The 56,544-nt window shown below is 69.4% G+C and carries 52 protein-coding genes (1 of these 52 only partly in view); 23 read left to right on the top strand and 29 right to left on the bottom strand.

Translation table 11 applies throughout. From position 1 onward, the window contains the following. Positions 1–51, top strand: partial view of a hypothetical protein gene (locus E3O60_RS05635; RefSeq protein WP_166788955.1) — the final stretch only. Its footprint begins 900 nt before the window's first position; 51 of the gene's 951 nt are visible here — the last part of the coding sequence; the start codon falls outside the window, past its left edge; it ends in the stop codon at positions 49–51. A gap of 40 nt (positions 52–91) precedes the next feature. Here the strand turns inward: E3O60_RS05635 and E3O60_RS05630 are convergent, their stop codons facing one another. Together E3O60_RS05630 and E3O60_RS05625 are read right to left on the bottom strand one after the other, a co-directional pair. Next, the gene (locus E3O60_RS05630) at positions 92–631 is read right to left on the bottom strand and encodes a helix-turn-helix domain-containing protein (RefSeq protein WP_088456840.1); all 540 of its coding nucleotides are present in this window, start codon (positions 629–631) and stop codon (positions 92–94) included. A gap of 62 nt (positions 632–693) precedes the next feature. Further along, positions 694–1,098: a DUF1801 domain-containing protein gene (locus E3O60_RS05625; RefSeq protein WP_103461867.1), complete on the bottom strand. Its 405-nt coding sequence runs from the start codon at positions 1,096–1,098 to the stop codon at positions 694–696. Positions 1,099–1,236: 138 nt separating this feature from the next. Here E3O60_RS05625 and E3O60_RS05620 point away from each other — a divergent pair, with 138 nt between their 5' ends. From E3O60_RS05620 to E3O60_RS18695, 3 genes are all read left to right on the top strand, one after another. Further along, positions 1,237–1,440, top strand: coding sequence for a hypothetical protein (locus tag E3O60_RS05620; RefSeq protein WP_134407984.1), 204 nt, complete (start codon positions 1,237–1,239; stop codon positions 1,438–1,440). A 30-nt stretch (positions 1,441–1,470) separates the two neighbouring features. Continuing rightward, positions 1,471–2,448, top strand: coding sequence for an aldo/keto reductase (locus tag E3O60_RS05615; RefSeq protein ID WP_134497371.1), 978 nt, complete (start codon positions 1,471–1,473; stop codon positions 2,446–2,448). Positions 2,449–2,927: 479 nt separating this feature from the next. Next, positions 2,928–4,883, top strand: a complete 1,956-nt coding sequence (locus E3O60_RS18695) for a DUF2207 domain-containing protein (protein ID WP_194087776.1) — start codon at positions 2,928–2,930, stop codon at positions 4,881–4,883. Here E3O60_RS18695 and E3O60_RS05605 read toward each other — a convergent pair. Together E3O60_RS05605 and E3O60_RS05600 are read right to left on the bottom strand one after the other, a co-directional pair. After that, positions 4,880–5,389 carry a GNAT family N-acetyltransferase gene (locus E3O60_RS05605; RefSeq protein WP_134497369.1) on the bottom strand — a complete coding sequence of 170 codons (510 nt, stop codon included), beginning with the start codon at positions 5,387–5,389 and terminating at the stop codon, positions 4,880–4,882. The genes E3O60_RS18695 and E3O60_RS05605 overlap by 4 nt on opposite strands. Before the next feature lie 178 nt (positions 5,390–5,567). Beyond that, a complete protein-coding gene (locus E3O60_RS05600; RefSeq protein WP_134407982.1) occupies positions 5,568–6,302 on the bottom strand; it encodes an HAD family hydrolase in 735 nt (244 codons plus the stop codon). A gap of 189 nt (positions 6,303–6,491) precedes the next feature. Between E3O60_RS05600 and E3O60_RS05595 the strand changes: the two genes are divergently transcribed. Continuing rightward, the gene (locus E3O60_RS05595) at positions 6,492–7,511 is read left to right on the top strand and encodes an LLM class flavin-dependent oxidoreductase (protein WP_134480266.1); all 1,020 of its coding nucleotides are present in this window, start codon (positions 6,492–6,494) and stop codon (positions 7,509–7,511) included. Between the two features lie 268 nt (positions 7,512–7,779). Then, positions 7,780–9,651 carry a GGDEF domain-containing protein gene (locus tag E3O60_RS05590; RefSeq protein ID WP_134497367.1) on the top strand — a complete coding sequence of 624 codons (1,872 nt, stop codon included), beginning with the start codon at positions 7,780–7,782 and terminating at the stop codon, positions 9,649–9,651. Between the two features lie 30 nt (positions 9,652–9,681). Here the strand turns inward: E3O60_RS05590 and E3O60_RS05585 are convergent, their stop codons facing one another. The 3 genes from E3O60_RS05585 to E3O60_RS05575 are packed head-to-tail and all read right to left on the bottom strand — an operon-like array spanning position 9,682 to position 11,927. Continuing rightward, positions 9,682–10,659: an NAD(P)H-quinone oxidoreductase gene (locus tag E3O60_RS05585; RefSeq protein WP_134480262.1), complete on the bottom strand. Its 978-nt coding sequence runs from the start codon at positions 10,657–10,659 to the stop codon at positions 9,682–9,684. Positions 10,660–10,693: 34 nt separating this feature from the next. Beyond that, the gene (locus E3O60_RS05580) at positions 10,694–11,695 is read right to left on the bottom strand and encodes a DUF2332 domain-containing protein (RefSeq protein ID WP_241993208.1); all 1,002 of its coding nucleotides are present in this window, start codon (positions 11,693–11,695) and stop codon (positions 10,694–10,696) included. Further along, positions 11,688–11,927, bottom strand: coding sequence for a hypothetical protein (locus tag E3O60_RS05575; RefSeq protein ID WP_134407978.1), 240 nt, complete (start codon positions 11,925–11,927; stop codon positions 11,688–11,690). The genes E3O60_RS05580 and E3O60_RS05575 overlap by 8 nt, the downstream gene beginning before the upstream one ends. A 264-nt stretch (positions 11,928–12,191) precedes the next feature. Here E3O60_RS05575 and E3O60_RS05570 point away from each other — a divergent pair, with 264 nt between their 5' ends. Next, complete coding sequence (locus tag E3O60_RS05570; RefSeq protein ID WP_134497363.1) at positions 12,192–13,058, top strand: phospholipase; 867 nt, start codon at positions 12,192–12,194, stop codon at positions 13,056–13,058. Positions 13,059–13,080: 22 nt separating this feature from the next. Here E3O60_RS05570 and E3O60_RS05565 read toward each other — a convergent pair whose 3' ends face one another. Together E3O60_RS05565 and E3O60_RS05560 are read right to left on the bottom strand one after the other, a co-directional pair. Continuing rightward, positions 13,081–13,413 (bottom strand): DUF4190 domain-containing protein, encoded by a 333-nt coding sequence (locus E3O60_RS05565; protein ID WP_088456827.1) that lies wholly within the window; start codon positions 13,411–13,413, stop codon positions 13,081–13,083. Positions 13,414–13,427: 14 nt separating this feature from the next. Then, positions 13,428–14,159, bottom strand: a complete 732-nt coding sequence (locus E3O60_RS05560) for an META domain-containing protein (protein ID WP_134497361.1) — start codon at positions 14,157–14,159, stop codon at positions 13,428–13,430. Positions 14,160–14,327: 168 nt separating this feature from the next. On the opposite strand from E3O60_RS05560, the gene cls reads away from it, so the two are divergent. From cls to E3O60_RS05545, 3 genes are all read left to right on the top strand, one after another. Continuing rightward, positions 14,328–15,782 (top strand): cardiolipin synthase, encoded by a 1,455-nt coding sequence (gene cls / locus E3O60_RS05555; RefSeq protein WP_088456825.1) that lies wholly within the window; start codon positions 14,328–14,330, stop codon positions 15,780–15,782. A 22-nt stretch (positions 15,783–15,804) separates the two neighbouring features. Then, positions 15,805–16,491 carry a GAP family protein gene (locus E3O60_RS05550; RefSeq protein ID WP_088456824.1) on the top strand — a complete coding sequence of 229 codons (687 nt, stop codon included), beginning with the start codon at positions 15,805–15,807 and terminating at the stop codon, positions 16,489–16,491. 126 nt (positions 16,492–16,617) lie between these two features. Further along, on the top strand, positions 16,618–17,121 hold the full coding sequence (locus E3O60_RS05545) for a cupin domain-containing protein (protein ID WP_088456823.1): 504 nt from the start codon (positions 16,618–16,620) through the stop codon (positions 17,119–17,121). On the opposite strand, the gene E3O60_RS05540 is transcribed toward E3O60_RS05545, so the two are convergent. After that, positions 17,083–17,784, bottom strand: a complete 702-nt coding sequence (locus E3O60_RS05540; protein WP_134497359.1) for a DedA family protein — start codon at positions 17,782–17,784, stop codon at positions 17,083–17,085. The genes E3O60_RS05545 and E3O60_RS05540 overlap by 39 nt on opposite strands. A gap of 265 nt (positions 17,785–18,049) precedes the next feature. On the opposite strand from E3O60_RS05540, the gene E3O60_RS05535 reads away from it, so the two are divergent. After that, entirely contained in the window at positions 18,050–18,916 is an 867-nt protein-coding gene (locus E3O60_RS05535) for a DUF4433 domain-containing protein (protein ID WP_134407973.1), read from the top strand. 93 nt (positions 18,917–19,009) lie between these two features. Here the strand turns inward: E3O60_RS05535 and E3O60_RS05530 are convergent, their stop codons facing one another. From E3O60_RS05530 to E3O60_RS05520, 3 genes are all read right to left on the bottom strand, one after another. Beyond that, a complete protein-coding gene (locus E3O60_RS05530) occupies positions 19,010–19,603 on the bottom strand; it encodes an MOSC domain-containing protein (RefSeq protein ID WP_134497357.1) in 594 nt (197 codons plus the stop codon). A 35-nt stretch (positions 19,604–19,638) separates the two neighbouring features. Continuing rightward, positions 19,639–20,463 carry a DUF4097 family beta strand repeat-containing protein gene (locus tag E3O60_RS05525; RefSeq protein ID WP_134497355.1) on the bottom strand — a complete coding sequence of 275 codons (825 nt, stop codon included), beginning with the start codon at positions 20,461–20,463 and terminating at the stop codon, positions 19,639–19,641. 105 nt (positions 20,464–20,568) lie between these two features. After that, on the bottom strand, positions 20,569–20,778 hold the full coding sequence (locus E3O60_RS05520) for a hypothetical protein (RefSeq protein WP_088456819.1): 210 nt from the start codon (positions 20,776–20,778) through the stop codon (positions 20,569–20,571). A 148-nt stretch (positions 20,779–20,926) separates the two neighbouring features. Here E3O60_RS05520 and E3O60_RS05515 point away from each other — a divergent pair, with 148 nt between their 5' ends. Next, the gene (locus E3O60_RS05515; RefSeq protein WP_088456818.1) at positions 20,927–21,658 is read left to right on the top strand and encodes an endonuclease/exonuclease/phosphatase family protein; all 732 of its coding nucleotides are present in this window, start codon (positions 20,927–20,929) and stop codon (positions 21,656–21,658) included. 113 nt (positions 21,659–21,771) lie between these two features. Then, a complete protein-coding gene (locus tag E3O60_RS05510) occupies positions 21,772–23,022 on the top strand; it encodes an exonuclease domain-containing protein (RefSeq protein ID WP_134407971.1) in 1,251 nt (416 codons plus the stop codon). A gap of 179 nt (positions 23,023–23,201) precedes the next feature. Here the strand turns inward: E3O60_RS05510 and E3O60_RS05505 are convergent, their stop codons facing one another. Then, the gene (locus E3O60_RS05505) at positions 23,202–23,492 is read right to left on the bottom strand and encodes a GNAT family N-acetyltransferase (protein WP_088456816.1); all 291 of its coding nucleotides are present in this window, start codon (positions 23,490–23,492) and stop codon (positions 23,202–23,204) included. A gap of 96 nt (positions 23,493–23,588) precedes the next feature. Between E3O60_RS05505 and E3O60_RS05500 the strand changes: the two genes are divergently transcribed. Continuing rightward, complete coding sequence (locus E3O60_RS05500; RefSeq protein WP_241993207.1) at positions 23,589–27,101, top strand: bifunctional RecB family nuclease/DEAD/DEAH box helicase; 3,513 nt, start codon at positions 23,589–23,591, stop codon at positions 27,099–27,101. On the opposite strand, the gene E3O60_RS05495 is transcribed toward E3O60_RS05500, so the two are convergent. Then, a complete protein-coding gene (locus tag E3O60_RS05495; protein ID WP_134480247.1) occupies positions 27,098–27,457 on the bottom strand; it encodes a hypothetical protein in 360 nt (119 codons plus the stop codon). The two genes, E3O60_RS05500 and E3O60_RS05495, sit on opposite strands and share 4 nt — an antisense overlap. Positions 27,458–27,460: 3 nt before the next feature. Next, positions 27,461–27,967, bottom strand: coding sequence for a MarR family winged helix-turn-helix transcriptional regulator (locus tag E3O60_RS05490; protein ID WP_088456814.1), 507 nt, complete (start codon positions 27,965–27,967; stop codon positions 27,461–27,463). Between the two features lie 110 nt (positions 27,968–28,077). Between E3O60_RS05490 and E3O60_RS05485 the strand changes: the two genes are divergently transcribed. Further along, positions 28,078–28,710, top strand: coding sequence for an NADPH-dependent F420 reductase (locus E3O60_RS05485; protein WP_088456813.1), 633 nt, complete (start codon positions 28,078–28,080; stop codon positions 28,708–28,710). An 11-nt stretch (positions 28,711–28,721) separates the two neighbouring features. Here E3O60_RS05485 and E3O60_RS05480 read toward each other — a convergent pair whose 3' ends face one another. From E3O60_RS05480 to E3O60_RS05465, 4 genes are all read right to left on the bottom strand, one after another. Beyond that, a complete protein-coding gene (locus E3O60_RS05480; protein ID WP_134497353.1) occupies positions 28,722–31,742 on the bottom strand; it encodes an SNF2-related protein in 3,021 nt (1,006 codons plus the stop codon). A gap of 48 nt (positions 31,743–31,790) precedes the next feature. Next, on the bottom strand, positions 31,791–32,246 hold the full coding sequence (locus E3O60_RS05475) for a GyrI-like domain-containing protein (RefSeq protein WP_134407969.1): 456 nt from the start codon (positions 32,244–32,246) through the stop codon (positions 31,791–31,793). 66 nt (positions 32,247–32,312) lie between these two features. Further along, complete coding sequence (locus E3O60_RS05470; protein WP_166788954.1) at positions 32,313–34,598, bottom strand: bifunctional diguanylate cyclase/phosphodiesterase; 2,286 nt, start codon at positions 34,596–34,598, stop codon at positions 32,313–32,315. A 124-nt stretch (positions 34,599–34,722) separates the two neighbouring features. Next, positions 34,723–36,921, bottom strand: coding sequence for a S9 family peptidase (locus E3O60_RS05465; RefSeq protein ID WP_134480241.1), 2,199 nt, complete (start codon positions 36,919–36,921; stop codon positions 34,723–34,725). 449 nt (positions 36,922–37,370) lie between these two features. Here E3O60_RS05465 and E3O60_RS05460 point away from each other — a divergent pair, with 449 nt between their 5' ends. The 3 genes from E3O60_RS05460 to E3O60_RS05450 all read left to right on the top strand — a co-directional run bounded on the left by E3O60_RS05460 (position 37,371) and on the right by E3O60_RS05450 (position 41,816). After that, positions 37,371–39,194, top strand: a complete 1,824-nt coding sequence (locus E3O60_RS05460; RefSeq protein ID WP_134497349.1) for an HNH endonuclease signature motif containing protein — start codon at positions 37,371–37,373, stop codon at positions 39,192–39,194. Between the two features lie 135 nt (positions 39,195–39,329). After that, on the top strand, positions 39,330–40,112 hold the full coding sequence (locus tag E3O60_RS05455; protein WP_198415084.1) for an HAD-IA family hydrolase: 783 nt from the start codon (positions 39,330–39,332) through the stop codon (positions 40,110–40,112). Positions 40,113–40,121: 9 nt separating this feature from the next. Continuing rightward, positions 40,122–41,816: a CYTH and CHAD domain-containing protein gene (locus E3O60_RS05450; protein WP_134407965.1), complete on the top strand. Its 1,695-nt coding sequence runs from the start codon at positions 40,122–40,124 to the stop codon at positions 41,814–41,816. A gap of 25 nt (positions 41,817–41,841) precedes the next feature. Here the strand turns inward: E3O60_RS05450 and E3O60_RS05445 are convergent, their stop codons facing one another. Continuing rightward, a complete protein-coding gene (locus E3O60_RS05445) occupies positions 41,842–42,267 on the bottom strand; it encodes a MarR family winged helix-turn-helix transcriptional regulator (RefSeq protein WP_240632234.1) in 426 nt (141 codons plus the stop codon). A gap of 69 nt (positions 42,268–42,336) precedes the next feature. On the opposite strand from E3O60_RS05445, the gene E3O60_RS05440 reads away from it, so the two are divergent. Together E3O60_RS05440 and E3O60_RS05435 are read left to right on the top strand one after the other, a co-directional pair. Continuing rightward, entirely contained in the window at positions 42,337–43,146 is an 810-nt protein-coding gene (locus E3O60_RS05440) for a tryptophan-rich sensory protein (RefSeq protein WP_088456807.1), read from the top strand. After that, the gene (locus E3O60_RS05435) at positions 43,143–44,744 is read left to right on the top strand and encodes an MFS transporter (protein WP_134407964.1); all 1,602 of its coding nucleotides are present in this window, start codon (positions 43,143–43,145) and stop codon (positions 44,742–44,744) included. The genes E3O60_RS05440 and E3O60_RS05435 overlap by 4 nt, the downstream gene beginning before the upstream one ends. On the opposite strand, the gene E3O60_RS05430 is transcribed toward E3O60_RS05435, so the two are convergent. The 7 genes from E3O60_RS05430 to E3O60_RS05400 form a co-directional block, all read right to left on the bottom strand. Then, the gene (locus E3O60_RS05430; protein ID WP_088456805.1) at positions 44,722–45,603 is read right to left on the bottom strand and encodes an FHA domain-containing protein; all 882 of its coding nucleotides are present in this window, start codon (positions 45,601–45,603) and stop codon (positions 44,722–44,724) included. The two genes, E3O60_RS05435 and E3O60_RS05430, sit on opposite strands and share 23 nt — an antisense overlap. A 4-nt stretch (positions 45,604–45,607) precedes the next feature. After that, positions 45,608–45,850 carry a hypothetical protein gene (locus E3O60_RS05425; RefSeq protein ID WP_088456804.1) on the bottom strand — a complete coding sequence of 81 codons (243 nt, stop codon included), beginning with the start codon at positions 45,848–45,850 and terminating at the stop codon, positions 45,608–45,610. Positions 45,851–46,010: 160 nt separating this feature from the next. Next, complete coding sequence (locus E3O60_RS05420) at positions 46,011–46,289, bottom strand: HPr family phosphocarrier protein (protein ID WP_088456803.1); 279 nt, start codon at positions 46,287–46,289, stop codon at positions 46,011–46,013. A 96-nt stretch (positions 46,290–46,385) separates the two neighbouring features. Further along, a complete protein-coding gene (ptsP, locus tag E3O60_RS05415; protein ID WP_134407962.1) occupies positions 46,386–48,071 on the bottom strand; it encodes a phosphoenolpyruvate--protein phosphotransferase in 1,686 nt (561 codons plus the stop codon). Positions 48,072–48,113: 42 nt separating this feature from the next. Further along, the gene (locus E3O60_RS05410) at positions 48,114–50,159 is read right to left on the bottom strand and encodes a fructose-specific PTS transporter subunit EIIC (RefSeq protein ID WP_134497347.1); all 2,046 of its coding nucleotides are present in this window, start codon (positions 50,157–50,159) and stop codon (positions 48,114–48,116) included. Next, on the bottom strand, positions 50,156–51,127 hold the full coding sequence (locus E3O60_RS05405; RefSeq protein ID WP_103461643.1) for a 1-phosphofructokinase family hexose kinase: 972 nt from the start codon (positions 51,125–51,127) through the stop codon (positions 50,156–50,158). The genes E3O60_RS05410 and E3O60_RS05405 overlap by 4 nt, the downstream gene beginning before the upstream one ends. After that, a complete protein-coding gene (locus E3O60_RS05400; protein WP_088456799.1) occupies positions 51,124–51,912 on the bottom strand; it encodes a DeoR/GlpR family DNA-binding transcription regulator in 789 nt (262 codons plus the stop codon). The genes E3O60_RS05405 and E3O60_RS05400 overlap by 4 nt, the downstream gene beginning before the upstream one ends. Positions 51,913–52,291: 379 nt before the next feature. On the opposite strand from E3O60_RS05400, the gene E3O60_RS05395 reads away from it, so the two are divergent. Next, positions 52,292–52,486: a hypothetical protein gene (locus E3O60_RS05395; protein WP_134407960.1), complete on the top strand. Its 195-nt coding sequence runs from the start codon at positions 52,292–52,294 to the stop codon at positions 52,484–52,486. A 3-nt stretch (positions 52,487–52,489) separates the two neighbouring features. On the opposite strand, the gene E3O60_RS05390 is transcribed toward E3O60_RS05395, so the two are convergent. Beyond that, complete coding sequence (locus E3O60_RS05390) at positions 52,490–53,227, bottom strand: glucose 1-dehydrogenase (protein ID WP_088456797.1); 738 nt, start codon at positions 53,225–53,227, stop codon at positions 52,490–52,492. Positions 53,228–53,334: 107 nt separating this feature from the next. Between E3O60_RS05390 and E3O60_RS05385 the strand changes: the two genes are divergently transcribed. Together E3O60_RS05385 and E3O60_RS05380 are read left to right on the top strand one after the other, a co-directional pair. After that, positions 53,335–54,480 carry an exonuclease SbcCD subunit D gene (locus E3O60_RS05385; protein ID WP_088456796.1) on the top strand — a complete coding sequence of 382 codons (1,146 nt, stop codon included), beginning with the start codon at positions 53,335–53,337 and terminating at the stop codon, positions 54,478–54,480. Then, a partial coding sequence (locus E3O60_RS05380; protein WP_134497345.1) for an AAA family ATPase occupies positions 54,477–56,544 on the top strand: 2,068 nt, incomplete at its 3' end. The genes E3O60_RS05385 and E3O60_RS05380, both read left to right, overlap by 4 nt.

The raw sequence follows: 56,544 nt of genomic DNA, 5'->3' as shown, positions 1-56,544 counted from the left end.
GGCGCCGACCTCACCTCCGAGGGTGACACGGTCAACCTTCCGCCGAACTGACCGCAGCGCCGGCCGCCGGCGGCCCAGCCGAGCCCGGCGATCAGGGGTGCGCGGCGGCGAGGGGGCGGGTGGGTCCGATGTCAGGGTCGTTCTCGCCCGGCCCCGGCACGATGGCGATGTCGGCCAACGGCACCACGACGCCGGCGGCGGTGACGAACGCGACCGAGGTGGGTTCGCTGGTGTCGGCGTACTGGTAGAGCCGGCTGGGGCCGTGACCGGACGGCCGGTAGTCGTCACCCCACTGGGCAAGCGCGCCGAGCACCGGGAGCAGCGCATCGCCGGCGGCGGTGAGGTGGTAATCGAAACGTTCACGGGCGCCCGGCTCGCGATAGCCGCGGCGTTCGAACACCCCGGCGGCCACGAGCGAGCACAGCCGGGAGGTGAGGATGTCGGTGGGGATGCCGAGCACCCGTCGGAAGTCGCTGAACCGGGTGTGTCCGCGGAAACCCTCCCGCACGATCAGGATCGTCCACCGGTCGCCGAGCACCTGCATAGTGCGCGCGATGGAGCAACGCAGGTCGTCGCCGGAGCGTTTCGACGAGACGGGGTGCGCACGAGCATCGGAGGGTCCCGTTGTCATGTGCGTAGTCTACCTTTGGTTGGATTATCCAACCCAGCCCGTAACGGCACCGGGACCTCCGGTCACGGGGAGTCGGTGCCCTCGGCGAGCCAAGCGCGCACGACTTCGACGGCCGCTGCACGTTTGTGCTCCAGATCGGCGAGATCGGTGACGAGCAGGCTCGCCCGGATATCAGAGTGCCAGGTGAGCAGGCCGTTCGGGTCACCGATGAAAGCAGATGCGGCATCCGGGTTCTCGGCGGTGGTCGCGCCCCGGTGCAGCACCAGCCGCACCCCGTTTTTGCCCTGAGCGCTGATCGTGGCTTGGTCGACCCCGGCGAGTACAAAACTGGGGGAATTCCACTTGATGTGTTCCTCTGCGGCCGGGTTGGCCTCCAGAACGAGCTGCCGCAGCGCCTGGATCACGGGCAGTCGTTCTGCGGGCTGCGCGGCGAGGTACTCCTCCACTGAGCGATAACGATCGACCATGAACGGAGCGTACCGCGGGAGTGCCGGCACCGTGGGGTCATCCGCGCCGGCACAATTGACGCCGGCGCGCCCAGACGGTAGACCTTTGTGAAGGCCCAACCGGCCCGAGTGACCCATCCGCAACGCTTGGAGGACCTAGTGTCCGAAACGTTCAGCCTGATCCTGGGGATCCTCATCCTGGTGGTGGCGATCGCCGTCTCCGTGTTCCTCTACGTGATCTCCCGCCGCCCTCGCTCAGCTCCGCTCTCCGCCCAGGAGCGCGCCGAGCACGACTCCCGCAGCGAGACCGAAGCGGCCCAGAGCCCGAAGATTCGGAACACCGGCAGGGGCGCCGGCCTCTAAGCGGCTCGGCTTCGCAACGAAGGGAACGCCATGAAATACGTGCGACTGGGCAGCACCGGACTCGAGGTGTCGGCGATCACGCTGGGCTGTATGAGCTTCGGCAATCCGATGCGCGGCAATCATTCCTGGACGCTGCCGGAGGAGACCAGTCGCCCGCTGATCTGGCAGGCGCTGGAAGCCGGCATCACCACCTTCGACACCGCCAACGTGTACTCCGACGGCAGCAGCGAGGAGATCCTCGGCCGGGCGCTGCGGGACTTCAGCTCGCGGGACCGGTACGTGCTCGCCACGAAGGTGCACGGGCGGATGCGGCCGGGCCCCAACGGTGCCGGACTCTCGCGCCGCGCCATCCTGGCCGAGATCGACCACAGTCTCACCAGGCTGGGCACCGATCACGTCGACCTCTATCAGATCCATCGCTGGGACCCGCTGACGCCGATCGAAGAGACCATGGAGGCGCTGCATGACGTGGTCAGGGCCGGAAAGGCCCGGTACATCGGCGCTTCGTCGATGTACGCGTGGCAGTTCGCGAAGGCTCAGTACACCGCCGATCTCCATGGTTTCACCCGCTTCGTGTCGATGCAGGACCAGTACAACCTGCTCAACCGCGAGGAGGAACGCGAGATGCTGCCGTTCTGTCTCGATCAGGGCGTTGGCGTGTTGCCGTGGAGCCCGCTGGCCCGCGGCAAGCTCACCCGCGATTGGCATGAGACCACCGACCGCTCCGAAACCGACACCTTCGGCCAGACCCTGTACAAACAGCAGGAGGAGGGCGACCGCGAGATCGCGGGCGCCGTGGCCCAGGTGGCCGCAGAGCGCGGGGTGCCCCGCGCCCAGGTGGCGCTGGCCTGGGTGCGCCAGCAGCCGGCCGTGTCCTCGCCCATCGTGGGCGTCACCCAGGCACACCACCTCCTGGATGCCGTCGCGTCCGTGGACCTCACCCTCAGCGCCGACGAGCTGGCCCGGTTGGCCGCCCCCTACCGGCCGCACACGCCCGAGGGCTTCTAGGCCCGCGGATGTCGGTGGCTCCGTCTAGCCTGACGGCACCTACTCACTCACCCTCGTGCCGAGTAAACGGAGCAGATCATGAGGGTACTCGTGGCGACATCGGCAACCCAGGGCGCGCGGGCAACGGATTTTGCGTATTGCATCGAGGGCGAGCTTGTTTGGCTGCATGGGGTGTGTTCGGCGAGCGAGCGCAACCCGTCCGGAGCGTGCGGGTGCGGACGCTCGTTCTCCGGCCTGAGCTCTACCAGGCACACGACCACAGCCTTGGTGCGGGACATCCCCGGGCTCACTCGGCAGGAGTACCTGGCCGCGTCGATGGCGGGACTCGAGCTCATGGGATGGTGCCCGGACTGCAGCGGCTTTCCGGTGGCTGACTTCGTCGATTGGCTGTTAGCCGTGGCCGGGGACCTGCCCGAGGGGACAGTCGTGGAGCGGCATGCCTTCGATCTCAATGTGAGGTGGTCACTAGGCTCGGGGGCGTGACGCGTCTTCTGAAGGTCCTGTCCGCTGTTGTCGTTGCTGCTGTGCTGGCGCTCGGCGCCCCGCTGGCGGCGAACGCCACTGCGCTGAGCCCGGTAACGGCGGCATCGGCAGCTCCGGCTGCGCATTCGAACGTGGTCGGGAGCGTGCGCGCGGCTGTGCCCGCCGACACCTCGGATTTCACCTTCGCGCTGTACGCGGGGGAGTACTACCTGGGCCGCGACGATGCCGGGCTCTCCACCCTGCGCACTGTCGAGACCTTCGTGGCCGAGTTCCCCGACTTCGACCAGAACCGCGGCATCATCCGCGCCATCCCCAACGACTATGACGGTGTGCCGCTGAACACGACGGTAGAGTCCGTCACCGATGCTCAGGGCGAGCCGGTGTACTTCGAGACCGAGATCAACGGTGGTTTCACCGAGCTTGCGCTCGGAACCGACGAGTTCGTGCGCGGCACCCAGACCTACGTCATCAGCTACACCCAGCAGAACGTGGTGCGCGCGTTCGCTGACACCAACGACGACGAGTTCTACTGGGACACCAATGGCACCGGTTTCGACCAGCAGTTCGGTACCGTCGCCGCCCGGGTGCACGTCGATCCGGTGATCGCCCCCTTCCTGACCGGCAACAACGCCTGCTACACCGGGGCTCAGGGGGAGAGCGGCGATTGCCAGATCGTGCAGGAAGCTGACCCGGATGCCGCCGCCCCGGCCGGCCAGATGTTCACCGCCGAGGCCGCCGATCTGGGCCCGGGCGAGAATCTCACCATTGCCATCGGTTTCACGCTCGGCACCTTCGTGCAGGTGCCCGCCGAGGCGCGGTCCGACGCCGACAACTCGTCCGGCTTCGGCGGGTTCCCGTTCGGGCTGCTGGGCATGGCCATGCTCGGCGGGGTGTTCGTTCTCGCCCGGAGCTTCGCGCGCCCTCGCGATCCGAAGGGCGACACCATCATCGCCCAGTACAGCGTTCCGGACGGCTACAACCTCCTCGAGGCCGCCGACCTCATCGGTCGGCCGAAGTCGGCCATGGCCGCGCAAATCGTGAGCTTTGCGGTGCGCGGTAGCGTGCGCATCCTGGACTACCCGGTCAGCGCCGACGGCGGCGACTACACGCTGCAGCTTCTCCGCACCGACGGCGTCGACGATCAGGAGCTCGCCGTGCTCGCCACCTTCTTCCCCGGCCTGCCGGCTGGTGCGGTGTGCGAACTCGGGGTCACCAACGACCCGCTCGCCCGCGGGCTCAAGGCCGCCACAGCAGATGCGACGGTTCGCAACACCGCCCGCGGCTGGCGCGCTCGACCGGCCCTGACCCCGGCAAGGATCCGTCTGCTCGTCGGTCTCGGCGCGCTGGTCGCCCTGGTCGTGGCAGTTCTCGTGATCGGCGACCCGCCCGCGATCTGGTGGTCTCCGTTGTTGCTCCTCGCCGCGTCCGCCGTGATCGTGGGCATCGTCGCGGGGAGTCGGCCGCTGCTGCTCACCGCGGCCGGCCTGGAACGGCGCGACTACCTCGCCGGCATGAAGTTGTATCTCGCCCTGGCCGAGGCGGACAGGTTCCGCATGCTGCAGAGCCCGGATGGCGCCCTGCGAGTGACCGTGCCCCGTACCGTGCCCGGGATGGAACCCGCCGCATCCACCCTCGACACCGTGGAACTGGTGAAACTCTACGAAAAGCTCCTGCCGTTCGCGGTGCTCTGGGGTGTGGAGAAGGAGTGGGCCGCTGAGCTCGAGGTGTACTACGAGCAGGCCACGACCGCGCCGGACTGGTTCCTCTCGCAGAACGCGTTCAGTGGCATCCACCTGGCCACGGCCCTCGGCGGCATGGTCAACTCGATGAACGCCACCCAGACGCCCACGTCCTCGTGGTCGAGCAGCGGTGGCGGCAGCTTCTCCGGCGGATCCGGTGGCGGCGGCTTCTCCGGCGGTGGTGGCGGTGGCGGTGGCGGCGGTGGCCGCTAGAGCGGCTTGACCATCTCGATCTCCATGGCGCTGGAGTCCAGGACGTACTTCACCCGGTGCCCGGTCTCGGTGAATCCCCGGCGCAGGTAGGCGGCGCGGGCGCGGGCATTGTCCTCGTGCACGTGCAGGGTCAGCCGGTCGCCCTCGCCACGGGCCCACTCCTGGATCGCGACGAGCAGGGCATCGAAGACCCCGGAGTCGCGGCCGCGGTGGTCCGGCGACACGTACACGCCCACGAGCAACGCGCCGGTGATCGCGTCGGGCACGTACCCGCCCATGGTGCCCACCCAGCGACCGGCGGGGTCGATCGCGACCATAACCGTGCCGCGTTCGGCGGTGCCGCGGGCGGCGCGCATCCGCCACTCACTGTCGGTGTGGCCGAGGGCGTCCTGCAGGGTCTCGCCGAACGCGATCGGGGTGTCCTGCAGCATCTCCAGGCGCAGCGAGCGCACCTCACGCCAGTCGTCCACCCGTGTGGCGCGGATGCTGAACCCCTCGGTAATCATTCGCCGAGCTTACCCAGTCACGCGCGCAGGTCGCCGCCCGGGGGCCTTGCGCACACCGCGGTCCTGTGGTTCACGGCCTGGATGACGTGGCGGGCCCACCTTTTTACGACACCCTGCTCGCCGATTACGCCGAGCGGCCCCGCTGCGCGGGTGGACGCGGCGCCGGGAACCGCCGGAGTTAGGCCACCCCGCGGGTGCTGATGGGGCGGGTGCTCGGGTAGCGGAACGAGAGCAGGTCGGGCAGGTCGAGCACCGAGGTGACCCGACGGGTCTCCGGCACCCCGTCGCGCGGGGCGGGCGCCACGAGCACGGCCTCCATGCCGTGCGCCCGCGGGCCGTCGAAGTCGGCATCCCAGGTGTCGCCGACGAAGATCACCCGGGCCGGATCGGCCTCCGCCGTGTCGAGGGCCGCCTGGTAGATCGCCGAATGGGGCTTCCGAAAACCCACCTCGAGCGACGTCACAATGTTGGCGATGAGGTCGGTGGCCCCCATGGCCGCCAGCTGGCGGGGTACGACGGATGCGCTGTGCGTGTTCGAGACGATGGTCAGCGTGAAGCTCTGGCCCAGTTCCCGGAGCGTCTGGGCCATGCCGGGGATCAGCACCACCCCCCGCTCCCAGTCCGCCATGTTGCTCGCCGCTCCGGCGGCGATCTCGGTTGCGTCGGGTTCCCGGCCGAGCAGCCGCACGAACGCGCGCCGCGACAGCTCTTCCATGGTGAACTCGCGGTGGTCGACGTCGGACTCGGTGTTGAGCTGGTGGAAGGCAGCCAGCCAGGCATCGGCGGTCTCCTGCTCGGTGCCGCGTGCGCCGAAGGCCCGCATGCTCGCGTGCGTGTCGGCGTAGCCCTGGCCCGCGCGGGAGTCCGCGTAGTTGACCAGGGTGCCGAAGAAGTCGAGGAACAGATGCCGCATGTCCTCAGCTTGGCAGGATGCGGGGCATCGTCCGGCTAACGACCCGGCGCCGTTCTGCGGGTCACGCGCCGGTATGCGGGTGGCGCGCCACCCGCACACCGGCGCCTACCCCGCACAGCTGCGTCCCCGCGGCACAGAACCGCGGATGAGATCGGGAATACGTCACAGCCGGGGAACGCTGCACGAACCATGAAGAAGATCGGGTTCTTGTCCTTCGGCCACTACCAGGCGGTGCCGGGATCGCTCGTGCGGACCGCACGCGATGCCCTCCTGCAGACCGTGGAGCTCGCGGTGGCGGCCGAGGAGCTCGGTGTGGACGGCGCGTCGGTGCGGGTGCACCACTTCGCACGGCAGCTCGCCTCGCCGTTCCCGCTGCTGGCCGCGATGGCCGCCCGCACCAGCCGGATCGAGCTGGGCACCGGCGTGATCGACATGCGCTACGAGAACCCGCTCTACATGGCCGAAGAGGCCGCGATCACCGACCTGATCAGCAACGGACGGCTGCAGCTCGGCCTCAGCCGCGGCTCACCCGAGACCGCCCTGCGCGGCGCCGAGGCGTTCGGGCATGTGCCCGGCCCCGGCCACAGCGACGCGGATGACGCCCGCGAGCGCACCGCACAATTCCGCCGCGCCATCCGCGGGGCCGGCATCGCTGCCGCGAACCCACAGTTCACCGGGCACAGCAACCTGCTTGCCATCGAACCGCAGTCGCCCGGACTGTCCGAGCGCATCTGGTGGGGCTCGGGCAGCCGCGCCACCGCGAAGTGGACCGGCGAACAGGGTATGAACCTGATGAGCTCCACCCTGCTCACCGAGGACACCGGCGCCGACTTCGGCGACCTGCAGGCCGAACAGATCGGAATCTTCCGCCAGGCCTGGGCGGACGCCGGGCACCCCGGTACCCCACGGGTGTCGGTGAGTCGCAGCATCATGCCGCTGGTCACCGAGCAGGACCGCCGCTTCTTCGGTTTGCGCGCGCAGGCCGACAACCGCGACCAGGTCGGCCACCTCGATGGTGGCCTCGCCCGGTTCGGCAAGAGCTACATCGGCGAACCCGACCTGCTCGTCGAGCAGCTGGCGCAGGATGCGGCGGTGGCGGCGGCCGACACCGTGTTGCTGACCGTGCCCAACCAGTTGGGTGTGGACTACAACGCGCAGCTGCTCGATTCTGTGCTGCGCTTCGTGGCCCCCGGCCTGGGCTGGCGGTGACCGGAGCGCGGCTCCGGTCCACGCACCGCCTCGTGTGTCGACATTCGTGAGAGCGCGATCATTCGCGGTGAAATCACCCGCGAACGGGGGCTCAGGACAGCGCAACACAGCCCCGGCGGCCGGTGCGGCGCTGCTAGGTTCGGAGATACGAGCAGTTTGGGGACTGAGCCGTGCAGGCACCTGGCGTACCAACACAGCACTTCCCGCTGAGACGAGCGGGCAGGACGCTCGGCCTGTCTCCAGGTAATTTCCGGGCCTGTGAGTCGTCATGACGACCTTCGATGACCTGGTGGCCCCGCTTCCGGCCGGCGCCACGGTGCCGTCCGAACAGCCGGCATCCGACGCCCTTCTGGCCTCCGTGGATTCGGTGGCCGATGGCATCGCCGACCTGAGTCTGGCCGACGGTGGGCGCGACACGACCCTGCCCGGCGGCTTTGTGGAGCTCGTCGACCTGCCGAACCCGGCCTCCGACGATGAGCTGCACGAGACGCTGCGGACGGCCGGTCTGCCGGCCTCGCTCGCCCGTCGGTCCACGATCGAGAGGCTGCTCGCCGAGAGCGCCCAGGCCAATCAGGACGGCCAACACCATGCCGGCGCCGCACAGGCCGAACAGGTGCTCGCCGACCCGTTCATCACCCCCGGCCAGGAGGCCCGCGCCCGACAGCTGCTCTCTGGCCACCGGCTGCGGTTGGGCGAGTTCGAGGCATCCGTGCGGCACGGTCTGCTCGCCCTGGAGTACCTCACCGCCAGCGGTGACCTGCTCGGCCAGTCGATGGTGCACTGCACCCTCGCGCTCGCGTTCCACGAGACAGCGCTGGAGGAACCAGCGCTCGGCCACGTGCTCGGCGCCCTCGAAGCCGCGCGGCTCTGCGGTAGCCGCACGGCGGAGTTCTGGGCGCTGTCGCGTTCGTCGATGGTGCACCAGGCCCTCGGCGACGCCGATCGCAGCATCGAGCTGGGCCGGCAGGCGCTCGCCCTGGCCGACACCCTCGGTGACTCTCAGGCCGAGTTCGCGGCGCGCAACAATCTGGGCGACAGCTACCTGGAGATCGCCCGGGCGCGGCGGGCCAGGGGCGAAGACGCCCACGTGGCCTTGACCGACGGGATCGCCATCATCCGTGCCGCCGTGGCGCGGGCGGTCGAGCAGGGGCACGCGTTCGACGAGACCATCGCGCGCACCAACCTTGTCGGGTTCCTCATGGAGCGCGGCGAATACGCCGAAGCGCGCCGGCAGGCCGGCCGGTCCAAGACCATCGCCGTCACCAACGGCTACCGCAACCTGGCCGTGAACAACGACTCCCAGCTGGCCGAGGTGGCCCAGGCCGAGGGCCGCGTCGACCTGGCCTGCGCCATGATGGACGCCCAGCTCGCCGACCCGTCGGTGGCCGAGGACGCGGCCCTGAACGTGAAGCTGCACAGGTCGCTCTACGAGATGCACCGGGGCGCCGGCCGGTTCGAGCAGGCCCTGCACCATCACGAACGGCTGCACGTGCTGATTCTCGGACTCACCAGGCAGACCGCCGGGTTGCAGTCGCGGATGCTGATCAACTCGCTGGAAATCGAACAGGCCCGCCACGAGGCGCAGCGTTCGCAGCTGGAAGCGGAGATGCAGCGCATCCGTGCCGAGGAGCTTGACCAGCAGGCACACACCGACCCGCTCACCCGGCTGCCCAACCGCCGGGCCCTCGACCGGCAGCTGCCCGAGATGATGCGCCTCGCCCGGGAACGTGCGGAACCACTGTGCGCGGTGATGGTCGACATGGATCACTTCAAGCGGGTCAACGACGATCACGGCCACGCGGCCGGAGACCGGGTGCTCACCACCATGGCCGAGATCCTCGGCGAGTCCACCCGCGACAGTGATCTCGCGGTGCGGGTCGGCGGCGAAGAGTTCCTGCTGGTGCTCGGCGACACCACCCTCGACCAGGCCGCGCAGATTTGTGAGCGCCTGCTCGGCGAGGTGCGCAACCATCCGTGGGGCGCGGTCACCGAGGGGCTTCGCTGCACCGCCAGCGTGGGGGTGGCTCTGCTCAAACAGGGGGAGAGCGTCTCCCGCTGGCTCGGCCGTGCCGATGCCGCCCTGTACGAGGCCAAGGCCGCCGGCCGCAACCGGGTCGAGCTCGCCGCCGCCCGGACCTGACGATAAGCCCCACCCGAACCGGGCGTCGGGTCAGGGCACCAGCACGATCTTGCCCACGTGCGCGGATGCCTCCAGCCTGCGATGCGCCTCCGCCGCGGCGGCGAACGAGAACCTGCTGTCGATCACCGGTTTGAGTGCGCCGGAGTCCAGCCACGGCCACACCCGGCTGAGCAGGTCGGCCATGATGGCCGCCTTCTCCACGGCGGGCCGGGCGCGCAGCGTGGTGCCCCAGTAGCGTCCGCGCTTCTGCATGAGGTGGAACGGGTTGAAGACGGCGTCCTCACCGCTCTGGTTGGCGATCACCATGATGGTTCCACCCAGGGCGAGCGCCGCCACATTGCGGGCCGCGTACGAGCCGCCCATGATGTCCAGGATCACGTCGGCGCCGTGCCCTCCGGTCGCGGCGAGCACCTCGGCCACGAAGTCCTGCTCGCGGTAGTTGATCAGCACGTCTGCGCCGAGTTGCCCGCACACCGCCAACTTCTCGGCGGAGCCGGCCGTGACCAGGACGCGGGCCCCGGCCAGCCGGGCCAGCTGGATCGCGGTGGTGCCGATGCCGCTGGCGCCGCCGTGCACGAGCAGGGTCTGGCCGGTCGTGAGTCCCGCGCTCATGAAGACGTTGGACCACACCGTGGCCAGCGCCTCCGGCAGCGCGGCGGCGTCGATCAGGTCCACGGCGTCGGGAACCGGCAGGGCCAGGTCCTGATGAACCACGGCCTCGGTGGCGTAGCCGCCGCCGGCCAGCAGGGCGCAGACCCTGTCGCCCACGGCGAAGCGGGTGACGGCGACTCCGATCTCGGTGACGGTGCCGGAGACCTCCAGGCCCGGCCACTGGGGCGCGTCGGCCGGCGACGGGTACAGGCCCATCCGCTGCTGCACATCGGCCCGGTTCACGCCGGCCGCGGCTACCGCGATACGGATGTCGCCGGCGCCGACGACCAGGTCGGGGACGGTATCGAGGGTGAGGGCGTCCGGGCCGCCTGGGGTGTGGACCACGAGTGCACGCATCCAGCCATCTTAGAAGCGCCCCCTGCGGGGAGACCTAGCCGACGAACCAGTCGAGGCTCTGTCCGTGCGCACCGCACCGGGCGAGTGGCCGGCCGTCGAGGGAAACTGTGAAGTCGCCCGGCACCGGCGTCTCGGGCAGCAACGCGTCCACCCGGGGCAGCACTCCGACGCCGTCCAGCGAGATCCAGCGGCCGAAGCCGGTCACGGCATCCGCGAAGGCCGCCCGCTGCTCGGGGGCCAGGTAGACCAGGACCGCGGGACTGACGATGACCAGCGGCACCCCCGCCGGCGCGCGGGCGACCAGCGCCTCGAGGTCGTGGGCGGCGTCCCCGCGCACCAGCAGCGGTGGGTCCCGGCGCACGATCGAGATCGCCGCATCCAGTCGCCGGCGGCGCGCGGCCTGCTCGGGCCAGACGAGTGTGTCGAGCCAGCGAACGTCCTCAGGGTCGTGCACGTGCAGCGGGTTCAGATCGAGGCCGGCGCGCCAGAGTACCTCGGGCGGATGCTCCGGCAACGGCACCGGCCCGGTGGTCTCGGCTGAGAGCAGCACCGGGCTGGGTCCGTCGGCGGGATCCACCCGCCGACCCGAGTAGTCGTAGCTGTACCGGTCCGGATAGAGACAGAGTCCCGCGCTGGCGCCGACCTCGATCAAGGCCACCCGCGGGCCGATCGAGGCGAGGATCGGCATGACCGCGGTGAGGCGGCGGGGCTCGTTGGTCTGGGTGGCGCGCACCAGCGCCTCGGCGGCGACCGCCGGCCAGTGCTCGAGAAGCCAGCGGCGGAAGACCGAATAGCCCGCCAGCGGTGCGCCGAGCAGACGTGCGCAGGCGAAGACCAGGTTGGGCTGGCGCTTGGGCCGGGGCAGAGTGATGATCAGCGCCAGAACCTCGGCATCGTCCTCGACCCCGCCGGCCCAGTCGGCGTAGAGCCCGGACTGGCCCGGAGTCTCGAACAGTCGGAAGCGCCGGTACCAGTCGGCGGTCTTCTCCAGGTCGAGGGCGCGCTGCTCGACGGGCGTCCGGGAGAGGTCAGGCACCGGTGCGGATGCGCTCCAGGAGCAGGGCGAACAGCAAGCTGGAGCGCTGCTCATCGTTGATGATGTCGATGAGCTCGAGCACGGCCGCCCGGTCGGGTTCGGGGGAGTTGGCGACGTCGACGTCGTTGATGCTCTCGATTGCCGCGATGAGACGGTCGGCGCTGGTGGGAGCCCCGGTTGGAGCTGAGGAGTGATCGGCGGCGGCCTGCGAAGCGGGGTCTGTGGTGGGCATCTTTTTACGCTACCCCACAGGACAACCTGCGCTCGCCGCAATGCGCGGTGCGAATATCCGTCTGGCCGGGCATTCTGGTCGCCACCTGGGCACCTTCACGTGGCGGTGTGGCGCCCGTTCACATGGCTTTGGCAGGAAAAACTGAGGTTCCGTTCAGGGAGTTTAGGCAGGCTAGGCCGCTTGCCCGCGCCGATTCTGCGCGCGTGGGCCCACCCATCAGTGAGCGTGCCCGATGGAGCGCACCCCGACACGACCTGGAAGTCTATGCGCCCCGAAAACACCCAGAACGCCACGCCCGAAATTCCCAGCACCAGCACCACCAGCAGCACCAGCACCCGCGCTGGGCGCAAGAACCGCCGCTCGCGCAGCAAACGCCTCACCCTCCTCGCCGGAGGCCTCGTGCTCGCCGGGGTCGTGACCGGCACCGGTTTCACCGTGCAGTCCGCCGTCGCCGACCAGCAGCAGCAGGCCGATCAGGAGCGCGACGACCGTGCCGCTGCCAAGGCCGCGGCCATCAGCAAGACGCACCTCGCCGCATCCGTGGCCCTCGTCGACGCCGACACCGCACTCGAAGCCGCCGCGAACAAGGTGGACGCGTCGGCCCTGTCGGCCACGTCCAGCACGCTGGCCGGCTACTACTCGATGCCGCTGTCCGAGGTCAGCGAGCTCACCACCCAGGCCAAGGAGCAGACCGCGACAGTGCAGGCCGCCGCCGTGGAAGCCGACCGGGTGGCCGTGGAGGCCGCAGCCGCTCAGGCCGCCGCCGACGCTCAGGCCGCCGCCGAAGCACAGGCCGCCGCCGACGCCGTTGCCGCCGGCAACACCCCCGCCGGTGCGAAGGCCACCGCCGCGAGCCTGGCCTCGTCGCGCTACGGCTGGGGCGAATCCCAGTTCTCCTGCCTGGCTCAGCTGTGGCAGAAGGAATCCGAGTGGAAGTACACGGCCTACAACGACAACGGCGGGGCCACCGGCATCCCGCAGGCGCTGCCCGGCAGCAAGATGGCCTCGGCCGGCTCGGACTGGGCCACGAACGCCAGCACCCAGATCGCCTGGGGACTCGAGTACATCAACGGCTCCTACGGCACCCCGTGCGCAGCCTGGTCGCACTCGCAGGCGATGAACTGGTACTGATCAGCCCGCGCCCCTGCGCCGGTCAAGCCCAGTAGTTGTTCTGGTACAGGAAAATGATCACACCCAGTTCCAGGGCCAGCAACAGGTAGCCCACCCACAGCGCCGCATAGGCGAAGGTGCGCCCGCTGGCCTGGCCGCGCGCGATGCGGGACAGCGTGACATGGCCAAGCACCACCCCGATCACCGGCAGGATCAGCGCCAGGATGAAACTGAGCACGGCCAGGGCGCCCGTCGCATCCGGGTCCGGGTCGACGGCGGCCGCGGCGGCGTTCTGGCGGATGCCGAACCGCAGCAGGAAGACCAGCGCGATCGCGACTCCCACGATGAGCACGATGGTGAGCGGATAGGTGCCCATGCGTCGCCTCTTCCCTAGCGGGCCGTCAGTTGGCCGAGCACGGTGCCGTCGGCGGCTTGCAGGGTCATCACGCCGGCCTGCACCCGGCCCTGGGCGGCTTGGTTCAGCCACTGATCCACGCCCTCGCAGGCCATCAGCGTGGTAACGCCGCCGGTGAAGAGGATCGCCTCGTCATCGGCCTGCTCCCACGATCCGGTGAGCACGTTACAACCGTCGTTGCCGGAGTAGGTGCCGTCGGCCTCGATCGACAGGAACGGCGCCGTCGGAGTATTCGACTCCACCCAATAGCCGATCGGGAGACCCTGCGGGCCGACGGTGCTGTCGGTGGACCGCACCAGGGTTGTCGCCGTCGAGTCGAACGAACTGTGGATGACCAGGGTGTCACCGTCGACCTCCACCCGGGTGCCGCGGGTGACCGCCAGCGGCAGCTGCGCGCCGGGGCAGGCCATCATGGTCTGCGGGCCGGAGGTCGTCGTGAGGGTGCCGTCGGAGTCGACCTCCCAGGTGCCCTGCACCCGGTTGCAGCCGTCGGAGGCGCTCCAGGTGTTGTCCTGCACGAAGGAGATGTACGGCTGCTCGGGGCTGTCGAAGGTCTCCTCGAGAACCCAGGTGCCCACGAGGGCGCCGGCCTGAACGGTGCTCGAGCTGGAGGCCGAGTTCGGCGTCTGGATGCTGCAGCCGGCGAGGACGAGCAGTAGCACAGCAGCGGAGGCCACCAGGAATCGGGTGGGGGGATGGGTTGCCATGCGTGTCACCTCTCGACCTGGCGAATGCTGTGCAGCGTGCGGCGCAGCAGACGATGATGCGGTGCTCGCCGCACACCGCAATGTAGTGCGTCACGGTGGCTCCGGCAAGCTGCGCCAACCGCCGCCGGCGATGCCGGTGTACGTTCACGACGAGGTCAAGGGAGAACGATGGTGGATTTTCAGCTCGGTGCCTGGCTACTGGTGGCGCTGCACGCCCTTCTCGTGCTCATCGCCACGGTGTACGTCTCCGCCAACCGGCGGCCATCCGCGGCCATCGCCTGGGTGCTGGCGATCATCTTCATCCCCTACCTCGGCGTGCTGATCTTTCTGTTGGTGGGTGTGGGGCGGCTGCCGCGGCGGAGGCGGGAGAAGCAACGCGAGGTGAACGAGCTGATCCTGGCCCGCACCGAGGGCCTGCACCTGGTGAGCCACCGCGACGAGTGGCCGCCCTGGCTCGGCTCGGCCGTGCAGCTGAACCGCAACCTCGGGGCGCTGCCCATGGTGGGCGGCAACCGGGTGGAGCTGCTGCCGGACTATGAGGGCTCGATCGAGCGGATGGTGGAGGCCGTCGACGAGGCCACCGAGTTCGTGCACGTGCAGTTCTACATCCTGGTGCTCGATACCGTCACGCAGCCGTTCTTCGACGCCCTGGCCCGGGCCATCCAGCGCGGCGTGCAGGTCAGGGTGCTCTCGGACTACCTCGCCTGCCTGATGCTGCCGCGCCGCAAGGAGACCATCGCGGCGTTTGCGTCGATGGGCGCCGAGTGGCATGCGCTGCTGCCGCTGCGGTTCTGGAAGGGCCAGTGGCGCCGGCCCGACATGCGCAACCACCGCAAACTCCTCGTCGTCGACGGGCGGCTGGGCTTCAGCGGCTCGCAGAACATGATCGACGCCACCTACCTCAAGCCCGGCAACCTCAAGCGCGGACTGCGCTGGCACGAGCTGATGATGCGCATCGAGGGGCCAGCGGTGCGCGAGCTGAACGCCGTGTTCCTCGCCGACTGGTTCAGCGAGACCGACGAGATGCTGCCCTTCGACACGTCGCCCATCGTGCTCGACCCCGCCCCGGATCTGCTCGACGCCCAAGTGCTGCCGAGCGGTCCGAGCTTCGAGAATGACAACAACCTCAAGCTCTACGCGATGCTCATCCAGAAGGCCGAGCGCCGGGTGAGCATCACCAGCCCCTATTTTGTGCCCGAGGAATCGACGATGCTGGCCATCGTCACGGCGGCATCGCGCGGGGTGGAGGTGGAGCTGTTCGCCTCGCACATCGGCGATCAGGCGCTGGTCTACCACGCGCAGCGGTCCTACTACGAGGAACTGCTACGGGCGGGAGTGTCGATCTACCTCTACGCGGAGCCCACGGTGCTGCACGCGAAGCACTTCACCATCGACGACGACGTGTCGGTGGTGGGGTCCAGCAATATGGACATCCGCTCGTTCAGCCTGAACATGGAGGTCTCGGTTCTGGTGCACGGCACCGAATTCGTGAAGCGGATGCGGGTGGTGCAGGACGGCTACCGGGCCAACAGCAGCAAGGTCGAGCTGGCCGACTGGCTCCACCGGCCGGCCGGCGCCAAGGTGCTCGACAACCTGGCCCGGCTGACCTCGTCACTGCAATAGCTGGAGTAGGGGAGGAGCGCGGGTGAACGAGTGGACACAGCTCTTGCCGCTGGCGTTGACCATCGCGCTCAGCCCGCTGCCGCTGGCGGGGCTGCTGCTGATCCTGCTCGCCCCCGACGGGTTCAAGGCGGCTGCGGGGTTCAGCATCGGCTGGTTTCTCGGGGTGCTGTTCTCGGCCACCCTGCTGGCGCTGCTGTCATCGCTGCTGCCGCACGACAGGTCGGCCGGCACCCGCACCCTGCAGGTGGCGGTGCCGCTGCTGCTCGGTATCGCCCTGATCGTGCTGGGCCTGGTGCAGTGGCACGACCGGCCGCGGCGCGACGCGGAGGTGCCGCTGCCGCGCTGGCTGAGCGCGCTGGACCGGCTGACCCCGGCACGGGCGACCATCATCGGGGTCGGCTACGCTGCGTTCCGGCCGAAGAACCTGGTCATGGCGGCTGCCGCCGGGGTGGTGATCCTGGGCGCCCACAGCGACCCCACCGGCATCGTGGTCTCGGTGGCCCTGTTCACCGCGCTGGCGTCCATCACCATGCTCAGCCCGGTGCTGGCGTACGCGTTCGGTGGCCCCGCGGTGCGGGAGAAGCTGGTGCGCCTGCGCGGCTGGTTGGTGCGCAACATGCCGGTGATCACGGTGATCACGGTGTTGCTGCTGGGCGTGTTCCTGGTGCTGGCCGGACTCAGCGAGTATGCCGGCCAGCTGCTGCGCTGAGCAGAACTCCTGCTGGATTCCAGGCGCCGACCCGGCATCAGTGGACTGACGCGGCGGAGGTCGACGGGCGGGGAGAATTGCAGGAGTTATGCATCCTCCGCACCCTCGACACCAGGGAGACTTCTGATGGCCGCACAGGACCGAAACAGCCGACTTGCCACCCGCCGCACGGCCGCCGGGGAGTTCATCGAACGTCTGGAGCGCCCGGCGCTGGCGATCGAACTTGGTCTGGAACCACATCCGGAGGGCGGCTGGTACCGGCGTACCTGGACGTCGCCGGTGCCGGTGACGCTCACGGATGCCGACGGCTCCGAACGGGTGCGGCCGGCGGCCACGCTCATCCACTTCCTGCTGCCGGCAGGGGAGTTCTCCGCTTGGCACCGGCTGTCCTCCAGCGAAATCTGGATCTGGAACGGCCAGGGCGCCGTGCAGCTGGAACTCGGCGGCGACGGCGATGAGCCGGATGCCGAGTCGAGCCCGGTCCTGGGCGGCCGGCTGCTGCGCGGCGAACACAGCCAGGTGATCATCCCGGCGGATGTCTGGCAGCGCACAGTGCCGAGCGAGGAGGACGCCCTGGTGAGTTGCCTGGTGTCACCCGGCTTCGACTTCGCCGACTTCTCGATGGAGTAGCTCCCGATGTGGTGTCGGCGCCGGCGTTCCCCAGCTGCGGATGCCGGCCCGCCGGTCGGTGCGCCGACGCACGATCCGCAGCACGATGGCGTCGATGACAACGCCCAGAAGCAGGGCGGCGGCCACGGCCAGCAGTGCTCCCAACAGCGGGTTGTGCCGCAGCCAGGCTCCGGCGATCATTCCGACCAGCACCGAGTATGTGGCCCAGCAGAGCCCGCCGAGAGCCGCGAACGAGACGAACCGGCGCGGCGGAAAGCCCGTGGCGCCCGCGGTCATGTTCACGGCCACCCGACCGACCGGGATATACCGGGCCGTGAGCAGCAGCGATGCCGGTCGGCTCAGCAGGGCCGCGCGCGCCCTGTAGGCGATCCGCGCCGCGCCGGGACGCCGCTGCCAGCCGAAGCGGGTCAGGCCGATCCGGCGGCCGATCAGGTAGGCGATGCTGTCACCGAGCACCGCGCCCACCATGGCCACGCCGATGAGCCCGACGGGGTGCGGTGTGCCGGTGGAGACGGCCAGGGCGCCGAGCGCCACGACCACCGTCTCGCTGGGAAGCGGGGGGAAGAAGCCGTCGATGACCACAAAGACGAACACGACAGGGTAGACCCAAGCCGACCCGGCGAGGGTGAGGACCAGGTCGTTGAGGGCATCAAAAACAGGCATGTCCTCACGGTAGGGAGAGCCCGATCCCGCTCGCGTCGGTCAGAGGGACGATTCCCTGCACCGGTGGGATGATCCGGGCCGGCACAGCCGTTCTGCGCCCTCGTCAGGGCGTCAGTGACCCGATTGGTTCCGGATCGACACCGGATCACCCCCGGATGGCCCTTGATGTGTCACCGAGACCGCCGAAATGACCGTAACTTAGATAGGTAGGAACATGTCCGTCGAACCCGACGTGGTCGAGCCTGCGCACACGAAAGGTTGAGTTGTGAACGAGGAATGCATCCACGGACTGGACGGGGAGCTGTGCGCCCTGTGTTTCCCACCCGCCGCCCCCGTCGCACCGACCGTGCCCGCTGCCCGCGCCCCGCGTGCCAGCCGAGCCCGCACCCCCGAAGCGCCGACGGCGTTGCGTACCATCGTCGCCCCGATCACCACGGGCACCGCTCGCACCAAGCGCCACGACGACAAGGTCGGTGAGCAGCGGATCTACCACCTCACCCACATCCGCAACCTGCCCGGTATTCTCGCCACCGGCCGGCTTCTGGCCGACACCAGTGCCGACTGGACCGACCGTCCCGTCGTCGACATCTCGTCGCCGGAAAACCGCAGTGCCCGACGCGACGTCCGCGTCTCCGGCGCCGACAGCCTCGCCGTTGCCGACCACGTGCCCTTCTTCCTGTCGCCGAACGCCCTGGTCTGGGAGAACATCCGCGCGCAGTCGCTCGACCCGCGCCTGTCCGACGACGCCCACGACGCCGCCGCGTACGACTTCGTGATCCTGGTCTCGACGGTCAAGAAGGTGCTCGACGCGCAGGTCGACGCCGCGGCCGACCCGACCGCCAGCCACTTCACCGTGACGGATGGCGACGCCGCATTCACCGCCACCCGCTTCGGTGCCACGGCCGAGTCGGCCGACCGGATGCTGCAGATGCTCCGCGCCGACCTCGACTCCGACGCGATCCTCAAGGCCGAGCTGCTCGTGCCCGGCGAGGTCCCGTTCGGCCTGATCACGCTGATCGGCGTGGCCAACGACCGCGTGCGCGATGCGGTCAAGCCGATCCTGGCCACCCTGAGCCACACGCCCAAGGTCGCCGTGTACCCGCCGTGGTTCCACCCCACCGAAGAGCTCTAGCCGCCCGGGTTTCCCTCGTGAGTTGCCGCACATCGCCCTTTCGGGAGCGGTGAAGCGGCACTTTCCGGCAACTCGGCGCGCGGGGAACCGGCGCTAGACGACGCCCAGGGGAAGCGGCTCGCCGGCCGGCAGCTCCACGCGCAGCTCGTCACCGGCAGCCACGCTGCCGTCGGCGACGACGACGCCCATGATTCCGGCTCTGCGCAGGATCCGGCCCGCTTCATCAGTGTGCTTGAGCGTCTTCTTGAGGCCCGACTGGAACTTGTCGATCATCGAGCACGGGTCGCGCATGCCGGTGACCTCGACCACGGCGTCGGAGCCGAGGTGCAGCCGGGTGCCCAACGGCAGCGCCAGCAGATCGATGCCGGCGGTGGTGACGTTCTCGCCGAGCTGGCCGGGGGAGACGTCGAACCCCTCGGCGGCGAGCTCGGCGAACAGCTCTGAGCGCACCAGGTGCACCTGGGTGAGATTGGGCCGCGTCGGGTCGGTGCGGATCAGGTACCGGTGCTGGGTGGTGGCCCCGGCGTGCGAGTCTCCCTCGATGCCGTAGCCGGCCACCAGACGGATGCTGGGCACCACCGGCTTGCTGAACCGGTGCCTGTCATCCCGGCTCACCGCGACAACCGTGCCGGTCTTCTGCTCGCTCGTGCCGCCATCCCGCTGGGCCGTGCCCGCCTGCTCGCTCATGCCGCCATCCTGCCAGATCCGGCCCGGCGACCGCACTAGCGGGTGCCCTCGACGGTGATGCTGCCGTCGGTGGTCCGCGCGGTGATGGAGCGCCGCGAGGTGCTGTCGGTGGGAACGGTGTCGTCGGTCACGGTGCCGTTGGTGGTCTGCGCGGTGACTCGGTAGGTGACTCCGCCGACGGGAACCAACACGGTGATCGCCCCGTTCGTGCTGCCGGCCTCGACCGACTCCGGGGCATCGACGAACTGCAGCGAGACCGATCCGTTGGTGGTGGCGGCGGCCACGGACTTGGAGACGGCATCCGTCACCCGGATGTCGCCGTTGGTGCTCTGCAGATCGACCGGCCCCACGGTGCCGTCGGTCTCGATGTCACCGTTGGTCGTGGTCAGCGTGACCCGGCCGGAGAGCCCGGATGCCGCGATGCGGCCGTTCTCACCCGCCGCGGTGACCGGCAGCGCCGTGGGCAGTTGCACGGTCACGGTCACGGAGCATCTGGAGAAGAATTGGGCGCGGCAGCCGCCGCGCACCTCGGTCACGCCGCCGTCGGTGCGAGCGGAGAGGGTGGGCTCGTTGCCGAAGTAGGACCCCGTCATGCGCACGTGCACCTCGTCGTCGGTGCTCGGTTCGAGGATGATCACGGCGTTGGGCAGTTCCACGCTCAGGCTGGTGCCCGCTTCGAGGTTGGCGCTCTGGTCGACCGGACCGCTGCGGCCCCACAGAGCTGCCACGAACGCCGCGATAAGCAGCAGCGCCCCCACGATCGGGATCAGGATGTACAGCAGGGTGCGCCACCGGGGAGTCGGGCTCTTCCCGGCCGGTGGCGTCGGCGGTGGCGTCGGCGCTGCTGAGGTATCGGTCATGGCAGGCTCCCCGGGTCAACGGCGCCGGGCGCGCCGAACTGCCGCGCGAGGCATCCGTGCTCGGGACGGTAGCAGGGTTGCGGGCGCCTCGATATGGCCGCAGAGTCAGCGCTTGGTGATGTCCCTGCCGCGGTAGCGGAGCACGCGGGCCCGAACCGAGAGGATGCCGCCGAGCACGAGCGCACCGATCGCCACGGGAAGCAGCGTCGTCAGCATGGTGTTGCCGGTGGCGGCGTTGACGATCATGAGGGCTACGGCGAAACCGCTGCACGCGAACGCGGCGACCGTATAGGTGGTGAACGACCAGGATTTCATGGGTAAGTCCATTCTGTGGCGGTCGGAGTTTCGGGCGCCGGCCTGACTACACGGTAGCAGCGTGCCCCAGCACGGTCGCTCGATGCGGTATTCGCCGCCGAGCGAAAGTAGGCTGGATGTCTACCACCGATTCAGAGATAGGTCTGACGTGAAGGTCATCAGCTACAACCTGCGCAAGAACAGTGCCAGCGGGGAACTCATCGCCCTGGCCGAAGAATACGACCCCGACCTGCTGTGTCTGCAGGAGTGCGACACCTTGGCCCTGCCGGCAGAGGTCGGGCTGCTGCACCTGGCGGATTCCACCACCCGCAACCGGCTGGGACTGGCCGTGTATTACCGGCGGGACCGGTTCACCGCCCAGAAGACGCAGACCTTCGCGCTCAAGAAGTCGCTGCACGACCTGGTGCTCACGCCGGCGCACGAACGCCTGATCGGCACGCGCCTGTTCGACATGGCCGCGCAGCGGGAGCTCGTCGTGGCGTCATTCCACGCCGCACCGCTGACGGCGCTGAACTCGCTGCGGCGCAACCAGATCCGCTCGGCACACGAGGAACTGGCGGTGCTCGGCCCCAACCTGCCGACCCTGATGGTGGGCGACTACAACTACCCGATCTTCAAGAAGCACCTCAGCAGAGAGGTCAAGGAGTCCGGCTACGACCTCACCCTGAGCGACAGCCGTACCTACACGCGGTATAAGTTCTTCCGCGGCCACTTCGACCTGGCCACCTCGGTGGGACTCACCATCGACAACGTGGAGACCCTGCCCCGCGGCACCTCCGACCACATGCCGATCCTGGTCACTTCGTCGTACTCCAACGAACCGACCGAGCGTTCACAGGAGGCCACCGTGGCCCCCGTCGACGGCGAGTTCTCGATCTAACCGGCACCCGCCACACCCCGTCCGGTCACCGGCCGGTCCACTGCCGCGCATCCGCGGCGCACTCGACCCTGCCCGCGGGCTAGAGTCAGGCATACAGATTGCGAAGGAGCCCCATGGCCGGTCCTGGTTTCGCCGTGATCGATTTCGAAACCACCGGCCTCTTTCCCGCTCACCACGACAGGGTCATCGAGCTCGCCGTGGTGCACGTCAGCGATCGGGGCCGCATCGAGGGCCGCTGGGAGACGCTGGTCAATCCGGGCCGGGACCTCGGCCGACAGGACATCCACGGCATCCGCGCGGCCGACGTGCTCGACGCCCCCTCCTTCGCCGAGATCGCCCCGCGGCTCATCGAGCTGCTGCGCGGCCGCGTGCTCGTGGCGCACAACGCGAGCTTCGACATCCGGTTTCTGCTGGCCGAGCTGAGCCGCGCCGGCCATGGCGCGCCCGCCGAGATCGTCAGCCTGTGCACCATGCAGTTGGCCCGGGACTTCCTGCCCGGGGCAGGGCGCTCCCTCGCCGATTGCTGCGCGGCCCTCGACATCGATCTGGACGGCGCCCACCGGGCCTCCGTCGACGCTCTCGCCACCGCCCGGCTGCTCGCCGCGTACATCGAGGCGGCGGATGCGCCGGAGTTCTGGTTCGCGCACCTCGCCGCTGCCGCCGCCGCGGCCTGGCCGGCCGGCGCGGTGTCCTCCACGGCGTGGTGCGCCCGCACTGTCTCGTCGCACCCGATGACCGCGGACTCCTTCCTCGAGCGCATCACCACCCGGTTGCCGGATGTGGCCGGCCCGGCCGAATACGTCGACTATCTGGCCCTGCTCGATCGGTGCCTGCTCGACCGGGCGCTGTCGGTGCACGAGGCCCAGTCGCTGGTGCGGCTGGCCGGCGAGCTCGGCCTGAACCGGGCCACCTGCGAGGCGCTGCACCGGCAGTACTTCGCCGCGCTGACCGCGCTCGCCTGGTCGGACGGCATCCTCACCGGCGCCGAGCTCGCCGACCTGGTGAGCGTGGGAATGCTCCTCGCGATTCCCACCGCGACCATCGCCGCGGCGCTCGACGAGACCCGACAGCAGACCCCGGCTCCGGCCGGCGCGGCGCCGGCCGGCGCCGACTTCGTGCTGGTGGCCGGCGATCTGGTCGTGCTGACGGGCGAGATGAGCCGCACTCGCAGCGAACTGGAGCGGGAGCTGCGCGAGCTCGGCCTGGTGCCGTGGCGGGCGGTGACCAAGAAGGTCAAGCTGCTCGTGGCGGCCGACGCCGATTCACTCTCCGGCAAGGCCCGCAAGGCCCGCGACTACGGCATTCCCATCGTCGACGAGGCCACACTCGCCCGGCTGTCCAGCGCCCGCTTCGCCGGGGCCTGATCCGCTCGACTACGGGTCGCGCGGCACGGTTCGGTCCCGGCGGCACAGGTTAGTCCCGGCGGCACAGGTTGTTTCGTGTGCCGCGAGGCACAGGGTGTGCCGTGACGCATAAGGTGTGCCGCGAGGCGCGCGGATGCGCCTCGAGCGCGGCAGCGTGGCGACGGCGGCGAACAGGTCCGTTAGCCGCGCACCCGCAGCAGGTTCGCCCGCTCCGGATGCTTCGCGAACCACTTGCCCACGTACCAGCAGTCTGGGGACACAGCCCGGGTGCTCGTCGCCTCCACGTCGTCCATCGCGAAGGACACAACTTGCCCGGCCAGGCCCTGCCCGCGGCGGCGAGGATCGGTGAATGTGTGGTTGAACGACACGGTGTCGCCCCGCACGAGGTAGTCGGCCAGGGCGGCGAGCTCGCCGTCGATGTAGAGAGCGTAGCGGGAGGCATCCGGTTCGTGCACGAGAACTGTGGTCACCAGATAAGCGTAGACCGGCGGGCGCGCTGCGGGGTGCGGGCCGGTGTCGGTGGCCTCCGGTAACCTGACCAGATCCCAGCAGGTGGAGGCGCACCAGTGTTCTTGCTCGATTCGACGCTCGACAAAACAGTCATCTTCAGTGCGAGCGACCTCGGCGCCGCCGCGGGCTGCGAGTGGGCGCTGATGCGCAAGCTCGACGGCAAACTCGGCCGCATCGACACCGTGCCCGACGAGGGTGACGCCATGCTGCGCCGTGCCGGCGCGCTCGGCGACGCACACGAGCTGCGCTACCTGGAACGGCTGCGGCAAAGCCGCGACGTGGTCGAGTTCGCCCGCCCGTCGATGAGGGAACTGCCGGAGGCGGCCGCCGTCACGGCCGACGCGTTCCGGGCCGGGTCCGACGTGCTCTTTCAGGCCACCTTCTTCGACGGCCGCTTCGTCGGGTTCGCCGACTTCATCATGCGCACAGACGACGGCGCCTACGAGGTCTACGACACCAAGCTGGCGCGCTCCGCGAAGATCACCGCGCTGCTGCAGGTGGCCGCGTACAGCGACCAGCTGGACAGGCTCGGCATCCGCACCGGCGAGCAGGTGCACCTGCTGCTCGGCGACGGACGCACGAGTTCGCACCGGCTGCGCGACATCCTGCCGGTGTACCGCAAGCGCCGTGCGCGGCTCGAACGCCTCATCGACGAACGAATCGCCGACCCGGAGCCCACCCCGTGGGGTGACCCGCGCTACACGGCCTGCGGGCGCTGCGCGGCCTGCTCCGTGGAGGTGGAGGCGCACCGGGACGTGCTGCTCGTAGCCGGCATGCGGCTCACCCAGCGCCGGCACCTGCTGGAGGTCGGCCTGACCACGATCGAGGCCCTGGCGGCGAGCACCGGGCCGGTCGACGGACTGGTCGACGCCACCGTGGCGGCTCTGCGCGCCCAGGCCCGGCTGCAGCTGCAGTCCCGCCAGCTCGCCACCGGGCAGCCAGGCCACGCCGACGCCCCCGCGGTCGAGGTCTACAACCCGGTGGCGCTCGGCGCCCTGCCGGAGCCCGACCCCGGTGACATCTTTTTCGACTTCGAGGGTGACCCGCTCTACAGCGAGACCGCCGCGGGCACCGACAGCCCGGATTGGGGCCTGGACTACCTCTTCGGCCTGATCGAGACCGACGGCACCTTCCGTGCGTTCTGGGCGCACGACTATGCCGAGGAACGCCAGGCGCTGATGGACTTCCTGGCCTACGTGACCGAGCGCCGCGTCCAGCACCCGGCCCTGCACATCTACCACTACGCCGCCTACGAACGTACCCACCTGCTCGCCCTGGCCGCCCGGCACGGGGTCGGCGAAGACGCCGTCGACGATCTGCTCCAGAGCAATGTGCTCGTGGACCTCTACCCCGTGGTCAAGAAGAGCCTGCGGGTGGGCTCCCGCAGCTATTCGATCAAGAAGCTCGAACCGCTCTACATGGGTGACGACCACCGCGAGGGCGTCGACAACGCCGCCGACTCGATCACCGAATACGCCGACTCCCGCGACCTGTTCCGGGCCGGACAGACGGATGCCGCCCAGACCAAGCTCGACGCCATCGCCGACTACAACGAATACGACTGCCTCTCCACGCTGCGCCTGCGCGACTGGCTGCTCGCCCGCGCCGACGAGGCCGGCATCCCTCGCGCCGCCGCCCGCGACCTGGAGCTGGCCATCCCGGTGCGGGAGCCCAGCCCGGTCTACCTGGCGCTGGCGGCCGAGGTGGCGGATGCTCCGCCCGGCGACCGCACGGCCGACCAGACCGCGATCGCCCTGGCCTCCGCCGCCATCGACTACCACCGCCGGGAGGGCAAGAAGTTCTGGCAGGAGCACTTCGACAGGCTGCGCAACCCCGTCGACGAGTGGTCGGCGACCCGGGACGTGTTGATCGTGGCGCAGGTCACGGTCGAGCGTGACTGGGCGCTGGTGGGCCGGGACCGCAACCTGTCCAGGCTGCTGCGCATCGAGGGCGAGCCGGCGCCGGGCAGTTCGCTCAAGCTCGGCCAGAAACCGTTCCTGCTCTATGACGCGCCCTACCCGCCGCTCGCGCAGACCGGCGAGCCCGGCTCCCGGCTGGCGCACGAGCGCACCGAGATCACCGGCCTGGTCGATGAGGCCACCGGTGAAGAAGTGCTCTACGTCACCGAGAAGCTCGGCCGCGGCGTCGACGCCTACGACCAGCTGCCGATGGCGCTGTCCCCGGCCACGCCGCCACCGCCCGGCACGCAGGTGCCGGCGATCGCCGAGTGGGGGCAGCGGGTGCTCGACGCCCTGCCGGCCATGCTGCCGGATGCGGCCCTGGACGTTCTGCGGAGGGTGCCGCCGCGGCGCTCGGTCTACTTCGACAGGCTCAGCACGGCGTCGACAAGCTCGACCAACGAATCGCTTCCACCGGTGAACGGCGACATCACCACCGCCATCCGCGACAGCCTGCTCAGCATCGACAGGTCCTACCTGGCGGTGCAGGGCCCGCCCGGCACCGGCAAGACCTACACAGGCTCTCGGGTGATCGCCGAGCTCGTGCGCGATCACGGCTGGAAGATCGGCGTGGTCGCCCAGTCGCACGCGACAGTGGAGAACATGCTCAGCGCCGTGCTCAAGGCCGGGCTCGCATCCGGGCACGTGGGAAAGAAGGCCAAGGCGGGGGAGGAACCGCGGGAGAACGGCTGGATCGCGCTCGCACCCACCGGCTTCGCCGAGTTCACCGGTCAGGCCGGCGGCTTCGTGCTCGGCGGCACCGCCTGGGACTTCAGCAACGCCGCCCGCATCGAACCGGGCTCGCTCGACCTGCTCGTGATCGACGAGGCCGGCCAGTTCTCGCTGGCCAGCACCATCGCCTCCGCGGTGTCTGCGCGGCGCCTGCTGCTGCTCGGCGACCCTCAGCAGCTGCCGCAGGTGAGCCAGGGTTCGCATCCGGAGCCCGTCGACGTATCCGCGCTCGGCTGGCTCACCGACGGGCACGATGTGCTGCCGGCCGAGTTCGGCTACTTCCTGGCCAAGAGCTGGCGCATGCACCCCGCGGTGTGTGCGCCCGTCTCCAGGCTCTCCTACGAGGGCAAACTCGAGTCCCGGGCCGCCGCCCGGCACCTCGACGGCGTCGAGCCCGGCCTGCATCCGCTGCCCGTGCCGCACACCCTCAATTCCACCTCGTCATCCGAAGAGGCCGACGCCGTGGCCGAGCTGATCGGCTCGCTGCTGGGCCGCCCCTGGACCGTGAACGGTGAGAGCACCCCGCTCGGCCAGCACGACCTCATCGTCGTCGCCCCGTACAACGCGCAGGTCGAGGTGATCCGGCAGCGGCTGGCCAGGGACGGCTGGCACGAGGTCAGCGTGGGCACCGTCGACAAGTTCCAGGGCCGGGAGGCGGCCGTGGCCATCGTGTCGCTCGCCGCATCCAGCGCCGAGGAGGTGCCGCGCGGGCTCGAGTTTTTGCTCCTGGCCAACCGGCTCAACGTGGCCATCTCCCGCGCGCAGTGGGCGGCGTACCTGCTCTATTCGCCCGCGCTCACGGATGCCCTGCCCCACAACGCGGGCACTCTCGCGCAGCTGAGTGCCTTCATCGACCTCGTCGAGGGGCCCGCTGTCTAGCGCTCGAGCTCAGCCGCGAACCGCTCCGGCAGCACGACATTGGCGCCGACCTCCGCGAAAAACGGGGCGACCTCGGTGGGCGTGTAGCCGGCGATGCCGCAGCCGATCTCGGTCACCAGAAACCTGAGCTCCGGATGCTCGGCCGCGAACCGAACGAACCCGGTCACCTCGTGCTGCAGTACCGCCAACCCGCTCATGCTGTCGATCGCATACGACTGACCGTGCAGCCCGTGGCCCTGGCCCCAAACCGCGCCGAACCTCTCGTGCGCCAGGGCGGCGGCACCGGCCGCGTGCAGCCCGGTCGCGTTGGACCCGAAGACGAAGACCTCGCCGGGTTCGAGTCGGGTGATCCGCATGGCTCAGACTCCTTTCGGGGCCCCGGGGTTGAGACGGTTGGTGGGGTCGAGCTTCATCAGCAGCTGGTTCGAGATCGCGTCCAGCTGCGCCACCTGCTCGTCGGTGAGTGGGTCGATCACGTTCTCCCGCACCGTGCGCACGTGCCCGGGCGCCGCGGCTTGCACGACGGTCCAGCCCTCCTCGGTGAGACTGGCGTTCGTCGCGCGCCGGTCGCTCGGACACGGTGTGCGCTTGACCAGGCCACGGTCTTCGAGCCGGCGCACCACGTGCGAGAGCCGGGGCAGGCTGGAATTGGTCATCGAGGACAGCCCGGTCATTCGCAGGGTGTGGTCGGGCGCTTCGGAGAGCATCGCGAGCACGTAGTACTCGAAGTGGCTCAGGTCGGAGTCGCGCTGCAACTGGGAGTCGAGCAGCCCGGGCACCAGCTCCACCACCGCAACGAAGCGCAGCCAGGCGTGCAGCTGGGCCTGGTTGAGTCCCTGCACGGCGGGCGTTTCGTTCGTGTCCATGGGGATAGCTTATCAAGCAGGTCCCGCTTTGGTTGACGCGACAACTAAAAGCCGGTACGTTACTTGTATCAACAACTAATTATCCGCCGCAAGGCGAGAGGGAGTATGTCATGACGAGCATCAGCATCATCGGAGCCGGCAACATGGGAACCGCCATCGCGACGATCGCGGCGAAGGGCGGCGCTTCGGTTCAGCTGCTGGCACAGGACGCCGAGAAGACCGCGGCGGCGGCGGCTCTGGCCGGCGAATCCGTCACGTCGGGAGTCGCCGGTGATGCCCTCACCGGTGAAATCGTAGTTCTGGCCCTGCCGTACCCGGCGGTCGCCGGGGTGCTGGCACAGTACGCCGGCCAGCTGGACGGCAAGATCCTGGTCGACATCAGCAACCCGCTGGACTTCGCCACCTTCGACTCGCTCGTCGTGCCGGCGGATGGCTCGGCCGCGCAGGTGATCGCCGAGACCGTTCCCGGCGCCCGGGTGCTCAAGGCCTTCAACACCACCTTCGCCGCCACCCTGGCCACCAATGGTGTCAACGGCGTCGCCCCCACCACGGTGCTCGTCGCCGGCGACGACGCATCCGCCAAGGACGCCCTGATCGCCCTGCTGATCGCCGGTGGTGTACTCGCCCTCGACGCCGGCGCCCTCAAGCGCGCCCGTGAGCTCGAAGCCCTCGGCTTCCTGCAGCTGACCCTCGCGGCCGGCTCCTCCATCGGCTGGACCGGCGGCTTCGCCCTCGTCAAGTAACCCCGAGGACCCTATTCGAGTAAGCCCCGGATGTCTTCGGGGGTGAGGGACTGTGCGAAGACCGCGTCGTCGTCGAGGACCGCCTCGACCAGCTTGGCCTTGGACTCCTTGAGCGCCATCACCTTCTCCTCGATGGTGTCGGCGGCCACCAGCCGGTAGACCATCACGTTGCGGGTCTGGCCGATGCGGTGGGTGCGGTCGATGGCCTGGTTCTCGCTGGCCGGGTTCCACCAGGGGTCGAGCAGGAACACGTAGTCGGCCTCGGTGAGGTTCAGACCGAAGCCGCCGGCCTTGAGGCTGATCAGGAACACCGGTGCGTCCCCGGCCTTGAACTGGTCGATGACGCCGGGCCGGTCGGCGGTCGAGCCGTCGAGGTAGCTGTACCGCACCCCGCGGGCGTCCAGACGGGCGGCCGCCAGGGCGAGGTAAGAGGTGAACTGGCTGAAGATCAGGGCCCGGTGCCCCTCGGCGATCACCTCGTCGAGCTGCTCGAACAGCGCGTCGAGCTTGCTCGAGGGCACTCCGGCGTACTGGTCGTCGACCAGCGAGGCATCCAGGCTCAGCATCCGCAGCAGGGTGATCGAGCGGAACACGATGAACCGGTTGGCCTCGAGGTCGTCCATCAGTCCCAGCAGCTTCTGCCGCTCGCGCTGCAGGAAGGTGTCGTAGATCTCGCGGTGTTCGGGGTCGAGGTCGATGCGCAGCACCTGTTCCTGCTTGGCCGGCAGGTCCCTGGCCACGACATCCTTGGTGCGCCGCAGCATCAGTGGGCGGATGCGCCGCCGCAGCCGGTCGATCAGCTCGCGCTGGGAGCGCACCTTGCGTTCGGCCGGGCGCAGGTACTCCTCGGTGAAGCGGCGGGCCGAGGGGAACAGGCCCGGCGCCACGATGGCGAACTGCGCCCAGAGTTCGAGCAGGTTGTTCTCCAGGGGTGTGCCGGTGACGGCCAGCTTGAAGGGCACGTTCAGGTCGCGGGCCGCGCGGTGCAGCTGAGAGGTGCGGTTCTTCACGAACTGGGCCTCGTCGAGGATCAGCCCCGACCAACCGTGCGCCTGGTAGGCGTCGAAGTCGAGGCGGAGCAGCGCGTAGGAGGTGACGAGAACGTCGACGCCCTCGGCCTGGTCGGCCAGGCTGCGGCCGCTGGTGGCCTGGGTGCTGGTCACCGAGCGCACGCGGAGGCCCGGCGTGAACCGGGCCGCTTCAGCGAGCCAGTTGGAGACCACGGAGGTGGGCGCCACGACCAGGAACGGCCGGCGGGGCTCCGCAGTCTCCGCAGGCTCGTCGGCCGGGGTCTGCACGGCGTGGCTGAGCAGCGCCAGCACCTGCAGAGTCTTGCCCAGCCCCATGTCGTCGGCAAGGATGCCGCCCAGGCCGTGCTCCCAGAGGAAGACCAGCCACTCGAATCCGGCCAGCTGGTACGGGCGCAAGGTGGCGGTCAGCCCGGCCGGCAGCGGCGTGGCCCTGGGCAGGGCCGCGGCATCCGCGGCACCGCGGTCGAGGGCAAGCAGCCCGCCCACAGCGGCCCGCCATGACACGGCCTGCTCGGTCTCGTCGGCGAGGTCCTCGAAGTCCGACCACAGGCTGGCCTGGTGCCGATTGATGCGCAGCCCGGTTTCCCATTCCGACAGCGCCCTGGCCTCCTCGATGAGCTCCCGCAGCCTGTCGAACACCGGCTGGGTGAGCGAGAGGTAACTGTTGTCCACCAGGAGCAGTTTTTTGCGCCCCTTCGCGAGCGCCGTGAAGATCGGGTTGAACGGGATGCTGCGGCCGTCGATCCGCACGATCACGCCGAGGTCGAACCAGTCGCGCTTCTCGGTCTCCACCGTCGTCACGATCAGCTGCGGGGCTCCGGTGAGCTCGCGGTAGTCCGGCTTGTCGCCCACCAGCTGCACTCGCACCCCCGCGATCGTCTCGAGCCTGGGCAGGGTTCGGTCGGTGTACTCAGCGGCGGGGAGGCCCTTGAGGGTCACGGTTGGTGCGTCAGGATCGGCCGGCGCCGACAGGTCGGGCACGGCGGTCGTCACCCGGTCCAGCACCTCGGTCTCGGCCTGCTCGTCGCGGTCGCCCTGCCACTGCCAATCCAGCCGCACCGCCTGCTTCGGCTCGAAGCTCACGGTGTGCACGAGCACCGGCGGGGGCGGCGGCGGGAACTCGATGGAGGCATCCGTGCTGACGATCGGCAGGCTGCGGCGCAGGGTGGGGTAATACTCGCGCAAGAACTCGTCGACCTCGCCGGCCGGCACCACCAGGCCGGGCCGCACCGCGGCCCGGTCGCCGGTGCCGCCGAGGAGTCGGCGCTGTTCGGCGCTGAGCGGCTCGAGGCTCGGGGCCAGCACGATGGCGGGGTCGGCGCCGAGCCTGTACGCGTAGACGCCGTGGTCGCCGAGTGCGCCGGCGTCGCCGACCGGATGCCGGTGCCCGTCGATGCTGAGCACGGGGGAGAGGGTCAGGGCCTCAGTAGTCTGCACCGCATCGAGCAGCACACTCGCCGTGGCGGCCACCGTCACGGCAGCGTCCTTGTGGCTGCCGGTGAGGCCGATGCCCAGCCGCTGGGCCTCGGCGAGCAGGTGCCAGAGCAGGGGGCTCTCGAACTCGTCGAGGTAGAGCCACTCAGTGTCCTGGCCGTTGTAGACCGGCCGGTCGACCCTGTGCAGCGGCACGAACTGGCAGAACCAGCGGTGCTGCGCCACATTGAGGTTCTGCCGATTGAGCTGGTAGCCCACGTTGCTCCAGGTGATCGTGGACTTCACCCACTTGCCGGAGTCGCTGCGGAGGACCGGACGCACGCCGAGCCGGATGGCGCCGGTCCTGGCCCGGCCGGCCGAGGCACGCACGGCGGTGGCCCCGCGCCAGCGGTCGTTGCTGCGCGGGGTCTGCTCGCGCAACTCGAAGAGCAGGCCCATGGCCGTGCGGGCGCCGTCGCCGGGCTCGGCGACGGGCGGCAGGGTCGGCTCCGCCGCGGCCGGGCCGGTCAGGGCCTCAACGGCCGACTTCCAGTCGGCGGCGCCAGGCGACGGCGGGGTGGGCGGCATGGCTCAATGGTCTCACGCACCCGCCGACAGCCGGGCCGGGGCGTCCGCTCAGGTCAGCGGGAAAACGATCCGGGTCTGCCAGGTCGCGGGGTCGGGATTCGTCTCGGGATCGCTGAGGTATTCCTCCCACATGTCCATGCCGGGGGTGAGGTGCTGCTCCCGCAACCAGGCGGCGATCTCGTCGTAGGTGCGGGTCATCCCGTCGTACGGCCCCGTGTAGACGCTCGCGATGGCTGATCCGGCCGGCAGCTCGGTCACGACGACATCGGCCGTGCCGTGGGCGGGCCCGGCGATGGGGAAGCCCGCCGTGACGTCGACGGTGTCGGTGGGCATGCCGTGATACAGCGCCAGCGGCGGCCCGGCGGGCGTCAGCCCCTGGGCGGCCATGGCCGCGGCGGACACCTCGAAGGCCCGCCCGAAGTACTCGGTGAGGTCAGCCATCTTCACGTTCTCGTGTACCCCCAGCAGGGTGCGCGGTTCAAGTTCGACCCTGTCGATCTGCATGGTGTGCTCCTTCGCTCGGGGTCACTCTATTCCCACTCGCGCGCCGGGCACACCCGCAGCGGCCGGCTACCGGATGGCCCGCATCCCGGCAGGCAGCGCCGTGCGAGCGTCGAGCCAGCGTTCCAGCTCCGCCGCGGGAATCGGGCGGGACAGCTGATAGCCCTGGGCCACGTCACAGCCGAAGCGTTCCAGTTGGTGGAGCACCTCCGCGGTCTCCACGCCCTCGGCCACGATGCGTATGCCCAGGCTGTGGCCGAGGTGGATCGAGGAAGCGACCAACGCCGACGCCCTGTCGTCGTCGAGCATCGGGATGACGAAGGACTGGTCGAGCTTGAGTTCGTCGATCGGCAAGTCCCGCAGGTAGGCGAGCGAGCTGTAGCCGGTGCCGAAGTCGTCGACGGCGATCAGTACGCCGGCGTTCCGCAGGCGCAGCAGGATGTTGCGGGCGCGGTCGCGGTCCACCAGCAGGAATTCCTCGGTGACCTCGAGCATGAGGGCGGAGCCGGGCAGCCCCCGGTCGGTGAGCATCGAGGTGACCACCCCGGCGAGCTGGTAGTCGGCCAGCGACCGCGACGACAGGTTCACGGCCACTGTCACCGTGCGCCCCTGGGCCTGCCAGAGCACGGCCTGGTCGAGGGCGAGTTCGAGGACCACCCGGGTGAGGGTGCGCATCAGGCCACCGTTTTCGGCCACATCCAGGAACGCGGCGGGGTACAACAGTCCTCGCGTGGGGTGGTTCCAGCGCACCAGTGCCTCGACGCCCGGCACGGTGTCGGTGGCCAGGTGCACCTTGGGTTGGTAGTGCAGCACGAGCTGGTTCTCGGCCAGCGCGATGCGCAGTTCGTGCAGGGTGCGCAGGCGGGCCTCGTCGTTGCTGTCGTCGCCGGGGGAGTAGACGTGCTGGCCTACCCGGCTGGACTTCGCCGTGTACATGGCCATGTCGGCCTTGCGCATCAGCCCGCTCAGGTCTGAACCGTGCTCAGGTGCCAGAGCGATGCCGATGCTCAGCCCGACCTCGAGGCTGAGGCCGCCGATGACGATGGGCCGTGCGGTCACCAGGCGTAACCGGCGAGCCATGGCCGTGGCGCGTTTGCGGTCGGCGTGGTGCAGGTGAACAGCGAATTCGTCGCCGCCGAGCCTGGCGAGCAGATCACCGGCCTGGAGGGCGGCGGAGAGCCGGGCGCCGATCTGGCCGAGCAGCTGGTCGCCCGCTTCGTGGCCGAGGCTGTCGTTCACTTCCTTGAACCTGTCCAGGTCCAGCACCAGCAGGGCGCTCGGCCGGGCGTCGACGTCATGCAGCCGGGCGGCGACATCCACCGCCAGGGCGCGGCGGTTGGGCAGGCCGGTCAGGTCGTCGGTACGTGAGAGCGAGTGCAGCTGGCGCTGCCTGAAGGCCAGCGGGATCGCGGCCAGTGCCAGAGTGCCGCCGGCGAGGCCGACGGCCAGTACCGAGACGTGGGTCTGGCTGGCCAGCAGCAGCACGGTCAGGGCGGCGGCCGTGGCCGACATCGGGGCCGCCACCGAGGTGGCGGCGTAGACGGTGCCGTCGGCGACGGCGGTGATCGACGAGTGCCCCGGCAGGGTGCGGCGGCGCACCGAGGCGAGCACCCACGCTGTGATGAGAGCGAAGCCGATCGCCCATGCGCCGGTAAGGCCCGATCCGATGAGCACCGACTCGACCTGCGCCTGCCCGGCGTAGACGGTGTCGGCCCCCGCGAAGAGCAGCAGACCGGCGGTCAGCAGTAGCCCGGAGCGACCTAACACCCGGCCCGGGATCGCAGCGACGCCGGCGAGGGCCGCGATGAGCAGCAGGTCCAGCACCGGGAACGCCATGCTGAGGAAGACGGTCACCGAAAACGGGCCGCCGGTTTCCAGGGCGGGGGAGAGCAGCACGGCGAGCACCGAGGCGGCGCCCAACGCGCCGACGGCGCTGTCAAGGAGCACCGGCCAGGCCTGAGCGCGCAACCCACGGTGGGCGATCACGGCGAGCACGCCCACCATGAAGACGTAGAACATCAGATAACAGGTGTCCGCGAGCGAGGGTATGAGTTCGGCGCCGGCATCGTCGGGCAGCAGCCTGTACGCGGTGTCACCCACGGCCAGTGCGGTCACCGCTGCCGCGGCGAGGAGGATGTCGGGCCGGGTGAGGCGTACCCGGTTGACGGCCAGCCAGACCAGAACCACGGCTGCCCAGTTGCTGAGCACGGCCAACCAGCCGTCAACGAGCGGGTTGGATCCGACGCCGTGGAAAACCAGGTCGATGAGGTTGACAAGCAGCACCACGCCGATGCCACCGAACACGACGTAATCGGCACGCGACAGCCGCGGTCGAGGACGCGGGATGGCCGACACAGACGTCACTGTCGAGTCCCCCCTCCGAGACCAAGTAGCTTGCGGACACACTGCCGCGACCTGCTCACTTTACTGGGTCACACACCGTCGCCGACCAGGTTCCCCCCATTCGGCCATCGGCAGGCTATGCAGTACCGCCGTCTGCGCCGCTGAGGGAGGCGAATTCGCCCTCACCAGACGGATGCGCCCCGGCCGCGTCAATCAGCCAGGCGTAGTCGAAGGCCCGCTCGCGCCAGCCGGCGTAGCGACCCGAGACGCCGCCGTGGCCGGCGGACATCTCGGTCTTCAGCAGTGCATCCGCCCCCACCTCGCGGAGTCTCGCCACCCACTTGGCCGGCTCCACGTAGAGCACCCGGGTGTCGTTGAGGCTGGTGACGGCGAGGATCCGCGGGTAGTGCGTCTGGTGCACGTTCTCCAGCGGTGAGTAGGTCTTCATGTAGGCGTACACCTCGGCGTCGTGCAGCGGGTCGCCCCACTCGTCCCACTCGATCACGGTGAGCGGCAGGCTCGGGTCGAGGATCGAGGTGAGCGGATCGACGAACGGCACCCCGGCGAGAATGCCGGAGAACAGGGACGGCGCCATGTTCGCCACGGCGCCCATCAGTAGTCCGCCGGCGCTGCGGCCCTCGGCGACGAGCTTGTCCGGCGAGGTGTAGCCGCAGTCGATGAGGTGCTCGGCGCAGGCGACGAAGTCGGTGAACGAGTTGCGCTTCTGGTGGGTCTTGCCGTTTTCGTACCAGAGCCGGCCGAGCTCGCCGCCGCCGCGCACGTGGGCGACCGCGAAGATCATGCCGCGGTCAAGCAGGCTGAGCCTGGAGATGCTGAAGGACGGGTCGATGCTGATCTCGTAGGAGCCGTAGCCGTAGAGCAGGGTGGGGGCCGGGACGCCGGGCTCGACGAGGTCGGAACGGTAGACGATGGAGATGGGTACCCGGGTGCCGTCGGCGGCAACGGCCCATTCGCGGCGCTGTTCGAACAGGGTCGGGTCGTAGTGGCCGAGCACCGGCTGCTGCTTGAGCAGGCGCAGCTCGCCGGTGGCGACCACGTAGTCGTAGACCGTCGAAGGGGTCACAAAGCTTGTGTAGCCCAGACGGATGGTCGGCTGGTTCCATTCGGGGTTGCCGCCGGTGCCCACCGAGAAGAGTTCCTCGTCAAAGGTGATCTCGGTGAGGCCGCCGCCGCGTTTGGTGGCGTAGGCCACCCGGGTGAGGCCGTCTTTGCGATATTCAACCACCACGAAGTCGCGGAACGCGTCGACGCTTTCCAGGCGGATGCGCTCGCTGTGCGGCAGCACCACCCGGCCCGGGTCCTTCGGATCGGCGGCCGGCACGCTGACGAGCTCGAAGTTCACAGCGTTGTGGTTGTGCACGATCAGCAGGCGGTCTTCGCCGTCGATGACGGCGTGCTCCACGTCGTACTCCACGTTGTCGCGCCGCGGCCAGACCACCGTGAACTCGCCGGTGGGGTCGGCGGCGTCAAGAAGGAAGGTCTCGCTGGTGACGCTGGAGCCGGCCTCGATCATGAGGTATCGGTTGCTGCGCGAACGGCCGACGCCCACCCAGAAACGCTCGTCGGGCTCGGTGAACACCGTCACGTCAGCCTCGACCGAGGTGCCGACCTCGTGGCGCCAAACCGTATCGGGGCGCCAGGCGTCATCGACGGTCGTGTAGAACACGTATCGGCCGCTCGGGTCGAAGAGCGCGCCGGCGCTGGTGTTCGGGATTTCGTCGGCCAGGTTCTCGCCCGTGGCGATGGTGCGTATCCGCACCGTGTAGCGCTCGTCGCCCTCGATATCAACGGCGTAGAGCAGGGTGCTGCCGTCGTCGCTCACGTCGAAGCTGCCGAGGGAGTAGAAGTCGTGGCCCGCGGCCTCGGCGTTGTCGTCAAGCAGCACCTGCTCGCCGGGCAGGCCGGGGGCGGCGTCACCCGTGTGTGCGCCGGTCGAGTCGGTGCCGGTCGCGTCTGTGCCGGTCGCCGGTTCGATGACCGGGGGAGTCCAGTCATCCGGACCCGAGATGGGCGCGCGGCAGTGGATGCCGTATTCCTGTCCCTCCACCGAGCGGGTGTAGTGCCACCACTGCCCACGGCGCACCGGAACGCTGAGGTCGGTCTCCTGGGTGCGGTCCTTGATCTCCTCGAAGATCTGCTCCTGCAGCAGCTCAAGATGGCTGGTGCGGGAATCCGTGTATGCGTTCTCGGCAGTGAGGTGCGCGATGACCTCCGGGGCGTCCTTGTCGCGCATCCACTCGTAATTGTCGACGAACACATCGTTGTGGTGGATGCGCCGCGTGGGCTTCCGGGCGGCGACGGGAGGAAGGTTCATGAACTCAGCGTAGCCATCTCGTCCGACCATGTCCCGTGGAACTCCGCAGCAGCAGCCGCCGCGCGCGGGATTCCTGTTCGGGGGGTGCCCTGAACCGCCGTCGACGCCGCGCTGGCCTCGTCGAACCAGCCCCGCACCCCGTCCCCGACAACGCGCCCATCCCGTCGGTCGAGCTTGCCGAGACCCCGCACCCCGTCCCCGACAACGCGCCATCCCCGTCGGTCGAGCGTGTCGAGACCCCGCAACCCGTCCCCGACAACGCGCCATCCCCGTCGGTCGAGCGTGTCGAGACCCCGCAACCCGTCCCCGACAACGCGCCCATCCCCGTCGGTCGAGCCTGTCGAGACCCCGCGAGCCATCCTCTGCAGTTAGGAAATGTTTTCGATACCCGTTCCGGAACTTGCTGACATTTCCTCGCATATAGGTGCGATTCGTGAGAGAATGGGGGTATGGACGACGAGCTGGATAGTGGCTCCACCGCACCGACGGGAATGACTCCCACCGGTCCGAACCTGCACGACTGGAACACCGGTCTGGCCGGTCCGGATCCCCTCCCGGCACTGGATGCCACCATTTTCACCGACACGACCGACACTTCCACGAACACTGCGGCTGGCCCCACCAAAGGCTCGCCCCGTCCCGGCCAGATTGGTCGGGGCCGCTCCAAGCCGCGGCCCGAGTGGCGGGATCCGGCCGAGCTGCCGGGGGTGCAGCGCGCGCATACCGGTGCGTTCGGTCAGAAGCTCCAGGCCCTGGATGATGCGGCCCGGACGGTGATGGCGGTGATGGATTCCATTGATGTGAACGCGTTGAGTGACCCGGAGGTGGTCGCGTTGACGCAGATGGTCGAGCGCACCGGTCGGCCGGTGGATGCGGCCCGGGTGGCCACGGCGACCGTGGTGGGTTACCGGTCCCGCATTGGGCTGGGCGCGGAGTCGTTGGCCTGGCGGTTGGGGGCGTCGCACCAGAATGATCTGCTGATCGGGCTGACCGGCACGTCGGTGCCGGAGATGAAACGACGCGTGAGCCTGGGTGAGAAGGTCGCTCCGCGGATGTTGGGCGGCATGGTCCTGGAGCCCGAGTTCCCGTTTGTGGCCGCGGCACTGAGCGCCGGGGAGATCGGTCTTGATGCGGCGGAGAACATTGTGAAGGGTTTGGCTGACTACAAGGTGCACGGCCGCTTCGATGCGGACCAGTCGCTGGTGGACGGCGGTGAGGCCGAGCTGGTGGAGTCCGCGACCGGGTCCGTGTTCGGCCGCACCCCCGGACCCGGCGACAGCGCCACCGCCACCGCCACCGCCACCGATGCCGATGACGCCGACACCGGCGCCGGACAAGTCTGCACGGGACCGGTCCGGCGTTTGGGTGCGTCGGCGGGGTTCACGTTCCCGGCGGACCGGATTCGGGAGATGGCGGCGACGTGGCAGGCGGTGTTGAACCCGGACGGGGCCGCGCCCACCGCGGAGATCCTCGAGGCGAAGTCCACGTTCTCGTTCGGCAAGCTCGCCCAGGGGTTGCATCCGTTGCGCGGTGGGGTGACGCCGGAGCTCAAGGGCATCATGCAGAACCTGTTCGACACGTTCCTGTCCGCGCGCAGCGCCCCCGCGTTCCCGTCCGCGGACGAGCAGCAGCGCATCGAGGCCGGCGAACTGGTGCCCGGTGAGATCCTCGACGAACGCGACGGTGGCCAGAAACGTGCCGACATCCTTCGCGGCATCCTGGTCCAGGTCGCCCAAGACCCTCGCACCCCGACCATGGGCGGGATGCCGCCGACGGTGATGGTGCACGTGAACGCGCACGACCTGCACACCGGGGTCGGGGTCGGCTGGATCGACGGCGTCGAGGGGCCGATCTCGATGAAGACGATCAACCAGATGATCGACAACGGCGGCTTCCGGCCGGTCTTCTTCGGCGGCACCGGCGCCGTCCTCGCCCTCGGCGACACAGTCCGCTGCTTCACGCCGCTGCAACGTAGGGCGATCACCGCCCGAGATGGTGGTTGCATCATCCCGGGCTGTACCTGCCCACCGCAATGGACCGAGGTGCACCATGTGACACCGTGGCAGCACGGCGGCCCGACCAACGTCTCGAACGGGGTACTGCTGTGCTGGCGCCACCATCACGGCATCGACAACGCCGGCGGCTGGAAAATCCGGATGGTCCTGGGCATGCCCGAAGTCAAAGCCCCACACTGGATCGACCCCACCGGCACCTGGCGCACACCACCCCAACACCGCGCCCACGACCCGAAAACCCGACGACAGAACGAGTAGAGCCACCGCCTGAGAGTCCGCCGGTCGCGTGAGCCTGTCGGCACTCGTGCAATTACCGCCCGCCAACCGGCTTCGTTAGGGTCGAAGGAGAAGCATGACAGTGACCACGAAGGTGCTTCGGAAAAAGGAATCACCATGACGACCTCCGAAAACTCGGCCGGCACCATTGGCGAAAGGATGGCCGGCGCTGATATCGAGGCCGATCTCCAGAGCATTTTGCAGGCGGTTCCGGAGCCTGCTGCCGAGAGTGAGGCGCACGCCGTGCTCGGGCGGGTCTTTCAGGGCGTACTTTTCGACATGGACGGCACCCTGGTCGACTCGACCAAGGCCGTGAACCGGTCCTGGCAGCAGTGGGCCGACGAAATGGGTCTGGGTGCGCTCTTCGCCGGCGTGCAGCATGGCCGTCCGGGCCGCGAGATGATCGCCGATCTGGTCCCGGCTCACCAGGTTGAAACGTCGTTCGCCCGGGTCAACGAGCTCGAACTCAGCGACACCGACGACATCACCATCCTGCCCGGTGCTGCCGAGCTGATGGCCGTCATCCCCGAAGAACGCCGAGCGATCGTGACGTCCTGTCCTCGGGAGCTGTGCCGCACCCGTCTCGCATCCGCCGGATTCACGGCCCCGGCCACGGTGGTGACCGTCGAAGACACGGTCAAGGGAAAGCCGGCGCCCGATCCGTTCCTCGAGGCCGCCGACAGGCTCGGCCTCGACGCCCGCCAGTGCGTGGTCGTCGAAGACGCTCCCGCCGGACTCGCCGCGGGTCGCGCAGCCGGCTGCGCAACCATCGGCGTTGTCGGCACTCACTCGGCCGACGAACTGGACGCCGACCTCGTTGTGTCCAGCCTCGACCGCCTGAGCATCGAACTGCACGATCACGGCGTGGTCTTTGTTCTCCAGACCGAGCCGAGGGAGTAGACAGGACACATGACAGGGCGAGAGCAGACCGAGATCGAGCGCAAGTACGACGTCGAGGGGTTGCGGCCCGTTCCGTCGCTGCAGGGGCTCGACGGCATCACCGCCGACCCGGCCGAGGTGCCTTTTGTGCTCACGGCCGTGTACTACGACACTGCCGATCATGACCTGGCCCGCCACCGCATTGTTCTGCGGCGCCGTGAGGGTGGCGGCGATGCCGGCTGGCACCTCAAGATGCCGGCTGCCGAGGGGCGCATCGAGGTGCACTGGCCACTGGACATCGGCGACGCCGACGGTACTGAACACATCCCCGACGAGGTACTCGAGCCCGTTCGCGCGATTGTGCGCGACCGGCCGCTCACCCCGCTGGCCCGGGTGAGCACTGTGCGCACCACGGTGCGACTCACCGACACCGACGGTCAGGCTCTCGCCGAGATCGCCGACGACCTCGTCTCCGCCTCCGATGTGCGCGGTGGAACGTACCGCAAGTGGCGCGAATGGGAGCTCGAACTTCTGGATGGCGCTCCCGACACCCGCAGGAAGCGCACCAGACTGCTCGATTCGGTCGAACAGGTGTTGCTCACCGCCGGAGCCACCCCGTCCACGAGTGCGGCCAAGATCGCTCGTGCCGTGGGCGTGGAGTCCCTGACCGAGCTCGACGGCGCCGAGGTGCTGCCGGGGCTGCTCCCCGCCCCCGCCCTGCAGCAGCCGGACTCCGCTGGTGCCGTCGTTGTCGGAGCGCTCCGCGACCTGACCGCGACCCTCGTCGACGCCGATCCCCGGGCGCGAGCGGATGCCCCGGACGCGATCCATCACATGCGGACCACGGTGCGCCGCCTGCGCAGCGTCCTCGCGGTCTACGCGAGGTTGTTCGACAAGGCCCCGGTGAAGGAGCTGCGTTTCGAGCTCAAGCACCTCGGAGTCGAGCTGGGTCGAGCCCGCGACGCCGAAGTGCGCGCCGCCCGGTTGGTCGACGAACTTGCCGGCGTCGCCGAATACCCCACCGAGGATGCGCGAACCCGGCTCGTCGGTGGAGCCCGCCGGGACTACGCGGAGGGCCTCGCCGCGGTGCGGGAGTATCTCCTGAGTACGCGTTACTACCGGCTTCTTGATGCCCTCGAGAGCTTCACGGCCTGGCCGCCGATCACCCCGAAGGCGGAGCGTCCCGCCGCCGCCGAGATCAAGCGGGACCTCGGCAGGGCCGTCGCCGCGCTTGAGCAGCTCACCGCCACGGTGTCCGACGCGGATGAGCCCGAGCCGGCATTGCACGAGGTGCGCAAGGCCGCCCGCCGGCTGCGTTACGCCGCTGCCGCCGTGGCGTCAGCCGCCCCCGTGGCCGAGGCGACGGCGACGAAGCCACCCACAAAGAAGTCGGCCGCCAAGAAGTCGGCCAGGACGGCAGCGAAGAAAGCGGCCGCGAAGCGCGCCCACGCTGCCGCCCGATTCGCGAAGCTCCGTCGGCGCTACGCGCACGTCGCCCGGGCGGCCAAACCGCTGGTGAAGCGGCTCGGCGACCGGCACGACAGGCTGCTCTACATCGAGGAGCTCGGCCAGGCCGCGCGGGCGGCCCACGAAAGCGGTGAGAACACCCTGGTCTACGGCTTGCTCGTAGCCCGGTCCGAGCGCAGCGACGCCACGGTCCCCGTTGTCCTCGACGACACTGCTCGATCGGTGCAGCAGCTCAAGCGACTCGTCGGCGGGCTCTGAGCCAGCAGGGACAGAGCGAGCCGGACTACCAGCGCTCTGCGGACGACGCTGTGATGATCTGCAGCAGGGCTGCGCGCAGCTCGTCGGCGTTCTCGAGCGGCGGAAACACGTCGGCCTCGAGGGTGCGGGCCTGCTGCCACGCGGCGGTGCCCGCGTCGGTGCGGGTCACCAGGTGGCGCCGGGCGTCGCGCTCGTCCCGGATGCGTGCCACCAGACCCTCCCGCTCCAGCCTGTCCAGGGTGCGCGACATAGTCTGAGTCTGCACCCGTGCCTGCCGGGCCAGTTCGGTCTGACTTCGGGCTCCGTCGCCGAGCAGGTGCAGCACAATCAGGCCGGCATGGGTGAGGCCGAGGGAAGCGAGGGCTTCGACCCAGGCATGCTCCACCAGCCGGGCAGCCGTGGAAAGCAGTCGACCGTTCGGCCACTGGGCCATGGCATCGGGAGTGGTCACCCCCTCAATGTACTGCTACCGTGAGTTAGTCAGCTAGCTGACCAATTCGCCGCGACGGAGGAGAACCCCATGTCCACATCTCGCGATCTGCTCCGCCAGAGCACCGTCCTGATCAGTGCGATCCTCGCCCTCGTCGGATCGTTCATCGGCTCGGGCGCCGCGGGCGGCACGCCCATCCAGAACGCCTCCGGGGGAGCGCTGGCCGCCGATGCCACTCCGATCGCCCCGGGCGGACCGGCCTTCGCCATCTGGACGCCGATCTACGCCGGGCTGGTGCTCTACGCCATCTGGCAGTTCCTGCCGAGGCAGAAGACCGACCCCCGCCAGCGCCGCCTCGGCTACCCCGTGGCCGCCTCGCTGCTGCTGAACGCGGCCTGGATCCTCAGCGTGCAGTTCGACCTGCTCTGGCTGAGCGTTCCGGTGATAGTCCTGCTTCTGGCTGTGCTGGTCTGGGCGTTCCTCATCATCCTTCACACCCGCCCGCGGTCCCTGCTGGAGACCGTTCTGGTCGACGGCACCATGGGCCTCTACCTCGGTTGGGTCTGCGTGGCCACCGCCGCCAACATCACGGCAGCCCTCGTCGCCGCCGGCTTCGACGGGTTCGGCCTGGCCGCCGATGCCTGGGGTGTCCTGATCGTCGCGGTGGCCGGGCTCGTCGGCGTGCTCCTGGCCGTGGTCGGCCGCGGCAGGCTCACCCCCACCCTCGCCCTCTGTTGGGGCCTGGGCTGGGTGGCGTTCGCGAGGCTCAGCGGCGACCTGCTCTCCACCCCCACAGCGATCACCGCGATCGTGGCGGTCGTCGTGGTGCTCGTCGTCACGCTGGTCCTCCGCATCCGCGCGCCGCGCCGGCTGAACACCACCGCATCGGCCACCGCATGACCGGGGCACGCCGCCGCTGGTTGGGCCTGGTCTTCATCAGCATCGCCGTCGCACTGATCATCGTCGATTCCACCATCGTCAACGTCGCGATCCCCTCGATCATCGACGACCTCGACATCACCTCCACCCAAGTGCAGTGGGTGCAGGAGAGTTACACCCTGGTGTTCGCCGCCCTCCTGCTGGTCTTCGGCACCCTCGCTGACCGCTACGGGCGCCGGCGCATCCTCCTCACCGGAGTAGTGATCTTCGCATTGGCGTCGGTGCTGGCCGCGATGGCCCAGACCGGCGACCTGCTCATCGCCGCCAGGCTGGTGCAGGGCATCGGCGGCGCCATGGTGCTGCCCACCACCCTGTCGCTGATCAACGCCACCTTCCGCGGTCGGGACCGCGGCATCGCCTTCGCCATCTGGGGCTCCACGATCGGCGGTATGGTCGCCGTCGGCCCGCTGCTGGGCGGTTGGCTCACCACCTACTTCTCCTGGCGCTGGGCTTTCGGCATCAACGTGCCGCTGGGCATCCTCATCGTTGCCGGGATCCTGGTCTTCGTCTCCGAATCGCGCGACGCCGGCGAACCACGCCGGATCGACGGTGTCGGCGCGGTGCTCTCGGTGATCACCAGCGCCACCCTGGTGTTCGGCCTCATCGAGGGCCGCACCTACGGCTGGTGGCTCACCGAGACGGCACCGACCCTGGGCGATTGGACCTGGCCGTTCGACCTGTCGATCATCCCGGTCGCCTTCCTCGTCACCCTGGTGTCAGGCACCGCCTTCATCCGGTGGGGCCTCCGCCGGCAACGGCAGGGCAAATCCACCCTGCTGGCGTTCTCGCTCTTCCGCATCCCGTCGTTCCGCAACGGCAACATCGCCGCGCTGATCGTGTCGCTCGGCGAATTCGGCATCATCCTGTCACTGCCGCTCTGGCTGCAGAACGTGCTCGGCTACGACGCCCTGCAGACCGGGTTCGTGCTGCTGGCCCTGGCCATCGGATCGTTCGTGGCCAGCGGCGTCGCTGGGGCCTTGGGCAACCGGGTCTCGCCGCTCACCATCGTGCGGGTGGGCATCGTCGCCGAGATCCTCGGGGTGGCGGGCCTCGGCACCGTCATCACGGTGGACGCGACGTGGCTGTCGATCGTGCCGTTCCTGTTCGTCTACGGCATGGGCGTCGGCCTGGCCACGGCCCAACTCACCGGCGTGGTGCTCGGCGACGTGCCGGTCGACCAGAGCGGCCAAGGCTCCGGAACCTCGAGCACGGCCAGGCAGATCGGCTCGGCTCTCGGCATCGCCGTGCTCGGCACCGTGCTGTTCACCTCGGTCGGGCTGTCCCTGGACGCCAGGCTCGACGAACTCGAGGTGCCGGCGGCGACGAGCGCGCAGATCGTCGATGTCGTCGTCGACAGCGCGGGAGCAGCCATCCCGTCGCTGGATGCCCAGAGCCCGGCAGTGGCCGACGCGGCCCGCGAGGCATTCAGCGAAGGCACCCGCTACTCGGCGTACGCGGCCGCCGGGTTCCTGGTTGTGGGGCTTCTCGCCAGCCTGCGGCTGACGGGCAGGCCCCTCGAACGCGAAGAATTGCCGGTCACGGCGGAGGTCGCCGGGTAGTCCGGTCCCGGGGCGGCTGCGGTTTCTGTACCGAGAGCTCCCCGCCGAGTCGGCCACCGAACGGCCGGCCGTGGTCGGCGTATTCCTCCCGGAAGAACCCCATGCGCCAGCTACCCATCTCGAGGCGGGCGCCGGTGCGCAGAATCTGGCCCGACGACGGGTCATCCGTTCGGGCGCCGCCGCCAACAGGGCCGAGTGCCACGAGGAGATACTCGTCGTTCTCGTCGTGCCGGATCTCGGCGTGCAACGCGTCCAGCCCCTCCAGACGCAGGTCTGCGTCTTCAGCGCTGCCGATCCGGGTCACGCCGGGCAAAAGGTCGAATTCCCGCGGCGGCTGGCCATTCCAGTACTCCGACCCCACCACGAAGATCAGGCGCGGCCGGCCGGCTCCGGGGGCGTAGTGCGTGGTTGTGACGCGCCGCCGGATGCGCCGGGCCAGGGTGGGCACCAGCGGGAACGGGGTCGGGGGAGGAAGCGGCAGCGTCCGCTCCGGTGCGGTGGGCTGCCGCCAGCGCCGCAGCAACGGGCTTACCGCGGCGGTGCTGCCCACTATGAGGTGCGGAGACTTCGTGACCAGACGCTGGGCAAGCGGTGCCTGCACGGCGCCCATCCGTGCGATCACCCCGTCGGGCCCGCTCACCGAGACCACGAGTCCGCGTTCGGCCAGATCGGCGGCGAGGCTGCGGAGGGCCGGCAGCGATGACATCCGAGCACGCACGAATCGTTCGGGATCGCTGAGGAACACCTCGATCTCCAGGCCGTTCGCACGAATGGTGCCGTGGGCCTGGTCCTCGGCCGGTTCACCGTCGGCCGGGTCGATCGAGAAGACCAGATCGATATCGAGCCGGGTGCTGCCCATGGGTCTAGTCGGCCGGGTTCTCGCTCGTGGTCACCCTCAGGGTGCCATTGAGCTTCCAGATTGCCCGTGGCGCGTCTGGCCCGATATCGCGGGGAACCTCGACCGTCATGTCGATGAAGCTGTAGTCGATGACGGCACTCTTGCCGGTCAGGTACGACCACATTTCCTTGCCCAGGTCGGTCCAGTCCTGGATGCTGTGTGCGTCTGGTCCAGAGGCCGGCGCGGGGTCATTCTGCAGATCGGTCATGAGGCAGGTCCTATTCGCTCGTCGTTGAGGATAGGGGACACGATAGCCGGGGCCGGCGGCGCGGAACTGGGTATCTGCCTAAATCACGGCGCACCTGGCAGCACATGTGAAAACAGCCCGCCCGCCGGAGGCGAGCGAGCTGTTTTCGGTGACGCGGGTTCTACTCGGCGTCGAGGTCAGTCTCGAGGATCTTGACGAGGCCTTCGAGGGCCTCATCCGCTCCGTCGCCCTCTGCGCGCAGCACGACGACCTGGCCGTTTGCGGCACCCAGGCTCATGAGCGACAGGATGCTCGACGCGTCCATCGCGTCGTCGGCCGGGTCGCCCTCGAGCGCGATGGTGACCTCGATCGGCAGTGCGCCGACGGCCTCAGCGAAGATCGCTGCGGGACGGGCGTGCAGGCCGACGCGGCTGGCGATGGTGGCGGTACGTTCTGACATGGTTCCTCCTGAAACTGTACGGATTACAACTGTATTGCCCGCGCGATGTGCACACGCCATGAGGCGGCAGCACATCGCACGGTTGACGTGTGGGGCTTAGAGCCCCAGTTCGTCGAGAATGGGCAGCTCGGCGCGAACCCGGGCACGTGCCTCCAGGGCACTCGGGGCAGCCAGGGCGATGCCGGCGAGGCGCTGGGCCTCTTCGACGGTGACCTTCGCCAGCACTGCAGCGACAGCGGCGAGGGCGCGAGCGGTCATCGACAGGGTGTTCACGCCCAGGCCGACGAGCACCACGGCCAGAGCCGGGTCGGCCGCGGCCTCGCCGCAGACACCGACGGGCTTGTTGTTGCCCTCGGCGACGGAGCCGGCCACGGTGAGCTGGATCAGGCGCAGCACGGCGGGCTGCCACGGCGTGTTCAGCGCGGCGAGCGGGCCGAGCTGGCGGTCGGCGGCCATGGCGTACTGGGTGAGGTCGTTGGTGCCGAGGCTCGCGAAGTTCACCTCGCCGAGGATGGTCTCGGCCGTCAACGCGGCGGAGGGAACCTCGACCATGACACCCGGGTTCTTCAGCCCGGCCTCGCCGCACATGCGGGCGAAGTCTGCGGCCTCTTCGGCGGTGGAGATCATCGGGGCCATGACCCAGACATCCGCTTCGGTGCCCTCTGCGGCGGTCGCGACGGCGGCCAGCTGGCGCTTGAGCACGCCGGGCGAGGTGAAGTCGGTGCGGTAGCCGCGCACGCCGAGAGCCGGGTTCGGCTCGGACGCGTCGGTGAGGAAGGGGAGCGGCTTGTCGGCGCCGGCGTCGAGCGTGCGTACGACGACCTTCTTGCCGGGGAACGCGTCGAAGACACCGCGGTACGCGGTGACCTGCTCGTCGAGGGTGGGTTCTTCGTCGCGGTCGAGGAAGCAGAACTCGGTGCGCAGCAGGCCAACGCCCTGGGCGCCGGCGGCGGCGGCCTTGACGGCATCCGCTGCACCGCCAACGTTGGCAAGCAGCGGCACGAGGTGACCGTCGGCCATGACGCCCTCGCCGGAGAACACCGCGAGGGTGGCGGCGTTGGCGGCCCAAGCCGTGGCGGCCTCGAGCTGGTCGGCGTCGGGGTCGACGCTGATGCTGCCGGCGGCGCCGTCGACGTAGACCTGGGAGCCGTCAGCGATGGCTTCCACACCGACCGCGGCGACGACGGCCGGCAGGCCGAGGGCGCGGGCGATGATCGCGGTGTGCGACTGCGGTCCGCCGCCGGAGGTGACCAAGGCCAGCACGACAGCCGGGTTCAGCGTGGCCGTGTCGGCCGGCGCCAGGTCGTCGGCGACGAGAATGAATGGTTCGTCGGAGGCGGGGATGCCCGGTGCGGGCACCCCACGCAGTTCCGCGACGATCCGGGAGCGCACGTCGAGGACGTCCGTGGCCCGCTCGGCCATGTAGCCGCCGAGGTTGTGCAGCATTTCGGCCACGGATGCCGCGGACTCCCAGATTGCCCGCTCAGCGGAGGTGCCGGTGTTGATCAACTTCACGGCGCCCTTGATGAGCATGGGGTCCGCGGCCATCAGTGCGGTGGCCTCGAGAACCGACTTACCCGCTCCGGTGGCGCTGACCGAGCGCTGCTTGAGCTCGGCCTGCACCGCCTTCGCGGCTGCGCGCAGTGTGACAGCGGCATCCTCTGCCGTCGTCGACGAGGCCAGCTGTTCTCCTGCTGGCGGCTCGCTCACGGCTTTGGGCATCTGCCGGACGGATCCTACGATTCGTCCGGGGCTGACCCCTACTCCTGTGAAACTCTGCACGGAACTTCCTCTATTCTTCGGCGTTAATGGTGCCCACTAATGTTAGGCGGTCACCAGGGTGTTGTTCTGCTGGATGGACCCCGAAGTCGGGGTCTTTCGGACGTAGCGCTTGAGCACGATTACCGCTATGGCCGAGATGACGGTGCCGATCAGGATCGCCAGGATGAAGCCCAAAACGTTCTCAATGGCGAAGAACACGAAGATTCCACCGTGCGGCGCCTTCGACGTGACACCCCAGGCCATGGTCAGCGCACCGGTGGTGGCCGCACCGAGCATGCTCGCCGGGATCACACGCAGCGGGTCGGCCGCGGCGAACGGGATCGCGCCCTCGGAGATGAACGACGCACCCAGCAGCCAGGCTGCCTTGCCGTTGTCGCGTTCGACAGGGCTGAACAGCTTGCGGTCGAGCACGGTGGCCAGGGCCATCGCGAGCGGCGGCACCATGCCGGCGGCCATGACCGCGGCCATGATCTGCCACGGCGCCTGGTTGGCCAGCGTTGCGGCACCCAGGCCGGCGACGGCGAAGGAGTAGGCCACCTTGTTGACCGGGCCACCGAGGTCGAACGCCATCATCAGGCCGAGGATCATGCCGAGGATGACAACCGACGCGCCGGTCATGCCGCTGAGCCAGTCGTTCAGGGCGACGGTCAGCCAGGCGATCGGTCCACCGAGCACCAGGAACATCAGTCCGGAGGCGAAGATCGAGGCCAGCAGCGGGATGATCACGACGGGCATCAGGCTACGGAGCCAGCGCGGAACATCGAACGAACCGATCCAGGCCGCCGCAACACCGGCGAGAAGACCACCGACGATGCCGCCGAGGAAGCCGGCACCCATGAAGCCCGAGACCGCACCGGCGACGAAGCCAGGAGCGATGCCGGGGCGGTCGGCGATGCCGTAGGCGATGTATCCGGCCAGGGCCGGAACCAGGAAGCCCATCGACAGGGCACCGATCTTGAAGAAGACCGCGCCCAGGTAGATGGCCAGGCCTCCCTCGGGCAGGTTCCACAGGCTGTTCTGCAGCACCACGTCGTCGGCGACGCCGGTGACGTCGTAGCCGCCGAGCAGGAAGCCCAGGGCGATGAGCAGGCCTCCACCGGCGACGAACGGGATCATGTAGCTGACACCGGTGAGCAGGGCACGCTTGATCTTCTGGCCCATGTGCTCGTTCTCGGACACCGAGTCGGATGCCGCCGCGCCGCCACCGCTGACGCGGCGGGCGTTCGGGTTGTCCACGGCGGCGAGAGCCTCCTGGATCATCTTCTTCGGGTCGTCGATGGCGCGCTTGACGGGGGACTGCACGAGGGGCTTGCCGGCGAACCGGCCCTTGTCGCGCACATCGACGTCAACGGCGAAGATGACGGCGTCGGCGGAGTCGATGACCGAGGCGGCCAGCGGGGTCGCTCCGGCGGAACCCTGGGTCTCGACCTGCAGGTCGATGCCCATCTCCTTGGCGGCTGCGACGAGCGCGTCCGCTGCCATGTAGGTGTGGGCGATGCCGGTGGGGCAGGCGGTGACGGCGACGAGACGGCGGGCCCCGTTGGCCGGGGTGCCCTCGGTGCCGGTTCCGGTGGGCGCCGCGGTGACGCTCGGGGCGGCGGAGGTGGAGTGCGCTCCGGCTGTGGTCGCCGCGGTGACCGGTGCGACGATGTCGGTGACCAGGGTCACGATCTCCTCAGGGGTCTTCGCGGCGCGGAGGGCTGCGGTGAAGTCGGCCTTCATCAGCGACCGGGCCAGCTTCGACAGGATCTTCAGGTGGTCCTGGTCGGCGCCTTCGGGGGCGGCGATCATGAAGATCAGGTCGGCGGGTCCGTCGGCCGAGCCGAAGTCGACCGGCTGGGACAGACGGGCAACGGCCAGCGTCGGCTCGGTGACCGCGCTCGAACGGCAGTGCGGGATGGCGAGTCCGCCGGGGATGCCGGTGGAGGTCTTGGCTTCGCGGGCGAGGGCGTCGGCGTACAGCCCGTCGATCTCGGTGGCTCGGCCGGCTCCGACGACGAGCTCGGCGAGGTGCCGAATCACGGTCGCCGGCGCGGCACCGAGGTTCTGGTCCAAAGCAACGAGCTCTGGGGTAATCAGTGCACTCACTGGTCATCCTCCTTTGGATGTGTAGCAAATGCCGTCACTGTGACGGCGCTGGGGTCGGTTTGGGTCACGGCCGGCACGGTTGAGCCGGGCAGGGATGCGGCAGCGGCGCCGTGGGCGACGGCCTGACGCAGGCAGTCCGGGGCGGATGCTCCGGCCAGGTCGCTGAGCAGAAAACCTGCCAGCGAAGAATCTCCGGCGCCGACGGTCGAAACCGCGACGATCGGGGGACGAGTGGCAAGCCAGTAGCCCTCCGCGGTGACCAGCAGGGCGCCCTGGGAACCGAGGGTGGCCAGCACGGCGCCGACTCCCGCGGTGATCAGGGTCTGCGCGGCGCGCGCGGCCAGGTGCGGGTCGGCCTCGAGGCTGTCCGGGTCTGAGATGCCGGTGAGCTCGGCGAGTTCGTCGGCGTTGGGCTTGAGCAGGTCGGGGCCGGCGCTGATGGCCGCGGCCAGGGGGGCACCTGAGGAGTCGATGGCGACTTTGGGGGCCGCGGCGCCGAAGCGGGTCTTGAGCTCCCGGGTGAGGTCGGCGTAGAAGGTGTCCGGCACCCCGGGTGGCAGCGAACCGGCCAGCACCAGCCAGCTGGCGCCCTCGGCCTTCTCGAGGACGAGCTCCACCAGGGCGGACTGCTGCTCGTTGGTCAACACCGGACCGGGTTCGTTCACCTTGGTGGTGGTGCCGTCCGGTTCGGTGATCGCGATGTTGCTTCGCAGGGTCGCGCCGATCGGCAGGCCGAGGTGCGGGATGCCCTGAGCGGTCAGCGCGAGCAGCACCGGGTCATCCGCGTCTCCGGGCAGGATCGCGAGGCTCTCGATGCCCGAGGCTGCCAGGGCACGGCAGATGTTGACACCCTTGCCGCCGGGTTCCTGATGGGCGTCCAGGGCGCGCTGTACGTCGCCGCGCGCGAGCGGGCCGGCGAGTTCGATGGTGCGGTCCAGGCTGGGGTTGGGGGTGAGTGTGACGATCATGCGATTACGACCTCGACATCCGCCGCGGCCAGGGCTGCGGCAAGTTCAGCGGAAGGGGGAGCATCGGTGATGAGCGCGTCGATGTCGCTCAGAGCAGCGAACCTGACCAGGGTTTCCTGGTCGAGCTTGGAGGAGTCGGCCAGCGCGACAACTCGGCGGGCGGAGCGCACGATCGCGGTCTTCACGGCGGCCTCGACCGAGTCGGGGGTGCTGAAGCCGAAGTCGGCGGCCACGCCGTTGGCGCCGACGAAGGCGATGTCGGGGCGCATGGCGTCGAGCATCTGGGTGGTGCGGGTGCCCACGATGGCCCGGGTGAGGCCGCGCACCCGGCCGCCGAGGATCTGCAGCGAGATGGCCTCGTTGCCGGCCAGCTTGTAGGCGATGGGAAGGGCGTTGGTGATCACCAGGAGCTGGTCGCCGGGGTTGGCCGGCGTCCACTCGAGAAGCCGGTCGGCCAGCAGTTCGGTGGTGGTGCCGGAGTCCAGGATGATCGAGCCCGTTGTGCTCGCAGGGATCATGGCCAGGGCGGCGTCGGCGATGCGGGCCTTCTCGTCGTGGCGCTGGGTCTGGCGCTCTTCGAGGCTGGCCTCGGACATGCTCAGCCGGTCGATGGCCACGGCGCCACCATGCACGCGGCGCAGGTGCCGGCTCAGTTCGAGGGCGGAGAGGTCGCGGCGCACGGTCTCCGGGGTGATGTCGAACCGCACGGCCAGTTCGTTCACGGTGACCCGGCTGCGGTCGGACACCATCTCGGCGATCATCGACTGACGCTCTTCGGCGAACATCGGGCCTCCTCGACGGTGAGAACGCGGCCCGGGGGAGTCGCGCAAAAGTTTGTATTCCTGACTTTAGACCCGTTTGTTTTTGCTTGTCAACATAAACACAGATAAACAAAGATCCCTGAATGCAAGCCGACAGTTCCCGGGGTGAGTGGCGGACTTCCCGCTTTCGCAGACGAAATGAAGGCGGGATGTCCGTGGCGACCTCGACCGGCCGTTCTGGGGCATCGGCTCCGGCTCGCGCCGGACGACCTCGTCGAGCGCGGTGTACTGGTTCTCGGCTGCATTTGAGGGCTATTCGGGTCGCAGGGGTTTACAGCGCGCCAGAGCCGCACTCCCGCTTTTTCGCACGCGCTCGGAATCGCCGCGGGAATCGATGCTCCGGGTGATCATCGTGCTCGCCGGGCTTCCGGAACCCGAATGCGATGACAACGTGTTCGACGAGAACGGCCGGTTCCTGGCCAGGGGTGACCTGGTCTACCCCGAGTACCCGCTGTTGCAGTTCACCGACGACGACCTGCTGGACCCGGCCGCCCTGGTGGCGCGGATCACGCGGCGGTTGCGGGCCCGGGGATGGTGAGTCTTATTGATAGTGCGACAGGCCGCTCAGCTCGCCGCCGTCGGTGAGGAACTCGGCTCCGGTGGAGAAGCTCGACTCGTCACTGGCCAGGAACAGCACCAGGTTCGCCACCTCGGTGGCCTGGCCGATGCGGTGCAGCGCCACGTGGTTCTGCGGCACATCGAGCCCGGCGGTCATCGGGGTGGCGATGGCGCCCGGATGCACCGAGTTGACCCGCACGTTGTACTTGCCGAGGTCCAGCGCGACGGACTTGGTGAGCCCGCGCACCCCGAACTTCGCCGCCACGTAGCCGGGGAGCGCCTCGTAGCCCTGCAGGCCGGCGGTCGAGGACACGTTGATGATCGAGCCCGCCTTCGACCGGATGATCATCGGCACCGCCGCCTTGATGCCGAGGAACACCCCGGTGAGGTTGACCGCGATGATGGTGTTCCAGGACTCCAGGGTGTACTCCTCGATGGGACCGAAGTTCACGATCCCGGCGTTGTTCACGAGCACGTCGAGTCCGCCGAAGTCGTCCACCGCGACGGCGACGGCGGCGTCCCAGTGTTGGGCGCGGGTCACGTCGAGGTGCACGTACCGGCAGGCCTCGCCCAGTTCGGCGACGAGAGCCTTGCCGTCCTCATCGAGCAGATCCCCGATGACCACTTGCGCGCCCTCCTCGACGAGGCGACGGGCCATCGCGGCACCGAGTCCCCGTGCTCCACCACTGATGAGTGCGACCTTGCCGCTGACACGTGCCATGGTGTTTCCTCCATTCGAGTCGACCTTCGACAAACGAGTTCGACGGGGAATGTACACGCGCGGGGCTCTGGCCAGCACTGTCGGTGGCCGACGGTAGCGTGAGTGATATGAAGATCCTGCACACGAGTGACTGGCACATCGGGCGCACCTTCCACACCCACCCGACCCTTGACCACTTGGCGCTCGTGTTCGACGCCCTCGTGGGCATCGTGCGCGAACGCGGGGTCGACGTGGTCGCCGTGGCCGGTGACATCTTCGATTCGGCCACACCGTCCGCCGACAGTTACGCCCTGCTCAGCGGCACCCTGTCGCGCCTTCACGCCACCGGCGCCCGGGTGGTGATGACCAGCGGCAACCACGACTCGGCCACCCGGCTCGGCTTCCAGTCGGAGTGGGCGGGGCTCGCCGGCATCCACGTGGTCACCGGGTTCGACCAGTACCGCACCCCGATCTCGATCGACGACGAACACGGCCCCGTGCACTTCTACGGCATCCCCTTCCTCGAACCGGCCCTGGTGCGCCACCACTACCCCGACGAGCTCCTCAAGACCCACGAACAGGTGCTGGGCCTGGCCATGCGGCAGGTGCGCGCCGACCTCGCCGACCGCGGCGGCCGCTCGGTGGTGCTCTCGCACTGCTTCGCAGCGGGAGTCGCCGCCAGCGATGTGGAGCGCGACATCAGCGCCGGCGGCCTGGACCTCGTTCCGGTGAGCGTCTTCGACGGCCCCGACTACGTCGCGCTGGGCCACATCCACGGTCGCGCGCAGATCACCGACAGGGTGCGCTACTCGGGAGCCCCGCTGCACTACTCCTTCGCCGAGGCCGACAAGCCCCGCGGCGGCTGGCTCGTCGATCTCGATGCGAACGGACTGGCCGAGACCGAGTGGGTCGACCTGCCGATTCCCCGGCGCCTGCGGGTGCTCACGGGGGAGCTCGAGTCCCTCGCTCACGACGACGCCTTCACCTCGTTCGAGAACGACTGGATCGCCGCGGTGCTGACGGACCGGGTGCGGCCGCTGGACGGCATGCGTACCCTGCAGAAGCGCTTTCCGCACTGTGTGGCCCTCGAGCACCGCCCGACCATCACGCAGGCGACCGAGGAGTCCACTTATTCCGACCGGGTCAAGCACAAGAGCGACCCCGAAATCGTGGCCGGTTTCCTGGAGTTCGTGCGCAACGGTGTGGGCCTGAGCGCCTTCGAGCGAGAGCTGGTCGCCGAGGTCCTGGGCGATACCACCGAGGCCACCGTATGAAGATCACCCGGCTGCGCATCGCCGGCTTCGGCCCGTACAAGACCGAGCAGGAGGTGGACTTCACCCGCTTCGACGCCGACGGAATCTTCCTGATCACCGGCAAGACCGGCGCGGGCAAGTCCAGCATCCTGGACGCCATCTGCTTCGCCCTGTACGGCTCGGTGCCCCGGTTCGACGGCAGCGAACTGCGGCTGCGCAGCGACCACTGCGACCCGGCCGACCCGAGCTTCGTCGAGCTCGAGTTCACCCTCAAGGGCGACACCTACAGGGTCTACCGCACCCCGCGCTATGAGAAGGCCAAGAAGCGCGGCGTGGGCACCACCACGGCGCAGCCGGATGCGCGCCTCGAGCGGCTCAGCGCCGGCACCGACGGCACCGGCGACTGGGTGGGCATCGCCGCCCGCCCGGTGGATGTGGGCACCGAGCTCAGCCGGATCCTGCCGTTGAAGCAGGACCAGTTCCTGCAGGTGATCCTGCTGGCCCAGAACCGGTTCCAGCGCTTCCTGCTGGCCAAGACCGACGACAGACTCACCGTGCTCCGCACCCTGTTCGGCACCCTGCGGTTCCAGCAGCTGGAGACCGAGCTGCTCACCCGGCGCAAGGTGCTCGACGACGAGCTGACGCTGGTGCGGCACGAGATCGACGGGATCGTGGCCGCGACCCTGCGCCAGCTGTGGCGCGACGACGACGAAGACACCCGACCCGAGTCCCCGGCCGACCCCCACCTCGGCTGGTTCGACGCGGCGCTCGACACCCTCGATTCCCGGCTGGCGGCCGCCACCCGGCACGCCGAAACCGCCTCCGCGGCCCTGACAGCGGCCACCGCCGAGTACCAGGCCGCCGAGGACCGGCGCCGACGCCAGGACCGCCGGGATGCGGCGGCCCGCACGCTGACCGCTCTCGAGGAGCGCGGGGACGAGATGCTCGGCAGCCGGGTAGCCCTGCGCCTGGCCGAGCACGCCGCCAGGGTCTGGCCGCAGGTGCGCGCCCGCATCGACGCCGACGCCGCGGTCGGCACGGCCGAGGCCACAGCGACCGCCGCCCGGGCCGCCTGGAAGCGGCTTGTCGACGACGACGACGACGACGACGCAGACTCAGCCGATGCCGCCGGCCTCAGCACCCTGATCGACGACAGGCTGCGCCAGCTCGGAAGCCTCGACGACCTGCTCGTCGAGGAACGCAGGCTGCCCGCCCTCGACCAGCAGATCACCGATCTCGAGCGCCGCACGGCCGCCCAGATCGAGGCGCTCGACGCCGCCAGGCTGCTGCTGCTCGCGCTGCCCGAGCGCATCGACGCGGCAACGGATGCCCTCGCCGCGGCGACCCTCGGCGCCGCCCGCGCCCCGGAGGCCGAAGCGACACTGGCCCGGGCCGAGGCTGCACTGGCCGCGGCCGACGACGTGCGCCGGCTGGAAACCGAACTGGTGGGGGTACACCGCGCCGAACGGGAGGCCGTGGCGGAGAACACCGCGGCCGCCCTGCACTATCAGCAGCTCGTGGACGCCCGGCTCGGCGGTTTCGCCGTTGAGCTCGCCGCCGGTCTCGTCGACGGCGAGCCCTGCGCGGTCTGCGGGGCCACCGAACACCCGGCGCCCATGACCGGCGACGCCGCACCCGTCACCGAGGACGACCTCGACGACGCCCGCGACCTGATGAGTCGCCGGCAGGGGGCCGTCGACGCCGCCCGCACTCAGTCCCGGGACGTCGATACCCTACTCACCGCCGCCCGCACCCGGGCCGGCGACGATGATGCCGACACGCTCGATTCGGCACTCCGGCAGGCAGAGGATGCCCTCGCCGTGGCTGCCGACCACCGCGCCAGGCTGCCCGCCCTCGAGGCCGAGCTGGCCCGCCTGCGCGTCGACCAGGCCGAGGCCCAGGCCGCCCTGGCCCCGCTGCAGCTGGCGCGCGACGAAGCCACCGTGCACCTGGCGGAACGCCGGACCGAGCGCGACGGCATCGCCGGCCGCGTCCAGGCCCAGCGGGCCGGGTTCGACAGCGTCACCGAGCGGGCCGGCCGGCTGCACAGCGAGCTCGACGCCGCCCGCGCACTGGCCGACGCGC

The organism is Cryobacterium sp. TMB1-7, from assembly GCF_004402435.1.
GTDB classification, from domain to species: Bacteria; Actinomycetota; Actinomycetes; order Actinomycetales; family Microbacteriaceae; genus Cryobacterium; species Cryobacterium zongtaii.
Note: the sequence above shows the minus strand (reverse complement) of the source record. Positions and strands in the feature narration are given on the sequence as shown.

What these genes read in the sequence shown, in the direction of transcription:
- E3O60_RS05425 (WP_088456804.1), bottom strand. Translation starts at nt 45,850, where the DNA reads ATGACCGATCTGCAGAATGACCCCGCGCCGGCCTCTGGACCAGACGCA.
- E3O60_RS05400 (WP_088456799.1), bottom strand. Translation starts at nt 51,912, where the DNA reads ATGTTCGCCGAAGAGCGTCAGTCGATGATCGCCGAGATGGTGTCCGAC.
- E3O60_RS05615 (WP_134497371.1), top strand. Translation starts at nt 1,471, where the DNA reads ATGAAATACGTGCGACTGGGCAGCACCGGACTCGAGGTGTCGGCGATC.
- E3O60_RS05490 (WP_088456814.1), bottom strand. Translation starts at nt 27,967, where the DNA reads ATGGACACGAACGAAACGCCCGCCGTGCAGGGACTCAACCAGGCCCAG.
- E3O60_RS05630 (WP_088456840.1), bottom strand. Translation starts at nt 631, where the DNA reads ATGACAACGGGACCCTCCGATGCTCGTGCGCACCCCGTCTCGTCGAAA.
- E3O60_RS05575 (WP_134407978.1), bottom strand. Translation starts at nt 11,927, where the DNA reads ATGCCCACCACAGACCCCGCTTCGCAGGCCGCCGCCGATCACTCCTCA.
- E3O60_RS05560 (WP_134497361.1), bottom strand. Translation starts at nt 14,159, where the DNA reads ATGGCAACCCATCCCCCCACCCGATTCCTGGTGGCCTCCGCTGCTGTG.
- E3O60_RS05385 (WP_088456796.1), top strand. Translation starts at nt 53,335, where the DNA reads ATGAAGATCCTGCACACGAGTGACTGGCACATCGGGCGCACCTTCCAC.
- E3O60_RS05420 (WP_088456803.1), bottom strand. Translation starts at nt 46,289, where the DNA reads ATGTCAGAACGTACCGCCACCATCGCCAGCCGCGTCGGCCTGCACGCC.
- E3O60_RS05450 (WP_134407965.1), top strand. Translation starts at nt 40,122, where the DNA reads ATGACAGGGCGAGAGCAGACCGAGATCGAGCGCAAGTACGACGTCGAG.
- E3O60_RS05480 (WP_134497353.1), bottom strand. Translation starts at nt 31,742, where the DNA reads ATGCCGCCCACCCCGCCGTCGCCTGGCGCCGCCGACTGGAAGTCGGCC.
- E3O60_RS05520 (WP_088456819.1), bottom strand. Translation starts at nt 20,778, where the DNA reads ATGAAATCCTGGTCGTTCACCACCTATACGGTCGCCGCGTTCGCGTGC.
- E3O60_RS05540 (WP_134497359.1), bottom strand. Translation starts at nt 17,784, where the DNA reads ATGCCTGTTTTTGATGCCCTCAACGACCTGGTCCTCACCCTCGCCGGG.
- E3O60_RS05570 (WP_134497363.1), top strand. Translation starts at nt 12,192, where the DNA reads ATGCGCCCCGAAAACACCCAGAACGCCACGCCCGAAATTCCCAGCACC.
- E3O60_RS05565 (WP_088456827.1), bottom strand. Translation starts at nt 13,413, where the DNA reads ATGGGCACCTATCCGCTCACCATCGTGCTCATCGTGGGAGTCGCGATC.
- E3O60_RS05625 (WP_103461867.1), bottom strand. Translation starts at nt 1,098, where the DNA reads ATGGTCGATCGTTATCGCTCAGTGGAGGAGTACCTCGCCGCGCAGCCC.
- E3O60_RS05440 (WP_088456807.1), top strand. Translation starts at nt 42,337, where the DNA reads ATGTCCACATCTCGCGATCTGCTCCGCCAGAGCACCGTCCTGATCAGT.
- E3O60_RS05545 (WP_088456823.1), top strand. Translation starts at nt 16,618, where the DNA reads ATGGCCGCACAGGACCGAAACAGCCGACTTGCCACCCGCCGCACGGCC.
- E3O60_RS05530 (WP_134497357.1), bottom strand. Translation starts at nt 19,603, where the DNA reads ATGAGCGAGCAGGCGGGCACGGCCCAGCGGGATGGCGGCACGAGCGAG.
- E3O60_RS05605 (WP_134497369.1), bottom strand. Translation starts at nt 5,389, where the DNA reads ATGATTACCGAGGGGTTCAGCATCCGCGCCACACGGGTGGACGACTGG.
- cls (WP_088456825.1), top strand. Translation starts at nt 14,328, where the DNA reads ATGGTGGATTTTCAGCTCGGTGCCTGGCTACTGGTGGCGCTGCACGCC.
- E3O60_RS05465 (WP_134480241.1), bottom strand. Translation starts at nt 36,921, where the DNA reads ATGAACCTTCCTCCCGTCGCCGCCCGGAAGCCCACGCGGCGCATCCAC.
- E3O60_RS05435 (WP_134407964.1), top strand. Translation starts at nt 43,143, where the DNA reads ATGACCGGGGCACGCCGCCGCTGGTTGGGCCTGGTCTTCATCAGCATC.
- E3O60_RS05430 (WP_088456805.1), bottom strand. Translation starts at nt 45,603, where the DNA reads ATGGGCAGCACCCGGCTCGATATCGATCTGGTCTTCTCGATCGACCCG.
- E3O60_RS05475 (WP_134407969.1), bottom strand. Translation starts at nt 32,246, where the DNA reads ATGCAGATCGACAGGGTCGAACTTGAACCGCGCACCCTGCTGGGGGTA.
- E3O60_RS05495 (WP_134480247.1), bottom strand. Translation starts at nt 27,457, where the DNA reads ATGCGGATCACCCGACTCGAACCCGGCGAGGTCTTCGTCTTCGGGTCC.
- E3O60_RS05585 (WP_134480262.1), bottom strand. Translation starts at nt 10,659, where the DNA reads ATGCGTGCACTCGTGGTCCACACCCCAGGCGGCCCGGACGCCCTCACC.
- E3O60_RS05590 (WP_134497367.1), top strand. Translation starts at nt 7,780, where the DNA reads ATGACGACCTTCGATGACCTGGTGGCCCCGCTTCCGGCCGGCGCCACG.
- E3O60_RS05455 (WP_198415084.1), top strand. Translation starts at nt 39,330, where the DNA reads ATGACGACCTCCGAAAACTCGGCCGGCACCATTGGCGAAAGGATGGCC.
- E3O60_RS05600 (WP_134407982.1), bottom strand. Translation starts at nt 6,302, where the DNA reads ATGCGGCATCTGTTCCTCGACTTCTTCGGCACCCTGGTCAACTACGCG.
- E3O60_RS05485 (WP_088456813.1), top strand. Translation starts at nt 28,078, where the DNA reads ATGACGAGCATCAGCATCATCGGAGCCGGCAACATGGGAACCGCCATC.
- E3O60_RS05510 (WP_134407971.1), top strand. Translation starts at nt 21,772, where the DNA reads ATGGCCGGTCCTGGTTTCGCCGTGATCGATTTCGAAACCACCGGCCTC.
- E3O60_RS05525 (WP_134497355.1), bottom strand. Translation starts at nt 20,463, where the DNA reads ATGACCGATACCTCAGCAGCGCCGACGCCACCGCCGACGCCACCGGCC.
- E3O60_RS05595 (WP_134480266.1), top strand. Translation starts at nt 6,492, where the DNA reads ATGAAGAAGATCGGGTTCTTGTCCTTCGGCCACTACCAGGCGGTGCCG.
- E3O60_RS05390 (WP_088456797.1), bottom strand. Translation starts at nt 53,227, where the DNA reads ATGGCACGTGTCAGCGGCAAGGTCGCACTCATCAGTGGTGGAGCACGG.
- E3O60_RS05405 (WP_103461643.1), bottom strand. Translation starts at nt 51,127, where the DNA reads ATGATCGTCACACTCACCCCCAACCCCAGCCTGGACCGCACCATCGAA.
- E3O60_RS05460 (WP_134497349.1), top strand. Translation starts at nt 37,371, where the DNA reads ATGGACGACGAGCTGGATAGTGGCTCCACCGCACCGACGGGAATGACT.